Raw genomic sequence first — 57,671 nt, 5'->3', positions numbered from 1 at the left:
CAAAGGAACCAACTTCTCTCAGCTGATTGAAATGCTCCAGGGGATGAAAAAAAGTGAGTAACAAGGACTGGGATTCTCAAAAGGAGATCGAGCGCTGGAAAGGCTTTTTCAGCATTTGGACGGATCCCGAACCTGAAGTCGGCCCTACACCAAGAACGGCCGTCTGGAAAAAAAACAAGGCGACTCTCTGGCATTATCCTTCCGCTCAAAAGAAGTATGAAGTGCCCCTCTTTCTTGTGTATTCTTTAGTCAACAAGGCATATGTCCTGGATATGGCTCCAGGGGCGAGCATGATTGAGTCGTTCGTGGAAAATGGGTACGATGTCTACTTGCTGGAATTCGGTTCTCCGGGTTATGAAGACAGAGATATCAATATAGATAACTATGTCCTCGATTATATTCAGAGAGCTGTCCGGAAGGCATTGGCTCATTCAGGTGCTGAAGACATCACAGTTATCGGATATTGTGTCGGCGGGACACTTGCCGCCATCTATGCTTCTCTTGCAGAAGAACCAATCCGGAACCTGGTCATCTGTGTAGCCCCAATCGACTTTTCCACTTCGCCAAAGTTTGATCAGTGGGTAGAATATATCCGTGAAAATGATATAAACATAGAAAGCTTGATGGATATAAACGGATCGATTCCGCCAAAGCTTATGAAAATCGGGCTTCGCGCGGCCAGTTCCCCTGTCTATTTCAGCCACTACCTTTCTCTATTAAACAAAGCTTATGATAAAGAGTATGTTGCAAGCTGGCGGAGGTTCAATAAATGGACAAACGATCATGTTGGCTTTCCTGAAGGCGCCATGCAGCAACTGGCTAATGACATTGTCAAAGAAAACAAGTTCATGGAAGGCACACTCACAATCAGAGGGAAAACTGCCTCCCCTTCAAACATCCATTCCAACCTGCTTGTCGTAGCAGGAAAGCATGACCGGCTGGTTCCAGAAAGTTTGAGTAAAGACTTCATCAACGTCGTTTCCAGCAGGGATAAAACCTACCGGCCTGTAACAGGCGGCCATACTACCCTTGCCGTAAAAGGGAAAGGGCTTCCCCCGTTTCTCGCGGATTGGCTGCCGCAGAGGTCGAACTGATCACAAATAACTTGAGGCAGCGGGCTGTTCACATGCTGAAGCCTGCAACTTTGTTAACCCCATATCACTATATTTACAATGAAAAAGGCACGAAGGATAATCTTCGTGCCTTTTCCTTGTTAAAATGAACGCATCTATAGCCTAAGAACTCGTAAGCTTTTGCCGCTTTGCAAACCTACAGATACATACTTCCGTTTTATAATGAAAAGTTATTATTCCATTTTGTTGATATTTTGAAAATAGGTGATGAAGTTCTGCTGTAAATTCTTCGTAACTACTATCTAATTTTGATGGAGTGTAGGATAACGATAGTGCACCTCCTACAAAACCTTCCTCAGTTAATGTATGCCAGTTATCATAATATAGCTTGGTATAATCTTGGCCAAAAAAATCAACCTTTTCTTTGTCTGGGTCAAAGTCTGAAATCCCAGCATTTGTTTTAACTTTATATTTATGTAGAATACTTCTGTACTCTTTCGCTATTTGACTGTCCAACTGCATCTCATTAAACAAAATAATTACATGTCCATCTTCCTTTAAAATTCGTTGGAATTCTTTTTTGCATAATTGTTTATCAAACCAGTGAAATGCCTGTGCAATAGTAATAATATCAACACTATCTTCTTTCAATGCAGTTCCTTCAGCTGAAGAATTAATGAAGTTGATGTTTTTATTATTCCCGCAGTAATTTTTACACTCTTCAAGCATATGCTCGTTTGGTTCAATTGCAAACACTTCGCAGTCTAATTCACTTAACAAATTGGTAAGAAGTCCAGTCCCTGCCCCAATGTCTGCGAGTGAGGAGTGTTCATTAATTCCCAGCTCTCTAATTGCACTCAATACTTCTATTGGATAAGAAGGTCTTCCTATTGCATATTCCTTTGATTTATTACTAAATTCATTTTTCATAGCAGGTCTCCAAATCTGTGAATACTTTGAATTTTAAGATCAATATATAGAAAAAAGTAAGAAATTAAAACAGTGTAATAAGGTACATTTTGTTTTATTACCTGCTCCAAATTGGGTTTGTTTTAAAGCTATTTTAAAAAATGTCTATTATATATATATCACTGCAGTATTAAACACCTTGTGGAATAACTATAAATTGAGGCGTACACTCTAATCGTTGTAAAAAAGCAAGTCTATTTGTACTAAAGAAAGATTTATTTATAGAAATCTTTCTAAATACTCGCCAAATATTTTGTTCATAACTTTAGGAGTATTTTCTAAATAAACATTAATCTGTTCCATGTTTGATTGGTATTTATCATCGTTTCTTTCATCTGTTGGAAAATCAGATATTCCTTTAATAATAATGCATTCAACATCATTTTTCTTACAGATATAAGCAATGGCACCCGCTTCTGTATCGGCTATGGTGATTTCGTTTTCTTTCAGTTCTAAATAGTCGTTCCACATCACGACTGCTTTATCAGCGGTACCAATTGTGCCGGTATAAAAACCACTTCCATATTTTGATAGATCTATATCCACTATGAAGGATTGTTTAATAAAAGGCTCGACTTCTTTTACTGTGCAATCATATTGAACAGCTTTATCGGGTACAAAAATATCCAAGTTGCTGAACTTATCATCTATTCCTGCACATGTTCCAGCAACGATGACTTTCGTTAAGTTAAACTTTGAAATCATATACTGATTACCGCCAACACCGTTTACTTTTCTTACACCGGTACTATAAAAAACAAGTTCGGTATCATTAATTGTTCTAAGAAAATACTCGCCATAAGGATAACTTACACATTCCTGATCACTTATGCCGAAATAGTCCAATGCTGCGTCATATTCCCACTTCGTTGCTATGCTTATACCTATCAACAAATAATCACCCTGCAAATATAATTTGTCACTATTGAATATCTCCACCGTCTGAATATCATCTTATCACTATTCCTTTTTACTCTGTTCATCAACATGTCTCTTCACTCGGCAAACGCCTCTGATATTGCCGTAAGTCACATTAGTTTTTATAGCAAGTTTCATAGTCGTCCTTCATCAAAATACTCTGACAGGCCAAACCGAATCCGTGATAAATATCTTTGCCGATGCGCAAGTTGATGCTTCGATCTGAATCAGGATAATCAGGGTCAAGATTTTGAATTTGCAAAGTATCTTTATCCAGCCAATCCATCTGGAATGTGCTTTTAGCATCTCCATAATAAACAGTTTGAACCTTATTATCCTCGTTGTTAAAAGTAACTTCAACCCACACATTAACACCGCCGGCTGCTCCTCCATAAGGTTCATAGTAGGCATGGGCTGTATAGGCGTCTGTTGGTGAGGTGACAGGCCCAGGACCTTTTTGCATATATCCTTTATTAATTTGATCAAATGTGAAAAAGTAAGCTTCATAAATATAAATTGAAGAAACTAGAATAACTCCCGTCAAAGTTGCAATCAACAATCTTTTTGGAAAAGGTTTCTTTTTAATAAAAGAACTTATTCCCTTGGCACATAGAACTAAAAATAAAAATAGAGTCGTGCAAACGATTAAAAAATATAACAAAATTAAAATACCATTTCCCCCCTTAACTGTATTAGACTGTGATCCAATTTGTTAAGTTGCGATTTCTTCATAAATCGAAGAAAAGCAATAACCGAATCATTATGCAGACCTTCAGTTATTACCTCCTATAAATTAATATCAGTTTCTTTATTTTTCTTTATAAAAACCCCTACAAACAAATTCACCAGTACCCCCAGCCCCAGAAAACCGGAGTAATAAATACCTTGTATGGCTGGTCCGAACCCTTTTTCAATCACATCAATCCCTCCAAGGAAAAAGGGCAGGAAAAAGGCTGAAATGGCTAAGAGAATTAGCGTAAGTGTTGGTATATATCTTTTTGAGTAGCGAATTCTTATTGTCCAATAAGCTGAAGCTATTATAATAACCAACGGCAAAATAAACGAGAAAATCAAATTTAAAACGGATGTACTCAACTAATCCCTCCTCAACAATTAAACCTTTAACAGAACGCTGATAAATAGATTACTATAATTATTCAAACGATTCTGCTGTTTGAATTAACTCCTCTTTCGTAACGTCTTCTTCGGAGATTTCACCACTGTAGAAAGTAAGGTTGTAAGCAATACCGTCCTTATTCCATTTTAAAATCATGGCTCCTGCATTGTTCACCACATATTGTCCAGTTATATCACCGATCGTTACTTCTCCAAACTTCAATATTGCGTCATCGGCACTTTTGGCATTTACAGCCATTAAACTCATTGAGTTCTTGATTTTATGATCATCCCGGTAACTCATAAAATCAATCATCAGCACAGTATCCTGGTTCGGTGGATGAGTCACTTGTGTATCTGTCACTTCAAAAGGCGTCTCCGTCGGTAATTGAGGTTGAAATGCCTCCTCTTTAAGTTCTTCTTTCAAACTTGAGTGATCAAAATCTTCGAGACCGCTCGAAGCCCCGCTAGTCCTGCAAGCTGCCAGGAAAAGCACAGTGATGAACACCAATATTCTTTTCATAAATTACCTCCTCACTATTTATCTATACCTATGAGCATGGGAAAGAGGTTGCTTTTTTCAGCACCCTGTCCTCAGATTGACCGCTAAGCTGTATTCCATATAAACGTTCGGACAATTAGCAGAACAATGACTACAAATAAAAGAAGAAAAGCATTTCCAACTAGGCCGATGTTTCTTGCACCCCTTTAGGACCAAACCACGAAAGCACAACTCCCATAACCGAACCACTGATCATCACAGGAAAGAAAGCTTCATCGGGAACTAAATCTGTTCCATTGAAAAATAAAATATAAATCATTAAAACGATACCAAACATTATTATAGATATAATATTTAAGTATTTTTTCATCCCTCAACATCCCCTTATTACCCACTGTTTTCGTCTCTTTCAAAATCCTTGTTAACCTGCCAAAACTAACAGATGGAAGCTGCTTTCTCCGCCGATTTTAATGGAGGGGTTTTTCATTAGTCTTCTTGATGAATGGACTTATAGCTGTACCAATGGACACACCGATAATACTGGCAGCAGAGTAAAAGGCAATTCCCGCTCCCTGATCAGTTCCACTGAGCTGAATGTAGCTGTAAAGAAACCCGATAATACTGGCAGCACCCAAAACCACACAGACTGTATATACTTTATTTCCTAAATACTTCGCCAACAGCGGAAGTGCAACTGACAGGAATAAGACAATCAAGATAAACGGCAGCCATCCTTCTAAAAAAAGCAAAGCCCCTAACTCCTTCATAAAAGATTCCCCCTTTAGATGTTTTGACGACAGCCAAGCTCTTTAAGTTTCCTATTCTTCATAAAAGTACACTGATTATAATAATGTATCTTCATCCCGCTCATCTCAACTAAATTTCCATGTGCTTCTTTATAGGGTACTTATTTGGGTAGAGCCTCCCTTTTATTAGTTTCATAATGATTAAGACGTATCTTGTAGAAATATAAAGGAAACCAATTGACAAATTTTAGAATTATATTACACTAAAAAATAGTTAGAACCTCAATCTCTTCTTGAAAGTTTTACTTTTTTCCTCTTTAAACCCTCCGTCGCTCGTTAGAAGTACCTCACTATAATTTTTTCCATCTGTTGCGTCGTCTTTCTATGTAGTTTAAATAGTTTTTGAAAAGAGAAAGCGTTTTATATAAATTAAATAAGTAAACTGGTTGTATAGTTTTTTGTTTAAACAAACTTTACGATTGGGATAGGAGAGGAAATGCTATGGGGTTTGAAAAAGAATACCAAGCGTTTATGGATGCTCACTTGCAGGCACGATCCGGTGAAAGGCAACGGCGTCTACAAGAAGGCCACCAACATGCTGAAATGTTGTTTTTAAATCAAGTATGGTGGCCCTTATTTCAACATTTTCGCTATCTGCATCCAGAATATGAAGTCAATGATTTCAAAGATGGCAAACGATATTTGGATTTTGCTTATATTCGTCCTGCCATCCGGCTTTGCCTGGAGATTGACGGATACGGACCCCACTTAAGGAATACAAGCAGATGGCAATTTACCGACAACCTGGAACGGCAGAACCAGTTGGTTATTGACGGATGGACCGTAATCCGCTTTTCTTACGACCAAGTGAAAGAGAATCCTCGTCGATGCCAGCAAATTATTCAGCAAGTAATTGGCCGATGGGTGGGGGATGAAATGGACCTTTCCACCCTGTCCTTAGTCGAAAAGGAAGTGCTGCGGCTGGCAATCCGGAAAGGTGAAGCCATATCCCCTATAGAAGTCGAGAAGCATTTGAAACTAAGTGACAAGACGGTCAGTAAAGTACTTTCTCAACTTGTCAATAAAAAGGTGTTGATTCCCGCATCTGGAGTTGTGAGGATCCGCTCTTATCGATTAGGGGATCACGTTAAACACCCAGTTCGATAAATAAGCGGAAAAACTTCCCTTAATGAGAATTTAGCCTTGAAAATAACGGAATTAGACGGAAAAATTCCGCCTAWTGGCTGGAAAATGAAAAATATGGGCTGTTTTTATTGATATAACCGGAATTTCTCCGCTTATTTAACCCGATAAAGAGGTTGAGTCTGCATTTAACCGGAGAAACTCCGCTTATTTCTCTCTCACATTAGTTACTCCATTCATCCCCTCTGATCGGCTCTTATCGATTAGGGATCACGTTAAGCACCCAGTTCGATAAATAAGCGGAAAAACTTCCCTTAATGAGAAGGCAGCCTTGAAAATAACGGAATTAGACGGAAAAATTCCGCCTAWTGGCTGGAAAATGAAAAATATGGGCTGTTTTTATTGATATAACCGGAATTTCTCCGCTTATTTAACCCGATAAAGAGGTTGAGTCTGCATTTAACCGGAGAAACTCCGCTTATTTTTCTCTCACATTAGTTACTCCATTCATCCCCACCTGCCTAGTACAAAGAATGAAAAAAGGAAGAGAAGACCACTCATCCGCTCTCTTCACCCAACAGCACAAAAAATAGAGAGGACAAAATTAATCGTCCTCCCTCAAAATCACTCCCACCTTCAATCAGCAAGCTTCAGCCATTCTTCCATAACTGAATCCCGCTCATCTCCAAGCTCCAGCTTCCGGCGGTAAACCTCATATAGTTCTTCATGATCTAACTGGCTGGCAGCTAAAACAATGTCCAGCTTTCTTATCTCATTTTCAAGGTCTTCAATCATTGCCTGTGCTTTTGTTAATTCCTTTTCTTTGTTGAGCTTGAGTTCGCTCGGCTGGCTCTTCATTGCTCCAACAGGTTCCTTTGCGGAGCGGCTCTCCTGCGCACGTTCTTTGATCCTTCGATACTCATCATAGTTACCCGAATAGCTTTTAAAAGTGTAATCTTCAACAGCCACCACCCGTTCACCGATTTTATTGATGAAATAACGGTCATGGGAGATGAAGAATATTGTCCCTTTAAAGTCTTCCAAAGCCGCCTCGAGGGTCTCGATTGAATCGATGTCGAGGTGGTTGGTCGGTTCATCCAGGATTAACAAGTTGATATCCTGAAATAGTAACATTGCCAGCTTCAACCTGATTCTCTCCCCGCCTGATAAGTGCTTTACCTTTTTAAACACCGATTTTTTATAAAACATGAACTTTGCCAGGTATTCACGGGCTTTTCCTTCCAGGATTGAAATGTCTTCTCTGAAGCATTCCAGAACCGTGGCCTCTTCATTTTTAAAATCTATTTTCTGCGGTAGATAAGCTGCTTTGACATTGGCGCCCAATTCAACAGTTCCGTGATCGGGGAGTTCTTCTCCTAGGAGCATCTTTAAGAATGAGGTTTTCCCGCTGCCATTGGGACCGAGCAGGCCGACCCTTTCACCGTAATGAATCATCAGGTCAGCTTCCTTAAAAATCAGTTTATCTCCATAACTTTTCGTGAGCCCCAAAGCCTTGATGGTTTCTTTTCCAGACCGCTCCGTCTCTTTGAAATTCAGTCTCATATTCTTTTTTTGGAAAACCGGCTTATCGATGCTTTCTAATTTATCAAGCTTCTTCTGGATGCTCGCCGCCCTTCGGAAAAACTTGTTATTGTCCGCTCTCATAGCCCAGTCACGCAAATTGGTGACCTGTTTTTCCATATTATTGACCTTCTTCTGCTGCTCTCTGAAGTGTTCATATTGAATGCGCATGTTTTCTTCTTTTTGGGCTGTAAACGAAGAATAGTTTCCCTTGTAAGTCCTGGACTCCATATCCTCGATCTCGACAATTTTACTGACAACATTATCAAGAAAGTATCTGTCATGAGAAACGATCAGCACTATACCCTTATAATTCTTCAGATAGCTTTCGAGCCATTCAATGGATTCCATATCGAGATGGTTGGTCGGTTCATCCAGCAGCAGGATGTCAGGGGAATTCATAAGAAGCTTTCCGAGCATAACAGTCGTTTTTTCCCCGCCGCTCAACAGCTCAAAGTCCTTATTCAGGAAGCGTTCGTGAAACTTCAGGCCCGTGCAGACCCTACCCATCTTTTCTTTAATCTCATAGCCGCCCTTGGTTTCGTACAACTGAAGGAGATCGCTGTATTTTACAAGGGCTTTTTCTAAATCTTCTCCTTCAAGGATTGCCAGCTTTTCTTCTGCACTCCGCATTTCTTTTTCAATGGCTTTTACCTCCTCAAAAGCCAGGTTCAGCACATCGGAAACCTTCATCCCTTCAGGAAACTCCGGCATTTGTTCCAGGAAGGCAACTGCCGCATCTTTCGGCAGGTTCACAAATCCTTCATCGTAACCGTAGCTTGTTGTCTGCGGATAACCTGGATAGTACTCCATCGGGATGATCCCCGCAATTAATTTCAGGACCGTACTCTTGCCGCTTCCGTTCGCCCCGACAATACCAACCTTTTCGCCTGTCATCACCTCAAATGTGATGTTTTCCAGTACCTGAGTGGCATCCATATATTTTTTTACACCGTTCAATGATAATTCCAGCATGTTCATTCCTTCTTTCATCCATAATGTCCGTTACGCATTTTATGGACAGCAAAAAGAAGAACTTCCTTACATTCTTTATGTTTTAGGATATAGCACAATAGTGAACTCGATTTCTCCTGGTTTTCTCATCAAAAGCCTTTACCGGCGGAAAAGCTCATAAAAAAAGACCGCAAGAAGACAAACCTTCTTACAGCCTTGAACACTCTATTGTGAATAATTTACCGGGAACAGGGAGCATGCCTAAAGAAGCATGTGTGCAAGTGCATCCCAAATTTCAAGAGACCGATAAATTATATTGAGTCAAGTAAGTAAGTTACCTTCTAAATTACCGGATTCCATAAGAGCATAACAAATAAACCTATACTGACTAGGTAAAATTAACGCTCTGTACAAAATCTTTATTAATTTTCAAAAATTAATAATCAGCAATTTGTTGGTTCCATAAACTTACTTTCCCCCTCCGTCATTTTCTATATTATCTCAGGATTTCATTATTTTGTAAATAGGCGTTTGACTTTGATATAAGGAGAGACTGCCTATATCCTAAAAGATTGAATCTGTTGAAATGCAATGGATTTCCGCTTCAATCCCCTTATGTAAAAGAGAGAAATTTAAATAACATTCAAGAGCATCAATCTTTAAAAATACTGCTATGACAGTGCTTCCCATCACCAGCTCTTCCCCAAAAAGGTTTTGTCTCATCTTAAAAGTAAAATGAAGAAGCTAATAATTTTGCCAGAATTAAATATGCCTTTTTTTCATTTACCATAGAAAAAATCTATCAAAAAAGACAGTATCCACCTTCTTTACTTAAACAGATAACCAAACACCTGCGGCAGCCGCTCTCTCCAGGAGATTTCGTTATGAACGCCGCCTTCTATGGTGTCGAAGCGGATATTTTCCACTTTTTCTTTCAAAATGTCATACACGCGTTCACTCGTCCGTTCATAGGTTTCGCCGTCAATGGTTTCAGTTACTTCTGCTGTTCCGACGTCCATGTAGAAACGCTCGACCGCCGACATATCACTTTTCCGGATGAGTTCTTCAATTGCTTCCTGATTAAACCAGTAAGCGGAAGAAAGCGAGGCGACCCGTTTAAAGATATGGGGATACTTGCAGGCGGCATAAGTTGAGATCAACCCGCCCATGGAGCTTCCCGCCATACTTGTTTCGCTAGTTTTCGTACGGTATTTTTGATCAATGAACGGCTTTAATTCATGAACGATATATTCTATGTAGGCCTGTCCCTCTCCTCCGATGGTTGCACGGGTTTCATCAAATACCTCAGGCATTTTGCTGCTTTCCCAAGGAGCGTATTCATCCAGGCGCTTCAAGCCATCGTTGCAGTCAATGCCGACAACGATCATCTCGAATTCACTTTCATCCAGGTAGTCTCCCACTCTCCAGGCCATTCCGTAGCCAGCGTCCTCATCGCGATATAGATTCTGACCGTCATGCATATAGAGCACAGGATAGCGCTGATCTGCATTTCTCTCGTAGCCTTTTGGAAGATAGACACGGATGGTCCTATCACGATTCAGCGGGGTAATCTTCACATTGAATTGTTCATACATTGCCTGCAGGCCTCCTTAAAATGCTGAATATTCCGCCCCTTAACTTTAACATATTAAAGCGCGAAGAGGGACTGTCCCCTTCATTCCAAAAGTGGTGTTAAGATGCTCACTAAAGGTGCTTGTCTCTCGGCACTATTTTCTCTAAACGACTCTTCTGAAGCTCAGATTAACACGGCTATTGGCTAGCGTAATCACCATTAGTCTCGTTCAGCGGCTCTGCTCTGGTGTTTATTATGATAGAAAAACTACCTCCTTTAGCTGCTTCATCTTCTGCAGGCACCCTGCTTCTAGACAAATGGCTATTTTCATAGGGTGGCCTTCGGAAAAATCCCAATTGCCGGATTTCCCCCTGGAACCAGAGTTTTTTCTCTAGCGATGATTTTCGAAAATTATCTCAAATGGCAGCAAAGTTTACGAAAAGAGCTTTTCATATAATTGTTGTTTCCTGAAATACCATAAGGACCTGCCCATCCTGAATACTAGATTTTCTCCACCATGAAAGAATGTTCTTTCTACTTATAAAAAAACCATAACAAAAAGGAGGATCATAAAGACCCTCCTTTCGTCTCATCCGTTTAAGCGTTAACTGGTTCTAAGCATTTCTTGTTCTTGATCCTCGACCATAACTGATTTGGGAACTGCGAAGAGGTAAGTAATAATGAATGCAGCTGCCAGTGTTATGACTGATACAATCAAATAGGCCAACAACTGGTTCCACTCGTAGATGTACATCAAAGGTGAAAGAATAACCGCCAGTCCATAGGAATTGGCTTTGATATTCAGCAATGACAGTACGGCTCCCCCTGCTGCCGAACAAGCAATCATGACATAAAGCGGTTTCATACTATACCTCATGACTACCCCAAACAGGGCAGGTTCACTAACACCTAACAATTGTGTAATGGATGCACTGATACCTGTTACTTTTACTGTCTTCTTCTTAGCTTTCAAGGTAATGCCAAAGCAAACTCCAGCATTTGCGAATCCATACATTGCACAAAGAGTAATGAGAGGATTAAATCCGGTATTGGCTAACAAGGTAGTTTCAATGGCGATAAATAGATGGTGCATGCCAGTCATGACTGCCAGCGGATAAAGGAAACCGATAAAGAGACCTCCAAGTCCTAAAGGCATACCAATGAGCTCTGTAACAACAGTGATCAACCCCGCTTCTACTAGGTGCAGCAGCGGCCCTAATAGGAGAAGGCCGGTTACCATCATCGTCAATAACACAAGGAATGGGGTGAAAATTAAATCAAGAGCATTCGGCATAACAGCACGAAGTTTTCTTTCTAATTTGGCCCCAAGATAGCCAACAACAAGAGCTGTCAATACACTCCCCTGGTAACCCACCACAGGAATGAATCCGAACGCCATGATAGGATCAACACCGCTGTTAACATCTGCTACAGCGTAGGCATTCGGCAATGCTGGAGAAACCAGCATCAATCCGACTACAAATCCAAGTACAGGCATTCCTCCAAAGTTTCTAAAGGCTGACCAACAAATTAATGCCGGCAAAAAGGCAAAGGCCGTATCTGTCAATACAGAGATTAGCGCTGGAAGGTAACTCGGGATATCTTCCATTGTGAGCCCCATTAATCCAAGTATGGCATCACTAAACACCACTCCCTTTAGACCAAGGAATAAACCGGTTGCAGCGATGATAGGAATGATCGGGATGAAGATATCGGCAAGCGTGCGGACAGCTCTCCTGATTCCCTTTTCTTTACGAGGGGCATCCGTCTCTTCTCTCTTGTCGATCCCTTCATCATCAGGCCGGCTTCCTTTCAATGCAGCATACACTTTATTAACGACTCCAGTACCAAGAATAACCTGATACTGTCCAGCGTTATAGAATACACCTTTGACTTCCTCGATTTTTTCAATTGCCTCATCATCTATACTGGAGCGGTCTTTTACTGAGAAACGAAGCCTCGTTGCACAGTGAACATAGGTTTCTATATTATCTTCTCCAATAACATCGACAATCTCTTTTCCAATACGGGCATACTTATTTTCATTCATGATTATATCGCTTCTTTCTTTGAAAGTAATAGAGCTTGATAGGGTTTTAGAATAAATTCACTTTCAGGAACCTCTTCTTGGTAGTTATTCAACAGTACTTCGTCATAGGATGGGGCTGGCTTGATGCTTTGCTCTTCGGAAGAAAAGTTGAAATAACAATATACTGCCTCTTCATTCATTTTGCGTTTGTAAGCAATAATCGTTGGATGATCTTCGAGCAGCGGCTCTATATCCCCATAAATCAACGACTCGTTAGATTGTCGAACAGCAATGACTTTTTTATAAAAATTCAAGATAGAATCCTGATCGTGCTCTTGCTGTTCTACATTTATTGTTGTGAAATTTTCGTTCATTCTAAGCCAAGGTTCGACCTGTGAAAATCCTCCATATTCCCTTGAATTCCAATGAAATGGGGTTCTGGAATTATCCCTGCTGCGCAGATTCATGAAGTGCAGCGCTTCTTCAGCAGTAAAGCCCTCGTCCATAGCACGGTGATACTGGTCAATACTTGATATATCATCAAATTCGTCAATACTTTCACGCTCGAAATTAGTCATTCCTAATTCCTGTCCTTGGTATATAAAGGGTGTTCCGCGAAGATTTAGAAACAGTGCAGCAAGCATTGCAGCGGAATAAAAGTTCCGATCGCCTTCCTCTTTTATATACTTACTCAACGAACGATTTTGATCATGGTTTTCTAAAAAGTTGGCACCCCAGCCTACTTTTTGTATTTCCAGTTGGCTTTTGAATATCAGTTTTTTCAAATCCTGAACATCCCAATCTGTTCTTTTAAACCATTCGCTGCCAGATTCTACATCCAAGTCTGCATATTTAAAATCAAAAATCATAGAAAAGTATCCGTCTTCTCCGATATAGTCACCGTATTGTTCATAAGGCACACCCGGTGCTTCTCCTATTGTTACACAGTTATACTTCGAAAAAGTTTCCCGATTTAACTCGTGCAGGAATTCCTCAATGCCTGGCTGATTTCTGGTTTTCTTGGTACATTTACCTAATCCATCCACACCGTCGGCAGGAATATCTTCAAACCTTTGATCTTTTTTAATGAACGTAATGGCATCAACTCTAAATCCAGCGATTCCTTTTTCCAGCCAGAAATTGACCATTTTGTAGAGCTCTTTTCTAACTTCCTCGTTTTCCCAATTCAAATCAGGTTGTTTCACATGAAATGAATGGAAGTAGTACTCATCTGTTCCTTTTAAAGGTTCCCATACACTGCCGCCAAATACCGAACGCCAATTGGTAGGGGCATGGCCATTCTTGCCTTTCCTCAGTACATAATAGTCCCGGTATTTACTGGTTTCTGGATTTGCCAATAGATCTTGAAACCATGGATGCTCGTCAGAAGTGTGATTAATGACTAAATCAAGAACAATCTTAATGTCTCTTTTTTTAGCTTCTAAAATAAGATCATCCAAATCCTCCATCTCTCCAAAATCCGGATTTAATTCATAGTAATCTGAAATATCATATCCATTGTCAGCCATAGGAGATTTATAGATAGGACAAATCCATACCATTGTAATTCCCAGAGATTTGAGATAGTCCAATTTCTGGGTTATCCCTTTAATATCACCAATTCCATCCTTATTGGAATCATAAAAGCTTTTAGGGTAAATTTGATAAATGACTTCTTTCTTCCACCAATTTTTCTTCATGCCGTTATAATGCCTCCTTTAGTACAGTTTCAAATAAGTATCGAATTTTATGGTATCGATTTCATATAAATACAAAAAAAAACATAGATTTAAATAGTTATCAATTATGTTATCGGTTCCACATGCGAGAAAATAAAAAACCGCTCCGTGTGAAATCGATTTCATTATTATTATATTTTGATAGATTGAACTTGTCAACGCTTTCTTCTTTTCAATTATTTTCTGGTATTTATTGTTTTAACCTGCAAAAAAAAGCGAAACCGATACCACGATTTCACTAACTCATTTTCTTTTATGTGGATTGACGGACTATTAACTCGATGGGAAGCTCGTACGGTTTCAATGAGACTTCTTTTTTCTCCAGTATATCAAGCATGACTTCCATTGATTTCTCTCCCATTAATTCTACTGGCTGCCGGATTGTTGTCAGTTTGGGATCTACTATCTCTGCAATCGGCTGATCATCAAATCCGATCACTGCCAGATCACGGGGAATGACCAATCCTCTTTCTTTAGCTTCAATTATTATTCCTGCAGCGATTTCATCACTTCCTGTGAATATCGCAGTGGGGCGGTCTTCCATCTCTAGAATGCGGCCTAATACTTGTTTGCCATCTTCGATCGTATGCTTATCAATAAATATCCATTGGGGATTAATGCTGATACCTTCTTCTCTCAGCGCTTTTTGAAACCCTTGATTGCGGTCTTTCCCTTTTCCTTGTTCATCAAATAACCCGCCTGTGCAGTAGGCTATTTTCTGATGTCCTCTTTCTACCAAGTGTCTTGCCCCCAAGTAGGCACCTTTTGTCTGGTCTAATCGGATTGTCGGTGCGGCTTCCTGATTAACATAGTCATTACACAGTACAATTGCACCGAAATGAGTGTAGGTCTCTATAACTTCCCAATCATTTTCAATAGAAGTCATAATAACCCCATCAACTTGTTTGGTTTTTAGTAAATTTAAGAATGCTAGTTCCCTATCTTTGTCTTCATTACTTTGCACCATCAACACTTGATATCCCTTGTTAAAGGCCGCCTGTTCGATTGCATTTAAAAGATGAGAAAAGAAAGGATTTGTGATTCTTGGTACAATCACGCCAATTGTGGTTGTTAATCCGCCTCTCAGCCTCCTTGCTGAAGGGTTAGGAGTGTAACCAAGTTCTTTCATTGCCTCTTGTACTAATTTTCTCTTTTCATCAGAAACATATGGATGGTTATTTATGACACGGGACACTGTCGTTTTGGACTGCCCCGATAACTTTGCAACGTCTAATATAGTTGCCATTGGCTGATTCCACCACTTTCAAGAATTACTTAACTAAACCATAAATAATTTTACTTTAATAAACACCGACATGCAACCGATTTCATACTCACTTACTTTTCATTACTTCTTAACATAATAAAGCGCGGAGAGGGACAGTCCCTCTCCGCGCTTTATTGATTAGACTCTTTTCGTAAACCCTATTGCTGATTGATATGACTATCTTAAATTAAGCACATATCTCACCGGAAATACCCTGTTAAGCAAGAGTGTAAAAATTAGTATCCGGGGAAAAATCCGGCTCTTGGGATTCTCGGAAAGCAGCAATATATCCGAAACGCCTATTAATCAGAAATCGTACTGTGCATCTTTCTTTTCACGTATTGACGCAAAGGCCTCACCCAGCATGACGGTATCTTCCGCCAGGCGTTCTATACGGAAGAGGACATCATCATTTGTGATTTCTTTACGGTGGAAGTCGCTTTCTTCGATAAATACGTAGGTTTGGACAATTTGGGCTTTCATGTAAGCCAATATTGGCTTGATCTGCTGTTCGGCAATTAAGTAGTGCTTGGCAGATCCAGCGGTCACAATGATGCTGACCACTTTATCACGGAAAGCATTTTGAGGAAGCAGATCAAAGATGTTTTTCAATGTAGCTGGAATTGATGCTTGAAAAACCGGTGTCCCGATGATGATGGCGTCTGCCTCCATCAAGGTTTTTGTTACATGCCCTGTATCTCCTTCGTATTCGAGGTAGTTCCGGCCGTCACTGAATTGGATATCATAGTCAGCCAGATCCAGAAGGGTCACTTCGGCTTCGGGGTCATGTTTGCTAATTGATTTTACTGCGTAATTCATCGCGGTTCTCGTCTTTGAACCAACCTTCGAACCTGATAATCCGACAATCTTCATTTTCGCTGCCTCCTATTACTTGCTTGTGTACTTACGTATAGCTGGTAAAATTTCATTTCCGATGATTTCAACATTTTTCATGATCTTGTCAAACGGCATGCCGCCGAAGTCAATTTGGGCAATATACCGCTGGTGGTTGAATTCCTCATGTTGGTAAAGGATTTTTTCAATAATTTCCTGAGGGCTGCCGATATTCATGATGTTATGCGGATCCACACCCTGCGCAAAATGCTGCTTCGGAAAGCCGCCGCCATTGGTTTTCTTCATGCCTTCATTAATGTGTGGATATAAATCTTTTAACGCCTGCTGAGAAGTTTCAGCTGCATAAAAGAACCCGGCTGTCGCAACTGGTAATTGAGCAGGATCGAACCCTTTGCTCCGCGCCGCTTCACGGTACGCTTCAATGGTCCGTTTGAAAACGGAGGCAGGTCCGCCGAGGTGCGCCATGAACATTGGTGCTCCCGCATAGCCTGCTTTAATCGCACTGGCAGGTGTTCCGCCGACGGCACGCCAGATCGGCATGGAACCGTTTTGAGGCCGCGGAAGAACGCTTGCATTTCTTAGCGGCTTGCGGAATTCTCCGCTCCAATTCACGACTTCCTCTTCATTGATTTTCATCAGCAGATCAAATTTTTCTTCATATAGTTCTTCATAATTTCTGAGATCGTATCCTAATAGTTCAAACAATCCCACTCTTGAAGCCCGGCCGGCCACGATTTCTGCCCGTCCGTTCGAAATCAAGTCGATGGTGGCAAAATCTTCATACACTCTGACTGGATCAGATGTACTGATGATGGTGGACGAGCTGCCGATCTTGATATTTTTCGTCGCCTGCGCGATCGCCGACAGCACAACGGAATGAGCCTGCGTCGCGAAGTATTCCTGATGGCTCTCTCCGACACTGAAGAAATCAAGCCCTGCCTCGTCGGCAAGCTTGGCATATTCAATAATTTCCCGGACACGCTCGCCGGCAGTTCCTCTTTCGCCTGTATGAGGGTTTGGCAGGTGATCGCCTAATGTATAGATTCCGAATTCCAACCCTTTGCTTTGATCGATACGATATTTTTCCAACGATGTTCCTCCTTCAATTGTTTCAACTTGGACTCTCTGTTTTAAAAATAGTTAATTTTTATACTAAAAGGTATAATTAATACCTAAAGAGTAATCCAAGTTGCTGTTTAAAATCAATTTATGTGCTCATAATCGCCCGCCACTGCTCTGTTTCAAAACCTTCCTATTTTTTATACTTAATAGTATAATTACTATTTTACTTACTAGTATCAACATTTCCATTGAGGTGTTCAAATATGACAACCACAATCAAAACTACGAAAGATAAAATCCTGGATTTGCTCAAAAAGGAAGCGGCCTTGACTGTCAATGGCCTCATCGATCAACTGGGCATCACTCACATGGCCATCAGAAAACATCTGACTGTACTTGAAAAAGACGGGCTCATTCAATCGAGCGAGATCAGGCAGCCGAAGGGCCGGCCGCAATACAGTTATTCTTTGACTGAAAAAGGGGAGCGGCTTTTTCCTAAGAATTACGAAGGAATCAGCGTGGAGTTTCTTCAGGATATAGAAGATTCATTTGGGAAAGACTCAGTCGACGCTCTATTCAAAAAGAGAGAACAGCGCCTGACAAACCAATATAGAGACCAAGTCCAGCAGCAAGACAGCACCCTGGGTAAGGTGCGGGAAATCGAGAAGATACAAAACGAAAAAGGATATATGGCAAAAGCAAATCAAATCGATGAATATACCTTTGAACTGATTGAATACAACTGCCCCATACTGGCCATCGCGAACAACTTCAAAACCGCATGCAAATGTGAAACAGAAATGTTTAAAAAGGTCCTGGGCACAGAGGAAATCCAGCGGGTATCCTGCAAAACAGAAGGAAATCAACACTGTAAATTTCTGATTAAATATGAATCCTAAACCGAAAAGAGGCCTGCTGAGTGCGAGGTCACTGTAAAAGTGTTGATTTCCGTTCCAGGTGCTCGACTCCAATCAACGTGAGAAAACAAGAAAACTATCCGCTAATAAGTCTTAATTAAAAATAAACCATCAATATAAGGGGTTTCCCAATGATATAACAATAGACAATACTGTATATTAATAATAAAAAAGCTGTCTCTCCTTCCTTTTATAGGGAGAACAGACAGATTTTAATTTGTTAATCAAATTATATTTAAATATCAGGAGATTTTCAGTGGTCCTGCTGAGTGCAGGCCGCTTTTTCTTTTTACCGCATTACCTCACGAAAAGGAAATACCCCTTTTCTTACTTTAAAGAGCTGTAGGGATGTGACCAATTAGGCCTTCCTGCTCTCTCAGGTAAGACAATTTCATTTTTGGACCACTCAGCGCATTGTTCATTTTCATTTCATAGTGGACAACCTCCCTCTCTCTTTCATTCCAAATACATAGAATAGTATCGACCGGCAGGAAAAAGTCTGCCAGTCTATCATTCCAAATCTAGTAAAAGAAAGGTGATCACATGACCTATCCCGATCATTTACTGCCTGATGTATTCAGAAGGCCTTCCGCTTTCCGGGCTGTTTCCTTGCAGGATCAGGAGATAGAAGCTGACACGGCGGTTAAAGTGTTTTTTAATGAGGAAGCCTTCGATTTAGGGCTTGAATATAAAAGAAGAAATTCCCTTTTCGTTCCGCGTAGAGACGGCGTTTACCTCATTCAAGGAACTCTTTCATTTGAGCCTGACAACTTTGAAGAAAACTATCGTACGAGAGTAGAAGTCCGCGTAAACGGCAACCCTTATGAAGCCGCAGACAATGATTTCTGGGGAAGCGGCGTGGAGGTTGAAAATGTTGTCCAAGTATCTGCCATCCTGCAGCTTGAAGCAGGAGACGAAGTGGAGATTTATGTAGAGAGTTCCATTCCCGGAACCATCGCTTCTTATCAGCCTGGTTCAAACACGACATCCTTTTCAGCCGCCAAGCTAGCGGAGTTATAGTTTTAGAAAACTGAGATACACTCCTTTTTATTTCACTCTGAGTATTTCCTCAAGAAAAGCTTCTTGGGGGAGTTGTTCTTTTTGCTTCAACACTCTACAGCCCTAAAAGGGGCAGTCCCTTTTAATGATTTATCGTAAAAAAGCCTATCTTTTCAAAAAGGACAAGCGGCGTTTTAGCCCTTGTCCTCTTTGTCATTTTTCATATGGATGTATGACCGGCTTGAAGCCTCCCAGTTCAATCAGCTCTTTCTTCCCGTCGACCGTGACTACAAAGAAATCCTCTTTCTCCGCCAGCTCTATTTTCTCCACGGTCCGTCCTTGCTCTTCGTAAAACTTCTCGATTTGTTCTTTCTCGCTATCCGAGACCTCTTTTGCCTTATTGGCTGCAGCCAAAGCGGGCTCCTCGGCTACAGTCGGGGCTGCTTTGGGAACATGGGGTTCTCCCTGGTTAAAAATGCCCTGAAGAAGCTTGATAATTTCCGCAAATCCGAAGAATACAATCCCCACTACTGCACCATTGATAACCATTCCCCAGCCGACCCTTGCCCGCGAAATACCTAATTCTGCAAAGTCATCCTGTGACCAATAATACAATCCCGAGATAATCCCTACTGCTATAGAAAGAACACCTACAGTAAAAAGTACTGTTGCCACTTTATTTTCTCTGCTGGTCACTATCGCTCCCCCTTTGAAAACCTATAAACGTACTATTCTAGCTTATAGTCTGCTTCCCCTTTTTTCCAAAAAATAAAAGGGGCAAGATCCTGCCCCTTGTTCCTCTTGTCATTTTATTAACGTCTGTTGCTTTTCGGATCAAAAGCATCCCGAAGTCCGTCCCCGATGAAGTTGATGCAAAGTACCGTAGTGAGGATGGCGACTCCAGGCGGGATCCAGGCTGCCGGGCTGTTCCTCAGAATTCGCAGGCTCTGTGCTTCAGAAATCATATTCCCCCATGTCGGTGTCGGCTGCGGAATCCCAAACCCGATAAAGCTGAGGGCAGATTCAACAATAATATACGAGGCCATCATTAACGACGCGTTAACCACGATGGGCCCTATCGCATTCGGAATGAAATGCTTGAAGATAATCCTCATATCACTCGCCCCGATGGCTTTAGCTCCCTGTACAAATTCCTGCTCTCTCAGCGAAAGGTAGGTTCCCCTTATGATCCTGGTTAAATTCGGCCAGGAAGTTAAGGCAATGATGGCGACAAAGATTCCTATTGAAACCCTGTCAAGAATCGCCATGACTGTCAGAATGATTACAAGGAACGGAAGGACGAGCATCATATCTGTGACGCGCATGATAAAATTATCAATTTTCCCGCCGTAGTAGCCGGCAATGGAGCCCAGAGTCACACCAATTAACAGGGTGAACACCATCGCACTGAAACCGACAATCAGAGAAATCCTCCCTCCGTATAAAAAGCGGGATAAAACATCACGCCCTGAGCTGTCAGTCCCGAGAGGATTTTCTGCCGTCGGCGGACGTTCCACCAGGAGCAGATTGGATTTCGTCGGGCTGTGGTCGGTCAAAAGAGGGGCAAAGACGACCATCAAAACAATTAAAGCCAGGATGACCACGCCGGCCACTGCCAGCCTGTTTTTCATAAAACGGCCCAAAGCAATCTGAAAGGGTGTTCTCCCTTTTTTGGGTTTACCGTGCGGCTGCACTTCCGGGGTTGGATCTAAGGTCGTTTCTTGTGGATGGATTTGCATTTAATCACCTCATTCATAGCGGATTCTTGGGTCAACAATACTGTAAAAAATATCTGCAAGAAGGTTCCCTACTAATATAAAGACACCGAGCATCAGATTGATGGCCATTATGACAGGGTAGTCACGGTTGCTGATGGAATTGATGAACAGAGTTCCCAATCCCGGATACTGAAAAACTCCCTCGGTGATGATTGCACCGCTCAACAATGCGCCGATTTCAAAACCAAGCAGCGTGATGATCGGAATCATCGCATTACGTAATGTATGCTTATACAATACAGAGTTTTCCGTCATCCCTTTTGCTTTAGCTGTCCGTATATAATCACTTCCAAGTACGTCCAAAACTTCCGACCTCATGTATCTCATATACGTCGCTGTTCCTGCCAAACCAAGGGTGATGCCTGGAAGAACGAGATGATGCAGCTTATCGATCATGAGTGCGAGCCCTGATATACCAGGAGTTGATACCGATCCTTGCGAAGGGAACCAGCCGAGCGTAATCGAAAACACATAAATGGCGACCAGTCCAAAGAAGAAATTGGGAATCGCTAATCCTAAGAACCCGAAAGTGGTTGCTCCATAATCCAGCAGAGAATAAGGGTTTCTTGCAGAGTAGATTCCAATAGGAATTCCTACAAGAATGGTGATGATCAAGGAAAACAGCCCGAGCTGCAGGGTATTTTCAATACGGCCGGCAATTAAATCGCTGACATCACGTCCTTTGTATATGAACGATTCTCCAAAGTCACCCTGAGCGACCCTCGTCACCCAATTAAAATATTGAATATGAACCGGATCATTCAATCCCATTGCTTCACGCTGCTGCTCCAGAACCTGTGGATCTATATTCGGGTCCATCAAGCGGCCGGCAATCGGATCGCCGGGAGCCATTTTCAGCATAAAAAACACAATCATCGTAAGAGCAATCAGCATCGGGATAAAAACTAGAATCCGCCGTAAGATATACTGGTACAAGGTTCTCCCCCCATTCTTTCTATTTATATTGAACAGCTTGTCGTTTCTGTAACCTTTTAAGATAAGCTTAGCTAAGGTCTTTCTTCCTAAAAGAAGATTAGCAGGATTAATTCGGTGCCCTAGCTGCTTGCACGACTTTTACCAATGCCATTCAGAAGCGAACAGTTATAGAGCCCAGCTCTACGAGGCCAAATAGTCCAACCGCCTTTTGGTCTCTAAAAGCTTTCTTGACACCACTTCGCTCCTATTCAAACAGGCTTTGGGGCTCTAAAAGCTCTCTTGACACCACTTCGCTCCTATTCCAACAGGCTTTTGGTCTCTAAAAGTTCTCTTGACACCACTTCGCTCCTATTCCWACAGGCTTTTGGTCTCTAAAAGCTCTCTTGGCACCACTTCGCTCCTATTCCAACAGGCTTTGGGGCTCTAAAAGCTTTCTTGACACCACTTCGCTCCTATTCCAACAGGCTTTKGGGCTCTAAAAGCTTTCTTGACACCACTTCACTTCCATTCCAACAGGCTTTTGGTCTCTAAAAGCTTTCTTGACACCACTTCGCTCCTATTCCAACAGGCTTTGGGGCTCTAAAAGCTCTCTTGACACCACTTCGCTCCTATTCCAACCGGCTTTGGGGCTCTAAAAGCTTTCTTGGCACCACTTCACTCCTATTCCCACTGGCTTTTGGTCTCTAAAAGCTCTCTTGACACCACTTCACTCCTATTCCCACAGGCTTTTGGTCTCTAAAAGCTTTCTTGGCACCACTTCACTCCCATTCCAACAGGCTTTTGGTCTCTAAAARCTTTCTTGACACCACTTCGCTCCTATTCCAACAGACTTTTGGTCTCTAAAAGCTTTCTTGGCACCACTTCACTCCCATTCCAACAGACTTTTGGTCTCTAAAAGCTTTCTTGGCACCACTTCACTCCTATTCCAACAGGCTTTTGGTCTCTAAAAGCTTTCTTGGCACCACTTCACTCCTATTCCAACAGGCTTTTGGTCTCTAAAAGYTCTCTTGACACCACTTCACTCCTATTCCAACCGGCTTTTGGTCTCTAAAAGCTTTCTTGACACCACTTTACTCCTATTACCACAGGCTTTTGGTCTCTAAAAGCTTTCTTGACACCACTTCACTCCTATTCCTACAGGCTTTTGGTCTCTAAAAGCTCTCTTGGCACCACTTCACTGCTATCCACTTTTTATTCAATCCAGTTGCAGCGCCCTGCTCCTCGGGGTCAAATAACCCGAAGAGAATAAAAGGGAAAACCGCCTTTTTTTCTCTTCGGAATATTTGCCTGTCGGAGCAGTTCGGGGCGCTTCCACTTTTTATTAAAAAAAGAGCGCGGCGCCAAACCGAACGCTCTTTCCTTATTTGCTTCAACTTATTTTTACTCTGTTACATACCAGTTGTGCGCATTGCTTAAGAAGGAATACGGAAGAACTTCTACGCCTTGGAATCGCTTGTTGTGCGCCCATAGGCTGTTTTGTGCATAAAGAATGACTGCAGGGAGGTCTTCAGAGAATTTAACCTGCCAGTCGCTGTACACTTTCTTGCGGTATTCCTGGTCAAATGCATCCGGAGGAGTAAACGCATCCTTCAGCAATTGGTCAGCTTCAGGGTTGTTCCAGCGGGAATAGTTATAACCTGCCGTTGAATTCCATAAGCCGCTTGGATCTGGATCGGAACTGCCCAAGCTCCAGCCGATCAGGTAAAGATCCCAGTCCTGGCTGTTCAATTCCAGATCTTCAAAGTAGGCAGCTGCTTCCTTCGGCTGGCGAAGGTCGATGTTGATGCCGACTGCTTCAAGGAACTCTTCAATGATTGGAGCAGAACGCTCACGGATTTGGTTTCCTGTCGGGTAGTTCAGATTCAGCACCCATTCGTTTCCTTGTGGATCTTCACGGAATCCGTCTCCGTCTTTATCAACATAGCCCGCTTCATCGAGAAGGGAGTTTGCTTTATCCGCATCAAATGCATATTGATTTGGGTTGGTTTCATCGTAAGCCCAGAATTGTGTCGCGATAGGGGAATTTTGAATCGCTCCCCGTCCGAACAACAATCCGTCAATGATGGCCTGGCGGTCGATCGCATAAGCAATCGCCTGGCGTACTTTCGGGTCAGCTAACTTTTCATTTTTCGTCCATTTATCAGGGGAGATGGTCGTATCACCTTTTGCACGGTGGTTATGCATCATACCCATGATTTGATATCCGAAATCCGGCTGTTCAACAATTTCTACATGTTCCATGGCAGCAACTGTGTCATAGTCGGCAGCCTGGAATCCGTTTGGATCTGCGACAAAATCGATTTCGCCATTTTCAAGCAATCCGAGGATGACAGACTGGTCGACAACTCTCCAGACAACGCTGTCCAGCTTGGGCTCTCCTTGCCAGTAATCTTCGTGCTTCGTCAGAACATACTGTTCACCTTCCACCATTTCCGTGAAACTGAAAGGCCCGGTTCCGACCACTTCGTTAGGATCACGGGAAGCGGCATGTTCAGGGATTTCGGCAACAGGCACATCCGCGAATTTATGTTCAGGAATGATGGTGAAGCTTGCATCGGCCAAAGCAAGCACGTTCGGCTCTGCAAAAACAAATTTGACTGTATGATCATCTACCTTGACTACTCCTTGAAAGTCGTCTGTTTTTCCAGTTGAGAAATCCTCATAGCCTGCGAGTCTTTCCACATAGTTCGTACGGACTCCGCCAGCCTCTATATAGCCCGGACTTGAAAGCGTTTTGTAAGTAAATACAACATCATCAGCAGTAAAGTCTTCGCCATCATGCCACTTGACTCCATCTTTGAGTTTGAAGGTATATTCTGTATTATCATCATTAGGCTCCCATTCTGTTGCCAGGTTAGGAATAAATTCAAGTTCTGTATTTTGGCTTAACAAGCCTTCATGAGTTAAAGAAAGAATGTTAGATTCATAAGCTTCTGTGTAGAAGATTGGGTTAAACAGCCCCGTAGGCGCAGTGTCCATAGCACCTGTCAATGTGCCGCCGGTTTTAGCCTCCCCGTCTCCTTCATTTTGGTTTCCTTCTTCATTAGTAGATGATGTTCCGCTGCAAGCAGCCAGCATTCCAAGCACCATAACAGTCACAAGCATAAGCAGCCAACTCTTCTTTTTTACCAAACTCATTCACCCCTTTTAGTTTTAAAAAAGCATGGCCGAACCGAAAGAATAGAGTGGCACCACCTCCTTTAACTAGTCATCTTAAACCTGCTTATCGTACAGGTGGCAGGCTACATGATGACCGCCTCCTGCATCAATCAGCTCCGGCCGGTCGACTGCACATCTCTCATGTGCCTTGGGGCATCTAGTCCTGAATGCACATCCGGATGGCGGGTTTGAGGGGCTGGGCAGGTCACCGGTCAATATGATTTTTTCACGGTTCTTTCTTTTTTCAATAGAAGGAACGGAAGATAATAATGCCTGGGTATATGGATGGAGCGGCTGGTCATACAAGTTTTTCTTAGGAGCAATTTCAGCAATCCGTCCAAGATACATAACGGCAATCCTGTCGCTTATGTGCTTGACTACGCTAAGATCATGGGCAATGAACAAGTACGTAAGGCCGAATTCTTCCTGGAGGTCTGCCATCAGATTCAGCACCTGAGCCTGAATGGATACATCGAGTGCTGATACCGGCTCGTCGCAGATGATAAATTTTGGATTCAGAGCAAGTGCCCTGGCGATGCTGATCCGCTGTCTTTGTCCTCCTGAAAATTCATGGGGATATTTCAGTCTGTCTTCCGAACGCAGCCCCACCTTTTGCAGCAGGGAAATAATCTTGTCTTTTCTCTCCTTCTTTTTCAATGAGGTTTGTACAATTAAGGGCTCCTCTATTAATTCTTCTACACTCATTTTGGGATTGAGTGAAGCAAATGGATCTTGAAAGACAATCTGCATATCCCTTCTGTAAGGACGGAGCTTGCGGGTGCCCAAAGCCGAGATATCATTGTCTTCAAAAATGATCTTCCCTTCCGTTTGCTGCAGCAGCCGGAGGATCACACGGCCAAGAGTGGATTTCCCTGACCCTGACTCGCCGACCACCCCAAGCGTTTCTCCTCTTTTAATAGAAAGAGAAACATCATCCACTGCTTTGACGTGGCCAATGGTCTTCTTGAGAACTCCGCCTTTAATAGGGAAGTATTTTTTAATATTAATAGCTTCTAGTATATATTCCTGATCCGTTCCTGCTTTGTGCTCTTTTTCTATAACTGACACGGAGCTCCCCCCTTATTCATATAGATAGCAGCGAACCCTGCGGTCCGGTTCAATCGGCATTAGCTCAGGATTCTCAGCCCTGCACTTATCCATTACGTGCGGACAGCGGTCGGCAAAACGGCAGCCTGCAGGAAATAGGTGTGAAGGAGGAACGGTGCCTTTAATGGCCCCCAGCCGGTCGACTTCCTTCTCCAAGCTTGGCAGGCTCTCGAGCAAGCCCTGTGTATAAGGGTGCTTTGGCTGATCAAAAATCGTTTCAGCGTCCGTTTCCTCAACAATCTGCCCTCCGTACATCACCATCACTCTATCGGCATACTCTGCTACCACTCCTAAATCATGGGTGATCAAGAGAACGGCCATATTGAACTTTCTTTTCATTTCATCTAGTAAATCCAAGACCTGCGCCTGGATTGTAACATCCAAGGCTGTCGTCGGTTCATCCGCAATCAGCAGCTTCGGATCACAGGAGATGGCGATGGCAATCATCGCCCTCTGGCGCATACCGCCCGAAAGCTGATGGGGATACTCACGCATAGTCTCTTCTGCCCTGGGAAAACCGCACATCTTCAGCAATTGCACTGCCTGGCGACTAGCCTGCAGTTTTGAAAGTTTCTGATGTCTGATCAACGTTTCTACAATTTGGTTGCCTATTGTAAAAACAGGGTTCAAAGCTGTCATGGGTTCCTGAAAAATCATTGCAATATCCTTGCCCCTTACTTTAGACATATGCTTGTCATCCATATGGACAAGGTTTCTGCCGTCGAAGACAATTTCGCCCTCCTGAATCTTTCCAGGCTTGCCGATCAGCTTCATGATCGATAATGAAGTGATGCTTTTTCCGCTGCCCGATTCCCCTACCAAAGCCAGCGTTTCTCCCGGCTTTATAGAAAAGTCAACGCCATCGACAGCTTTAGCTACTTTCTTATCCTCCAAGTAGAAATAAGTTTTCAACCCTTTTACATTCAGCAGTTCTTTTTGAGTCATCTGCGTCACCTCAGCCTCCGGTCTCGTATTTTTTGGGGAGCTAATCTGTAGTAATTTATGAGTGAAAGTATACAATTTAGACTTAATTTTTTCAATATACTGAAGATTAGAAATATTGTCATATTTTGTGGTTTTGTGCTTGGTTCATTTCGACCTTCGAAGCATCTCTCTGTTTTTCACTTTGTTTACTTGGTATTGTATATGGGTAGAAACACTTCCTGATTTTAAGTAATCGCTTGATAAATATAGGTTTCTACGCTTTCCTTTCTCTTGGCTGAGGGTAGATTCACACACCTCTATACCTTTTCTTTGACAAGAATAATTCATTGTGATTTTGTCGAAAAGTTTTACTGAATTGTTTCAAATATTACAATAGAGTACCTGGCGGTGAGGTAAAAGGTTGGAGGAAGCTAGAATCGAGGAAGGGATATGGGGGATGAATCTTCTGGGCGACACAACCTGGTTAGTCCTTTCCTTCGACTTCTGAAGGCAGGTTCACTGCTCGCCGATTTATACCCTGGGTTCAAGTTGTAAAGTTGCTTTCTGTTCTGTATTAAAGAAGCCAGAGAGGAATTTTCAGCGGGTGATCTTGAGGTGCAAGACGGTGCGCCGCAGACAGGTTTTTGATAGATATGAAAGTGTATGGCTAGACCAGCCTCAGCCCCCGAGGGTCCGCGTTCACTCTGGAACGGAGAGCCATTGTGGATATTGAAAAATAAAGGAAGAAACTTCTCTTATTTAAGAAACAGCACCCAAAACAGCTTAAATAAGTGAAAATAATTCCGCTATTGTCTTAGAAAACAGGAAAATGGGCCATCTTTCATTGATTAAGGGAAAAAACTTCCCTTATTTGTCCTTAATCGCGGGCAGTTCTGGATTTAAGGGAATAATCTTCCCTTATTTCAGGGCAGAAATGACAGAAATGGCCGGTTACTCCATTTAGGGGAGTCCTTCTATAAACTCTGCTTCCTAGTGAATGAATCCGTCAAACCAAACTGGTGAGAAATCTATAAAAAAACGCACTCGAATTCAATAGTGAATTCAAGTGCGCTTACATATGTGTTTTGCACTTTCAACGTAAAGCAGCTACCCCACAAGCTTCAAGTCCGGACTCGAAGTTTCCTCGTCCGGCTTGTCCAGGTTTGCATCACTTAAGAGATCATTCAAGCTCTCTGTCATCTTCCTCAGCGTGCTTACTTGCGATACCATACGCTCGATTGCTTCATACTGGCCATTGGAAGCCTGGAGGATGTGCTGGTTCTGCCCTTTTGAAGATTGAGTGAAGGCAAGGAGCTCCTTGTAGGTCTCGGAAACGGACTGAACACTCGCGAGCAATTGCTGGCTTGATGCACTTATATCGGTCGTTTGCAGTTCCACCTCTTGAGATTTTTTAAGAATATCATCAAAAGCCGTAATCGTTTGGGTCAGGAATGCCTGGCTGTCCTCCATCTTTTCAACACCTTGCATCGATGTTAATCCCGCGCTCTCGATTTCTTTTTGAATACTTTCCACAATGGTAAAAATCCTCTGGGTCGCCAGCTCTGACTGAGAAGCCAGCCTGCGGACCTCTTCGGCTACGACACTGAACCCTTTTCCGTGCTCTCCTGCTCTTGCAGCCTCGATGGAAGCATTCAAAGCCAGAAGATTCGTGCTTGCAGTGATGGCCGCTATCTCTTCTGTGATGCTGCCAATTTCATGTGACCTCGAACTCAGCATGTGGACGATTTCATTTGTTTCACCCAGCGCTGTTTTCGTATCGTTCATCATGGAAGATACATGCTGCAGGGAGTCCTTCCCTGTGCTTGTCGAGGAAGTCGTTTCCATTGCCTGTGAGGCGACGACTTCTATGCTTTTGCTAATCTGTTCTACAGCAGCCTGGATCTCAGAAATGTAGATGCCGTTCTTCTCAGCTTCTGCTGCTTGTCTTTCTGAATCGTTGTTTTGATGTGATAACAGTCTTGTGATTTCATTAAAAGAAACTGATGCCTGCTGCGATTCGCTATTTAATGTATCGGCTGTTTCATACACTGATCCGGCGATACTGTCCATCTTAACGAACATTTGCTTCAGTTTCTGCTGCTTATTTTGATTTTCTTTTTCTAATTCCCTGACATATTTATTTCTAATGCTGATTTGATAAGAGGTACCCGCACTTGTAAGCACGAGGTAGAATGCGTGAAGAGCAAACATAAACCAAGTGTATTCACTGGATCCGTACAGCATTTCGGTTCCGGCAAACATGGCACCCAAATGAAAGAGAGCAAAGATACCCGTCATAAGTGCGATGACATCGACCCGGTCATAAAACGCAATCAACGCCACGACAAGGAAAATCGAGAAATGATAGACAACCATCCCTCCGCCATTGACGATCATCGCCAAACTGATGAAGGTAAAAAGAACAGAAATCAGCCATGGCAGGGCTTTATGCTGTGTATTGACTTTGTACAAAGAAAGAGAAATAAGGAAAAGTAAAAGTGGAACGGCTAGGTAGGCATATAACAGCGGTGAATGTCCCATGTGGGTGGATGTTTCTCCATGCATGGCGGCGACGGTAAAAGTTTGATGAATCATATGTATGGCAAATGTGAGCACTACCCCAATTCCCGAAAAAATGATCATCGTCTTATTCTTACTGGTTAACATAGTAACTTCCTTTCTTATTTCGCATTCAAGATAATTAGCCTTTATTACTATAGTAGCCGTAATCATCAAATACAGGAAGTTTCTAATGTGCCACATTTCGACAGAATGCGCTGTTTATTAAAATACTAAACTGCTTTAAATTTGGTAAATTGTACTTAGTTTATTGATTAGACAAACTAAGTTAGTTCTGCTACAATTCAGATAACTTTTAAATTCAACTATTAATTTAGAGAACAAGGGGGGAAAGAAAGCAGTCATACTTTCATTAGGCTTTATTTTGTAAACGCTTTATTTACTCTTGTAAGTTAGCGTATTTTCTAGCCTGTTGTATAGAAAATTTGCCTGCATTCATTATGACAAAACAGAAGAGTTCACTTTACATTTTTTCCATCACACTCGTCGCCACTCTGGGCGGTTTGCTCTTCGGCTACGACACTGCTGTTATATCCGGGGCAGAAAAATCAGTACAATCCTATCTAATTGACGGACTCGGCTTAAGTTCCTTCATTCATGGAGCCACCATCTCAAGTGCGTTAATTGGATGTATTATTGGAGGACTTCTATCAGGATACTTCTCTTCTGCATACGGCCGTAAGAAATCTTTGATTATCGCTGCCGTTCTTTTCTTATTATCCGCTTTGGGATCGGCCTACCCGGAGATTTTATTTTTTACTCCCGGTGAACCGACAATCGGTTTATTGATCGCCTTTAATATTTACAGAATAATCGGCGGTATTGGTGTAGGTTTAGCATCTGCCATCGTTCCAATCTATATTGGGGAAATAGCACCTGCCCATATCCGGGGACGGTTAGTTTCGTTCAATCAATTTGCCATCATCTTTGGGATGCTTGTCGTTTATTTTGTTAACTGGGGCATTGCAAGCGGACAATCTTTGGAATGGATAAACGAGATTGGCTGGAGGTATATGTTCGCATCGGAAGCCATTCCCGCATTATTGTTCTGCATCTTCTTATTTTTCGTCCCGGAGACACCTCGGTATCTTGCATTAAAAAAAGATGATGAAGGCGCATTGAGTATCCTCAGCAAAATAAATGGAACCGCTGCTGCCAAGTCTATCTTAAGAGACATCAAGGAATCGGTGAATGTTTCTACTGAAAAATTATCGGTTTTCGCTTATGGTAAAATGGTGATCGCTATTGGAATCCTCCTCTCTGTTTTTCAGCAGTTTGTGGGAATCAATGTCGCTCTCTATTACGCTCCGCGGATTTTTGAGAGCATGGGTGCAGCAAAAGATGCCTCTATGCTGCAGACGATTGTCATGGGGCTGGTAAATGTCATTTTCACAGTGATTGCTATCATGACAGTCGATAAACTGGGACGCAAGCCTTTATTGATTGTTGGCTCAATCGGCATGGCCATTGGCATGTTCGGTGTGGCAGGCTTGGCCTTTGCCAATATTATTGGCATCAGCACCCTGCTGTTCATCGTTGTATATACTGCTTCCTTCATGATTTCCTGGGGCCCGGTCTGCTGGGTATTAATCTCTGAAATCTTTCCTAACAGAATCAGAGGCCAAGCTGTAGCCATTGCTGTCGCGGCACAGTGGGCAGCCAACTATCTGGTGTCTTCAACCTATCCGATGATGATGGAATTCAGCGGTGGTATGACATATGGAATCTACGGGATCATGAGTGTACTATCTGCGATTTTCGTTTGGAAGTTTGTCCCTGAAACCAAAGGGAAATCACTCGAACAAATGGAAAAACTGTGGCAGGTCCCTTCAGCTAAGAACAGCAAGGCCATATAACTCCAGGCAATGCCTGATTACTATTGAAATTTCTATAACATTAACACGTTAAAGCGCTGAAAGGGACAGTCCCTCTCAGCGCTTTAACGTGTTAACGTACTTCTATTTCATTCCGGACTGAACCCGTTTTTTGATACCCCGATCTCTATGCCGGTATCCTGGAATTCTTCCCGCAGCATTTTCAGTACGACTTTATAGGCTGTCGGATTGTACCATTTCTCCAAGCCAAGCTGTCTATAAATCTCCTCAACCCCAAGCTTGGCAGTCCTTCTTCCGCCGCTGCCGTCCCCCATCCAAAAGTCATCGATGGTCACTCTTTTCGCAATCCTCTTTAATTTTTCCGGAAACTCTCTCGTACATGGAAGCAGCGGCGCGATCGTGGCTTGCGTCATGATTCCCGCTTCTGTAAGTTCTTTCAGCACAGACATCCTGGCAGGAATCGGCGGTGCCGTTGGAGAGAACGCTTTTCGGACCTCTTCTTTATCGGTTTCTATCGTCATGGAGATTCTGATTTTGTTTCTGAACTGTTTAAAAAGATCCATGTCCCTTTTCACTAAAGGAGATCTTGTCTGCAGATGGATGAACTCCGGCTTCTCTTCCAGCATGACTTCCAGCAGGCTCCTCGTCAGCCCGGTTTTTGCTTCAATCGGCTGATAAGGATCGGTAGAGGAAGACATGAACAGGGTGACCGGCCCTTTTTTCTTTGCTTTAGCGAGATCCTTTCTGAGGATTTCCGCGGCGTTGGTTTTGATATCCACCCATGTTCCCCATTCTTGTTCACGAAAAAGGGAAATCGGCATCTGCCTGACATAGCAGTATTTACACCCAAAAACACAGCCGGCGTAGGGATTCAGCGAATGAGTAAAGTTATCGATCGCCCCTTTTCCCGGCGTCAGTATGCTTTTGGAGACAATATCTTTCAGTTCCGGCTTCATGTCCTCACCCCCTCACCGGTTAAGATTCTAAAATAATGTTAATAGTGTCTATTATATAGAAAAGACCGGATCGTGAAGAAGCAGCGGGGGCCATCCAATTTTATCCACACACCTCCAAGCACCCTGCCATTCATTTTTCATGTGGCTGCCGTTGTGATAATCCGCGTAAAATGTTAGTAGAAGGATGAAAAAATGGATAACTTTCAGTACTATGATCCCCTTATTAATTTCTTGTTGATTGTAATTAGCTGCTTGACCATTGTTTTCTTAACAGAACTAAAAGATTTTTACAGAAAAAATTATAAACTGTTGATCTTCTTTACCTTTTCAATTGTCATTATCTTATGCATCAGGTTTTCCACTTCCTTGAGCGAGGGGCTCATTTGGGATTTAAGGGATATCCCCTTGGTATTCGGCACCATTTATGGCGGACCGCTGGTGGGGGCAGGCCTGTATGCGGTTACGGTGCTATACAGGCTGAGCCTTGGGGGAATGGGGATTTATACGACCATCTTTGGGAATGGGGCAGAGGTGCTAGCCGCCATCCTGCTTTTTAAATCGTATCACTCTTTGTCATTCAGAAAAAAATTCTTGACGGGAACAGGACTCACACTCATTTCCCCTTTGATCACAGGGGTGACCGGCCTGTTCCTTGTCCAGCTCACAACAGAGCTTGTAATTGTGTGGTTATTTGATTTCTCATTGACTCTCATTAGCTCGATGGTTGTCATGCTCGTTATCCTGCTGCTCACCAGAAGCCTTCAATACAAAGAGAAGACGCTTGTTGCAGAAAAAAATGAAATGGTCGCCCATCTGTCAGCCAGCATCAACCATGAATTAAAAAATCCGTTAACAACGGTTTTCGGCTTTCTCCAGCTTCTTCAGCAAACCGAACAGGACGCACAAAAAAAGCAGTATATCGAAATCTCCATAAGTGAGCTGGAACGAGCAAAAAGCCTGATATCGAATTATTTGGCCTTCGCCAAACCTCACTCTGAAAAAGTAGAAAATCTCAACTTGAAAGATCAGCTTCACTACGTTCTGCAAGTAGTGAAACCCCTGGCCAACCAGCACAGCATTGCATTAGAGTCTGATTTGGAAGACTGTGAAATATGGGCTGATAAGCAAGGACTTCAGCAGGCCTTCATGAATTTCTTATTGAACAGCATAGAAGCGGCAGCCCTGGTACCGGCAGGAGGGAAAATATCCGTCACTTCATTTATTTTCAACCGAAAAGTGAAATTGTGCATTGAAGACAACGGAGTCGGTATGGATAAGGAGCAGATCAGCCGGCTTGGACAGCCTTATTTCACGACAAAAGGGCAAAGCGGAACTGGCTTGGGTCTGATGGTTTCCTACAGCATCATCAAGAATCTCGGCGGTGAAGTTACAGTCGAAAGCGCGATCAATAAGGGCACGACTTTTACAATCGAACTTCCCCTTGCTGAATCGGATCAATAGCCCAAGCGCCTTAACCTCACTTTTAAAAGCGAAGCGGCACGTTGTCCTTCGCTTTTTTGGCGCGGCTTTAATGGATGACCAGGCCAGCCTCCCAGAATACCTTTCTACGATTTTTTAAAAATTTTATTGCCAAAATATGAGAATAAAGAGATAATTTCACTATATTCATTAACGGAGGATTTCCCATGATAAAAAAATACATAGGAATCACACTCTTTCTCATAGGAGCTTTTCTACTGGTCAGCTCCGTCGTTTTCTTTCCAGAATTCAGCCATGTCCGCGCTTTGCGGATATCAGGAGGAATTCTGTTGTTTGCGGGAATGGCATTTGTTCCGGAATATAAGTAAGAGAGGATGCCGGGTTCAAGGGATTTCCACATGAAATCCGGCTTTCAACATATATAAGAGTATATACATAATAGAAAAGGAGAAAAGATCATGAATTCGTCACCTGTTTTAGGGAGTGATCGTATTGTTACGATCGATATCATCAGGGGGTTTGCTCTATTCGGAATTTTCCTGGTGAACATGCCCGCTTTTCACTCTGCTGAATTTTTGAGATCAATCAATGCTGTAGAAGCAGATTTGTCAGGCGTGGATTATTGGATTGACTTTTTTTTCGCGTTATTCATCGACATGAAGTTCTTCACGATATTTTCCTTTCTCTTCGGACTCGGCTTCTATATCTTTATGAGCCGCGCTGAGCAAAAAGGGCTTAAAGTAACACCGCTTTACCTTCGGAGGATTCTGGGGTTGTTACTATTCGGCGCCGCCCACCTCATCTTCTTGTGGTTCGGGGATATCCTGCATACCTACGCACTAACCGGGCTTCTGCTGTTGGCTTTCTATAAAAGAAAGATTAAGACGATGATCATCTGGGCCTTCAGCCTGCTGCTGGTGATCAATGCTCTGTTCAGCATGACGCTGTTACTTCCCAGCGGACTGCTGGAGGAGTTTCAAGATATGAACGTTACTGCCTACAATGAGCAATATGATGAGTATGTCGACGCTTATACGACAGCAGGATACGGAGAACTGATTTCCTACCGTCTCGGAGCTGAACTCGTTCCGCTCATTTTCAATGCCATTCCAGCTATGATTCCTGTGCTGGCCATGTTCTTGTTTGGTTTAGCTGCAGGAAAAGCAGGCATTTTCCGGCCGGATACACAGCATTTGGGACTGATCCGCAAAATCCGGACCATCTCATTCCTGATCAGCATTCCGCTTGTCGCACTGCTGGCGCTTTATAAACTGGAAATCATCGGCGAAGGAGTTAAAAATTCAACCTACGTTCAAGTGTTTACAAGCCTGAGCGGAGTAACGTTATGTTTCTTCTATATCTCAGCTTTGACACTGCTCTTAAGGAAGGATCAATGGCAAAAACGATTACGTCCGCTTGGCTTTGCAGGACAGATGGCGCTGACAAATTACCTGTCACAATCCATCATCTGTGTCTTGATCTTCGTCGGGTTGGACTTATACGAAGAAGTTAGCTTGTGGGCCGGCACCCTTATCGCCCTGGCAATCTTCAGTGCCCAAATTATCTTCAGTTACTTCTGGCTGAAGAAATTCCAATTCGGTCCATTCGAATGGCTGTGGAGATCCTTCACCTATGGAAAATTTCAATCTATGAAAAAGAAAGACCCTGCTCCTGGGACAGTTGATAACCGGGGGATACTATAGAAGAGAAAGCGGCTTCACTCTAAATAAAGGGCTCCGATTTTTGGGAGCCTTTTGTATAAATGACATTAGTACTGACCTATGAACTAACATAGGTCAGTTTCTTATTATCTCAAGATTTTTAAAGCATTAACCGTGCAACTGGCAGCCATTCTGGTGAGGTTCTTCTGCCAAAAGCCTATCTTAATGGAATAATACGAAACTACTATTCTTAGGGTTTCCGCCTTTTTTCATTCTGCTTTTGAGATTTTTCCAAAAGCTGCAGCCTCTGTCAAAACAGCCTGTTTATTTGAAACCTTTCTTGAGTAAGCTGCCTGTTTTTGAAATAATTGGAATAAATTTATATCCTCCATAAATAAACTACTCTCTGAATAGTTATTTATGGACAAAACATAATTATGGGGGAACTGGAAATGAAAACAAACCTTTTAAAAATACTTGAAATAATCAAATTGGGAGAGAAATTAAAATCTGAAATGAGGCACAGTTGGCTGTCTAATGGCAGACAAGAAAGTGTAGCTGAGCATACTTGGAGGGTTACCTTAATGGCTATATTAATAGAACCCTATTTAGAACAGAAGGTAGATACCTCCAAATTACTAAAAATGATTACCATCCACGATTTGGTGGAGGCTGAGGCCGGAGACATCCCTGCCTTTGATACGATGGATAACCCTGCAGCTAAGGAACTCAAAGCATTGAATGAGATTAAATCAATAGAAAAGATAAGGGATACATTAGGAAATTCATTAGGAAACGATTTATATGATCTATGGTTCGAGTTTGAAAATAAAGAGACATACGAAGCGAAAGTCGCAAATGCCTTGGATAAATTAGAAGCACAACTTCAACATAATGAAGCTGATTTATCAACTTGGTTAGAAATTGAGCATGGTATGAGCTTTATGATGGGCAAACATGTAGAGTTTGACCAAACTCTTCAACTATTAAAGGATTTAATTGAGAGTGAAGCGGAAATAAAATTAAAGGAAGCTGGAAAGGATACGGAACTCATTAAGGATAGTGTCCTGATTAAATAATCAAAATGGCAGGTATAGCTCAAAGGATTAAAAAACCTCCTTCAACAACCCGGCCATTAATAAAGATTAATCTGATGACAAAAGACTCGCCAAACGACGAGTCTTTTGTCTAGGTGCAATAAGTAAACCTGTGTGAAAAGATTTCTTCCCCCTTTTCACCCGATAGGCAATTAAAGGTTTAAATTCCCGCCCAGTGTGAACTATATGTACATAGGGTGAGAGTTCCACAATCCAAATCATTGACTATAAATTTTAATTGTGTAAAATTAAATTGTGCACAACTTATTTTACACGAAAAAACTTAAAGGAGAGATGCAAAATGTCAGACGCATTATTTACTACATCCGTATCAGCTGTCGGCGGACGTGAAGGCCGTGTAGAATCCTCAGAGGGGAACATCAATCTGCAGTTAGCGATGCCGGGAACACCAAGGAAGAAAGAACTGCCGGAAGCAACAAACCCTGAACAGCTTTTCGCAGCAGGTTATGCAGCATGCTTTGACGGCGCTCTTCAACTGATTGCCAAGAAAGCAAAAGTATCCTTTGATTCAGAGGTTACAGCCAACGTTAGCTTATTGAAGGATGAAGCGGATCAAGGCTATAAACTTGCGGTGAAACTGCAAGTGAAAGGTACAGGCGTAGATCGTGATACGTTAGAAAACCTTGTACACAAAGCACATGAATTCTGCCCTTACTCCAAGGCAACAAAAGGAAATATCGATGTTGAATTGGAAGTTGTAGAGTAAGCCTAAGATAGTAAAAAGTTCACGATTCCATCAAGGAATCGTGAACTTTTTTTATTAATCAAACGTTTGATTAAAGGTTATTCAACAGCCGCAGAAGCGAGGATTTCAACACTTTATTCTCTTCTTCCGTGCTGCCCGCAAGTGATAATATGCGCCCGGGGATGTCCGCCGCTTTTCCCTTAAGATTTTGTCCCTCAGAGGTCAGCTTCACCGAAACGGAGCGTTGATCTTCGTCCGATCTCTCCCTGACAAGAAGTCCCTGCTCTTCCATCCGCTTGAGCATCGGGGTAAGTGTCCCCGAATCCAAAAACAACTTCTCGCCCATTCCTTTAACAGTCAGACTCTCATGCTCCCACAGCAGCAAAAGCACTAGATATTGAGGATACGTAACATCCAGGTCCTCCAAAATAGGTTTATATTGCTTCGTCATTTCCCTTGAAGCCGCATACAGCAAAAAGCAGATCTGGTTCTCAAGCTTCAACTGTTCAAATTCGTTTTCCATCGTACACCAACTCTTCGATAAAGATTCTATTACTACTATACCTCTTCGCCCCTTTAAAATAAAACGTTTTAGTGCTTAAAAGCCCTAAGAGTGACGTACCTAAAACGGAAGCGCTCTGGCAGTAGCATTAGGAAATTGTTCACGAGAGAAACTAGCTGGGCTTATCTTTTATTCTCTTTGGCTTATTAACCTTATGGGCAGAAGCTGGATTTTCTCCAGATTTAATATTCTTCTGGAAGCCACCTTCACCTGCCTCGTCTTAAAAGACCCCAATGATTTTCTCATTGAAGAAACCTTGAGAAATAAGAGAAGAAATTCCGCTTATTCAAGTCATTATCACGTAAAATAGCTAAATAAAAGCGGAGAATTTTCCGCTTATTTGTTTAAAAGATGTGAAAATGGCTCGTATCACTGTGCTTAAGCGGAAATAATCCGCTTATTCACCCCAAATCGTATTCAACACCGTAGCTTAAACGGAAAAACTCCGCTTATTTTAAGGATTATTCATTTCGTAAACATGGAATGTCTTCTGCTGGAATGGAATAGGGAACCGGCTTATCCTATTTTCTATACCGTGCTGTAAGCTCCCTGGAACTCCCAGCATAACAAGGGGTTTTCATTCCTATAAAAGAGGCGGCCTTCCTCTTATTTTCTTTAAGTTATTTGACCACCAGGGGCTAGGCGCAGATGCTTGACTCCAAAAACATAATTAGAAGTTATTCAGAGGCATGCCGAACCCAACACAATAGAAAAACGACTCTTCATCTAAAAAGAGTCGTTTTTTCTAACAGAACTATCAAATATTCAGCTAATATTAGGATCTATTTCATCATCCAAACTGAACAAATCACCGCTCAAACCACTTATTCGTAACAGTCTGCTTGTACCAGTAGTAGCTGTCTTTTCTTGTGCGTTCAAACGTTCTGAAATTGACATGGATAATACCAAATCTCTTCTCATACCCTTCAGCCCACTCAAAGTTATCAAGCAAGGACCATACAATATATCCCTTAATCGGCACTCCCGCTCCAATCGCTCGATGCAAGGCGGTCAAATGCTGTTTCAGGTAATCGATTCTCTCTTGATCAGCTACTCTTCCATTCTCTACTTCGTGGTTATAGCAAGCCCCGTTTTCCGTAATGTAAATCGGCACATCTCCATAAGTTGCATGAAGATCCGTTAAGGTTTTGTAAAAGCCTTCTCCATAAATCGGCCAGCCAATGTCCGTCCGGCGTTCGTCCAACGGAATCTCTTCTACTTGGAATAGACCTCCATCTTCTTTATAACGCCCCAGACTGCCTGTATAATAATTGATTCCCATGAAATCGATAGGCTGTGAAATGAGATCAAGGTCGCCCTCTTCTGCTTTCAATACAGCGTTATGCTCTCCAAATAGTTCAATCAATTGTTCAGGATAAGACCCTTTGAAGACTGGATCCATGAACCAATCCTTAAGCCACATCATGCCGCGCTTACATGCCTGTTTGTCTTCCTCGGTTTGAGTATAGGGTTCTAACCAGCCGACATTTGGCGCATACCCGATTTCCCCATCAGGCACAAGATCCCTGAATGATCCAACAGCTTTTCCATGCGCAAGAAGCAAGTGATGAGACACGTCCACTGCAGCCTGTAAATCAGTTTTTCCTGGAGCGTGAATACCTAAGTAGTTTGATAGAAAAGAAGCACACCATGGTTCATTGATGGTAATCCACTTCTTGACCTTGCCGCCGAATTCTTTAAACATCGCAACAGCATATTCATGGAAGGCATCTGTTGTCGAACGGTTTTCCCATCCTCCCTCTTCTTGAAGAATTTGTGGAAGATCCCAGTGGTAAAGGGTGATCATCGGTTCGATTCCATTCTTCAAGAGCTCGTCAATGAGGTCGCGGTAGTAGGCGACACCTTTCGGATTCAACTCACCCGTTCCTTCAGGAATCACTCTTGACCAGGAAATCGAGAATCTGTACAAGTCTACACCTAAGTCTTTCAAGTGCTGAACATCTTCTTTATAGCGATGGTAGCTGTCACATGCCTCATCTCCATGGTCACCATTCTTGACGTTGCCGGGTGCATGAGAGAATACATCCCAAATGGAAGGAGTACGTCCATCTTCAGAAGCAGCACCTTCTATTTGATAAGAAGCTGTCGCAGCTCCCCATTTCAAAGTCTCTGGAAATTGTATCGTTGTTGTCATATTCATTACCTCCCGTGTTGTAATGGGATCGGCTATGCTCTTTCTATGCTGGATGACCGAATGACAAGCTCTGGGTCTACTTTAACCGGTTGGATGTCCTGGTTATCCTGTATAAGATCATTAAGCATATAGGCAGCCAGTTTCCCTAATTTTTGTTTGTCCTGCTTTACTGTTGTTAGCGGCGGATCGGTGTAACGGCATGATTCAATATCATCACAGCCAATGAGCTGAATATCATTTGGAACAGACAGCCCTTCCTCTTTTATCGCTTTCAAAGCACCTAAAGCCATCATGTCAGAAGCGGCAAATACAGCTTCCGGCAGCTCTTCAGCCTGTAAAATTTCTTTCATGGATCGATATCCGCTTTCTTCAAAAAAGTCTCCATACCGGATCCACTCTTCGCGAATGGGCAAGCCAAACTGGGCCATCCCTTCCATGAATCCTCCGTTTCGGATACTGGCAATGAGTGAATCGGTTTTTCCGCCGATATAGCCGACTTTCCTGGTTTGATTCAAATAAAGATGCTCTACGACTTTTAATCCGATTTTCGTATTATCCGTCATGATATAGCTGGAGCGGGGTCCGTCCAACTTTAAATCTATACCGATACAAGGAATATCACTTTTCGTAATTTCTTCAACCTCTTCTTCAATTTCATCTCCTGCAATAATCAGGCACCCATCCACATGAAAGTGTCTGCATCTCTCCAGGTATTTGCTCTCGCCTTGATAGATTTTTTCATTTGAAAACAGCAGGATGTCGTAACCTAATGTGCCTACAGCCTTTTTGAAGGAGTTGATAACCTCATTGAAAAAGGGATGTGTAAAATCAACATTAATCTTACCTGCGTAGACCAAACCGATCAGATTGGATTTTTTTGTAGCCAGTGATTTTGCCGAAAAGGTTGGTTGATACTTTGTTTCTTCTATAATTTTATATACTTTTTGTCGGGTTGCCTCGCTGATTCCTCCATAATTGTTCATAATTTTAGATACAGTGGCAGGTGATACACCCGCCATCTTAGCAATATCTCTTATTGTCAGATTCATTCTGCTTTACAGCTCCTTAAGCTTTGTCCGATATCCTATTATTATGATTGTACCAACAATTAGGAGGAGTGGCACCGTTTACTTGATTGAACCTTCCGTAATACTGGAAATGAACCATTTATTAAAGAAGAGGAAGATGACAATCAATGGAACAGTTGCCCAGAAAACACCTGATAAAAGCATACCGAAGTCTACGCGGAACGCATTGTTCAAGGAAGCGAGCGCTACCTGCAGAGTATAAGATGACGGTTCACGGAGGACGGTGAATTGCCATAAGAATTCGCCCCATACGAGTGTGAACACAATGATGCCCAGAGTGGCGAAAGCAGGTTTGACGATAGGAAGTACAATGCTCCAATAAATTCTGAAGTTCGAACACCCGTCAAGCTTGGCTGCCTCCATCAATTCATCTGGTACAGACTGAGTGATGTACTGCCGCATAAGGAAGATTCCCAGAGGGTTAAGCAAGAAAAGCACCCCTGCTCCGAGCAGCGTATCCAGCCATCCTAATTGGGAAATCAAATAGTACTGTGGAATCAGTCCCAATTGAGGGGGAATAACCATCGTCAGCAAGATACTGATGAAAAGAAAGTTTTTTCCAGGAAATTCGAATTTCGCGAAGGCAAAGCCTGCAAGTGAGCTGATGATCAGCACTAACGCAGTAACCACCGTACATAATAGAATCGTATTCCACATTGCATTGAAGAAAGGAATCGTATCCAGCACTTTTTGAAAGTTTTCAACAAGCATTCCACCCGGAAGGATGGTTGGAGGAATCGAGTTATAAGCCGCACTTGGACGCGTCGCCATGACAAACATCCAATAAAACGGAAATAGAGATAACAGAGAAGCAATACTTAGCACTGCATAAATGAGAAATGTCCCCGGATTAAATCGTTTTTTGCTCTGTTGGCTCATGATCTTACACACCTCTCTTCTTCTTGTTGCCTGCACCTGAAGTCAACCACGTATTCAGAGCTGCTGCTGCAACAATGATGATCAATAATAGTACAGCTGTTGCCGATGCGGTTCCAAATGAACCCAAGTTAAAGGCATCTCTGTACAAGTACATCACGACAGTCATTGCTTCATCTCGGCTGAATGCTGAAGCACCCAAGAAAACGGTTGGTTCCGCAAAGAGTTGAAGAGCCCCTACGGTTGACATAAAAACAGTCAAAACAATGAATGGCTTCAATAAAGGAATGGTGATGTGCAGGAATTGCTGAACTTTGTTAGCTCCATCAATCGTCGCAGCCTCATATAAATCTTTCGGGATACTTTGAAGACCCGCAAGATAGATGATCGTGTTATAGCCGACCCAGCGCCAAAATACCATTAAAGAAATGGCAATTTTCGCACCCCATTCAGACGTTTTCCAGCTGACTGGATCAAATCCGAATAATCCGATAACATAGTTTGCCAGCGCACTCTCGTCTCCGCTGAAGAACACTCCAAAAACAAGCGCTACGGCTACCATGGAGGTTATATACGGCATAAAAATCGTAACCCTGAAGAAATTTGTAAATCGAATCACAGCCAAATTCAGGAAGTATGCCAGAATAATTCCGACTATTAATTGTGGTGCAGTCCCCATCAAGCCGATGATGACTGTGTTATAAAGTGATTTCCAGAACAGAGGATCTTGTAGAACAATCACAAAGTTGTTGAATCCTACGAACTCCATTTCTCCTAAGCCGTTCCATTTTTGAAAAGCAAGCACGATACTGAAAATCGCAGGATAAAGTCCAATGATGCCAAAAATGATGAAGAACGGCGCAACATATAAATAGCCAGAGATCATATCTTTTTTCTTTTCAGATAATTTACTGACTTTAGCAGAGGTCCTTGCTTGCTTATGTGTATTTTCCAACCTGACTACCTCCTTAAGAAATGAGGGCTAGATGGAATTCCCCATCCAGCCCGGTTCATATTACCGTTTCATCAAATCTTCTATACGTTTGACAGCAGCATCCCACTCTTTTTCAGGATCTCCGCCTTCTTGAACATTTCGAAGAGCTGTTAAAACTTCATTATTCACAGACACATATTTAGGCCCTTTGTATACTTCAGGAATCTCTTTAGCTGCTTCCGCAAAGTATTTGGCTGTATTCTCACCGCCGAAATAGTCATCTGTATTATTTTTGAATTCATCCATCTCGTATACAGCTGGTGCAGATGGGAATAGACCATTTTCAACAAACGATGTTAATTGATTCTCTGGAGAAAGAAGCCATTCAGCAAATTCATAAGCTTCTTCGCTATGTTTGGTTTCAGCAGGAATAGTGACATAAGAACCGCCCCAGTTACCCGCAAATTGAGTAGGCAATGTTGTCACGCGCCATTTCCCTTCGCCTTCAGGAGCATTTTCTGTCATGTATCCTTTCAACCAAGCTGGTGCCATTTCTACAGCAAATCCGCCTTGATTCAATGCGTTTGCCCATTCAGGCGTCCACATTTCAAAATTACCAACGTATCCTTCTTGATCTAATTCAACGGCAAAATCGTAGGCTTCTTTCACGCCGCTATCTCCCTGACCGATTAAAAGCTCGCCATCACGGTTGAAATAACTCACTTCAAGAGCATCCATATTGGCACGAAACGCCATTTCCATACTGTCTACCATCGGCTTATCTGTTGCATCAAGCACTTTCTTCGCTGCCTCTTTGAAGGCTTCTGGAGTTGAGATCAACTCGTTTACTTCATCAGGATCTGTCGGCAGGCCTGCTTCTTCAAAAACCTCTGTATGGTAGTACATTGCTTTTGGACCGATGTCAGTAGGAAGGCCGAACAAGAAATCTCCTTCGCCATTCTCAGCACCTCTCCATTTCCAGTCCAAATACTCACCCTTAATGTCTTCAGCACCTAAATCATATAAGTTCACGAACCGATCCTGCGCTTCACGGTAACGGTCTAACTGATCAACTTCGATCATCGCTAGATCAGGAGCTCCTGTACCAGAAGAAATGGCCGTGAACAAACTATTGTGGTGATCTCCTAATTCAGATGTTTTGATATTGATATTCACATCTGGATTTTCTTTTTCATATTCCTCTGCTAACGCTTCATAATTCGTTGCTCCGAACAACCAGAAATCCAGGGTTACCTTTTCTCCATCACCTGAAGATTCTTCTCCTCCATTACAAGCAGCAAGAAATACACTTGAACTTAGCAGCAAAGCACCCAAGAAACTCTTTTTTAGTTTCATATCTTATACCCCTCCATTAATAGTTCTTTCTATAGTTTCAACCAATTTAGCCACAACCATTTACGAAACCGGTTTCGTAAATGGTTAAAAAAAATCAATTGATTCTGTTTCTATTGACGATTATAACACTTTTGTATCCGTTTTCAATAGGTTTTTTAAAAAAATTCTTTGTGTTTTAGTAAACCGGTTTCGCAAATGCCTAAATCAAGAGGATGGGACTGCTTCGGTCGGGGTGTGATGGATTTGCGGTGAGATCTGTATAAAGGTGAGGCTTCCTCGGTCAGGAGAAATGTGTTTCCGATTTGATTTAGAAGGAAAAACTCCCCACCCCGCCGAATAGAATGGAATTGGATAGATTAGTTCAAAGGAGATTTCATTATGGAAAAGCAGCAGGTCACGAGAAGATATGATTTGGATTGGTTGAAGGTCATAGCCACTCTGCTTGTTTTTTTATATCATTGCTCAATGTTTTTTAACCCTTTTGATTGGCATGTGAAAAATAATGAATTGGACAGCTCTGTTATTCTGGCGTTCTCCCTCCTGATCGGTACCTGGATCATGCCCATCTTCTTTGTGATTTCCGGCATCAGCTCCTACTTCTCCCTGCAAAAAAGGCGCATGGGAACCTATATGAATGAAAGGCTGCTGCGTCTCGGGATTCCACTGGTATTCGGGGTATTGATCCTGTCTCCACCGCAAGTTTATATTGAACGTTTAGATAACAACCAGTTCACAGGTTCGTTCCTGGAGTTTCTTCCCCTGGCTTACAAGGGACTATATTTAGAAATCGGCGCTACCGGAAACTTCGCATTCGTCGGCCTGCACCTATGGTACCTGCTTGCCCTGATCCTCTTTTCATTTATAACAATGCACTTATTCAATAAAACAAAGTCTTTTAAAAATGTCACACCTTTTCATTTGATCCTTTTGCACATCGCCCTGATCGCAGTGGCTGCCTTTGTTGAAACCGTCCATCTCGGAGGATGGGATCTGCTCGTTTACCTGCTGCTATTTCTTGCCGGTTACTATATTTTCAGCAGTGACCAATTACTTTCGCTATTAAAAAAGACCTTTCCGGTTCATCTCATACTGGGTTTAACCGCAGCAATTTCTTATGCTCTCTGGTTCATGCTCGATTTTCCTGAAAGAGGATCGATGGCGTTTACCCTGTTCACCAGTCTGGCTGTAATCGGAAGCTTGAACGTAATTCTCTTCTTCTATTACATGGCTGACAGGTACTTGTCTTTTTCTAACAAGCTTCTCCGGTATACCAGTGAGGCCTCCTTGCCTTTTTATATTCTGCATCAGCCGGTTATCGTTATAATAGGTTTCTTAATCAAAGATTGGAGCTGGCCAATTTCATTGAAATTTATCTTTCTGATAGTGGTTTCATTTCTCATCATTGCTTTCATCTATCATTTTGTGATTCGCACCCTCCCATTCCTTAGAATTCTATTTGGACTCCGAGGAAAGAAGCGCCAGGCTTCCTTGCCGCCGCCAGCTAAACCAGAAGTCAGCATTTAATAGTATCCTAAGTCGTTCCGATAACGTGGGGAAAGCGTAAAATCGCGTCAAAATAGCCCGTACATAATATAGGATTACAAACATTTAACACAGAAAAAAAGCCTGGGAGATCCCAAGCTTTTTTCTATGTGTTGTTTTATAGCGAAAGTTCTTTTTTATTCCTCAAGCTCCCTCGTGTTTACGAGAACTAAATGACCGTTATCCCTTTCATAGAAACTTATAAAGGTCGGTTCATTCCCTTCAAGTTGATAACTTACAAGAATACTGTCCTTGCTTAATTCTTCAACGAATTGAATTGAAAAATCCTCAGTGGCATATGTCTCTTCAAGTTTTTCAGAAACTGTTCTTTCCAACATTTTATCTTCTATTAAAAGCGTTAGTAACCATACCGTGGTGCCAAGGGATAATGCTAAAGATAATAATGATATTTTCGTAATAGTATTTTTCTTTGTGAGTTCTCGGATAAATTCAACCCTTAATTTGAAACGTTTACTCTTGTTATGCAAAAAATGTTAAACACTAACGTTAATCCTTCTAGGATCAACGCCTCCGTTTGTAAAGGGCACTTTATTACTCATCCTAAGATGGTTTAATCAAATGAACATTTTTTCTAAAAGAAAAGTTATAAGAAAATATCCACGAGACGAGAAGTGATAAAAGCTTCAACCAGAGCAGCAAGTATAAATAAAGGAATGATAATCACTATATAGCTTGTGATACCTTGCCTTAACATTCCCTTGAATTTTTCGGAGTTTTTCTTTCTATGAAAAACCTTATAAAACATATTTTTATTAATATACATACCTATTGCTACGCTATAAAGAATAGGAATAATTTCAATTACTGCGTGGGGTAGAAATGCTACAACCATTGTTTGTAAAACGTTATGATTCATAATAACACCGTAACCAGCAACTATTCCTACGGATGCAAAAGAAAGTAAGCCGTAAATAAAAGGAAGTCCATATACAGGAATAAACCCGCATAAGATAATCATCAACCCAATAAACAAGTTATTCAATAGAATAGAATAGAATAAAACTTTTGTACATTTGCTGGCTCTTCCTTGTCATCTAACATCTGTTCAGCAATAAGATGCGTTTGCTCCACTATAAAATTTTCAAAATAAAATGAGGAAAAGAGGAAAATTAGAGCTGTTAATATACCTAAAATCAATACAGCAAATATACTTTTCCTGTAAAATTGGTTATATAAGTGATACTCTAATACAAATTTCCCTTTCACTTTATCTATACTCATTTCATATTTGACCCTCCTATTAAACTACTTATTAAACTATCCCTTTACTAGAACAAGGGCCGGCTGCTCCTTCAGCAAACGCCCTCTTATTCAAATCGTTCTTTACTCCTATCGTACTCTCGCTTCTTGAAAAAGAAGATAACAAGTATGCTAATCACTCCAGTTAGGTAGGAATAATCCTGGTTGCTTATGGCTTTATAAGTAAGAAATAATATGCAGCCTATTGAAAAAACAGCAATTATCATCATTTTATTTTTTGTCATACTATCTCCTCCTTTGCTCATCGGAACTGAAATAAAGGTGAGCAGGCCAACTTGAATATACGACTAACCAGTACTCACAAAGCTCCGCAACTTCTTATTATGTCCACCATTTATCGAAATGATGTTAATAAAGATGTTGAGCAGCAAATCAAGTCAAAAAAGTTTAATAATAAAAGCTATACCTAAAGCAAACGGTAAACATCCAAAAGCTGAACAACCGGCGCATCCATCTAAAGCCTCTTTTTGAGTTATTGGTTCCTCTTTATCGTTTTCCATATCCTTTGGGAGTTGCGTTTCTTCAATAATTTTTGACACACATTACCTCCTTAGCAACGCCACCTATAACATAACTACATTTCCATTCCCTATTTTAAATTTCGTTTCAAGTTCCCGCTAAAATTCTGTTTATTTCTCATCAATCCAACACTGTTACCAAAAACAGCTCCCATAAAAAATAGGTAGAAGGTGTTCCAGTTGTATGAACCACTACCATAACCCGCTGCTAAGAAAATCAGCATCGACACCCCTAAAATGATTCCAGCGTATTTCAAATTCTCACGAAATTCCTTCACTGATTATTCCCCCTTTATACCTTTTGACGAAAAACTGGCAATTTAAGTTCCGCCCCCGATAATTACGTTAATAATTAGACGATACTCATTTACTTAAGTTTCGAAAATCCCGTTTAATATCCCGATCGAAGGTAACTTATCGTTTTCTTTTTCAAATTAAAGCAGACAACAAAAAGAATAGCGGTTAAGAGTAGTAAAGATGGAATTAAGGATAGGTCCTAATTTCACCTTAAAGCTTACCTCCGGATTTCTTTATTTGAAATACTCAATAAAAATTTTATTAGACGAACAAAGGGCACTGCTTTTTTAAGCAATCGCCCTAATCGTACAACTCTCTATTGAATTTCAAGTGGAGAGGGCTGCTTTTCCCATTCAGTTGGCCCTTCGTTTGGTTCGATAAACTTCCTCCAATAGTCTCCCGTTTTCTTATCAAATAGGATTACATTTTGTTCATTCGCTGAAATAAACTCATATCGAAATTGCTCTTCTGGCTCTGGGCTGCCTTTCCTTGATGAATCCCTTATCGCACTTGAGATGGTAAAGGCGGAAACTAGTATACAGATACTTAAGATAACAATTGCACCAGTCAATGATAATCTACGTTTTTTCTCATCCAACTGAACTCCCCCTAACTATTTACTCTCTAACTTTTTCTTGGCTTTTCGTTCTAAAAATATTGGAGCTATATTTAGCAAGATAGAAGCTATTGTCAAAAACCATAATTCCCTATCATAATTGGGGACTTCACTTAAAGCTGACATATCTTCCCTTATTACCAACTCCGATACAAAACTGTGTTCTGCACAAAGTGTTAATGCTGTAAATGATAATCCCATCGCCATAGCAAGTTTATAGTCTTTTCCTGCTGCGACCATATAAAGATTTTTAAAGGTTACTACTATTGCAACGACCCCTAATACCAGCCACATACCTATTCCTCCGAATATTTTAATTTACAACGATCAATTGTTTTCTTTTTGAACAATCCTACCCATTAATGAAGAACTGAATTTTCATAATATTACAGTATATTTTACCACAAAATGTTATCAATCCTGAGATTTTCTTGGGGCAGTTTAAAAGCGCATGCCAAATAAAAAATAAAACAGCACCCTAAATCGCTCGATGACAACTTCTATTGTCAAAGTCGATATTAGGGTGCTATTTTTTATGCTATCTTACACTGTCATTCCACGATTCAGGTGTACCATCGTTTATCTATCACACTATTTTTCAGGGGGATATTAGTGGTCACTCCCACTTAAACACATAACTGGCAAGCATAAATCCGCCGACCAGCCACACACCCAGAATCAGAGTTTCCGTCCCCAGCTCCAAAAACGGTGTTCCCAGATTCATTATCTCCCGCAGAGCTGAACTTAGATGGGCAATAGGAAGGATGTTAACAACCGGTTGAACCATTTCCGGCATGTCACTGACTGGAAAAAATACTCCGCCCAGGAACAATAGGGGAAACGTAACAAACGCAGCAATCGGGCCCGCGCTTTCAGGGTTTTTGGCCATACCGGCAATGACAAAGCCAAGTGACATAAAGGTCAGGGTTCCGAGTATAATGAAGAAAATAAGCGCGAGCCATGAGCCTGCGACATTGATTCCGAAGATGAGATTGGCGATGAGGACGACCAGCAGTGCCTGCGTCCCATTAAGCATCAGCCTGGCTGAGATTTGCGCCGCAATGAAAGTCGAAGCTTTTAACCTTGTTCCCTGCATCCTGCGAAGAATCCCTCTCTCACGCCACGCTGAGATTTGGCCAGCAACGCCATTCATATTGTTGTTCAAAATCATCAACGCGACAATCCCCGGCACAAGGAAATCGACGTAACGGAGATTCAAAGCCTCAATGCCAACCTTTTCAACGGTCACGAGTGGTTGATAATCCACAAGGTCTTTGCTGTATTGATCAATAATTCCATTTATAACCGTGATGCCAAGCTCGGCGTTTTCGAGGTTTTTTTCGTTATAATAAACCGGAAGCGAGAAGGCTGAATTCTCCCCCTTCAGATTTTCTCCATATCCTGCGGGTATTTCAATAAGAAGCTGGATATCTCCGTTCTCAACAGCCTTTTTACCAGTTTCTACATTCTCAAAACTTTCTGTTTCAACGGCTTTATTTTCGTAAAATAGGTCCTTTATATCATTGGATGCAGCGGTTTGATCGAGATCGACCACCCCGGCGGACAAAGAAACAGAATTTTCTTTTCCAACAAGCGAACCCAGTGCCAGCATTAAGATGATGGGAAAAAGCAACGTGAAGAGCAGCACCTGCTTATTTCGTGCAAAAATACGCAGCTGCGCCAATGTTAACTGCCAATATGCTCTCATGATTCTCTGATGCTCCTTCCTGTCATATGAATAAAGACATCTTCCAAAGTCGCCAAGCGTGTTTGAAGATCCTCAAATTTAAATTGATGCTGCTCGGACGCATGAATCAGGGAGGTCAAGGCCAGCTGCAGATCGTCCGTAGACAGCTGGACAAAGGTATCTTTGATGGACACTTCGCCGACTCCCTCCATCGCCATGAACCAATCTTTTTCAGGAGGGTTTTTCAGGTGAAATTCCACCGTGCTGGTCGACTGCAATTTTTTTACCAGGTTAGTTGGTGTATCGAGAGCGATCAACTCCCCTTGATCCATGATGCCGATGCGGTCACAGAGCACATGGGCCTCATCCATATAGTGAGTGGAAAGAATGACTGTTTTACCCCGCTCCTTTAAATGCAGGACAATATCCCATAGCGTTCTCCTCGCTTGCGGATCGAGACCGGTCGTCGGTTCATCAAGAAACACGATTTCCGGATCATGAATCAGAGCCAGCGCAATAGCAAGCCGCTGTTTCTGCCCGCCTGAAAGACCTTTAATCCGGTCCTTCCTCTTTTCAGTCAGCAGCATATCCTCTATTAATTCGTTGATGTTGACGTTATTCGGATAAAAGCTTGCATATAAGTGCAGAATTTCTTCTACTTTCAATAATTCGAATAAGGAGGTGGACTGAAGCTGTACGCCAATCACCTCTTTGACCTTGTTCACTTGTTTGCGGACATCGAAGCCTGCCAATGCCGCTGTTCCTTCGTCTGGCTTGCGGAGGCCGACCAGCATTTCAATTGTCGTTGTCTTTCCGGCACCATTGGGTCCAAGCAAGCCGAATATTTCTCCTTTTTTCACTTGAAAAGCCACTCCATTCACAGCCGTAATCGAGCCGTAGCGCTTCACAAGATTTTGAACATCTACCATTATTTCATTATTCATGACAAACCTCCTTAGGATTGCAGTTGATTTATTTAATAAGCTTTTTTTATCACTACTTCCACAAAGATTGCGGCTGGTGGGTGGGAGAGAGCCGACGGGCAAATGTTCCCGAGAGAAATAAGGGAACATATTTCCGCTATTTGCAGATTCACTCTCATTTTAGAGTAATTAAGGGAAGATTTTTCCCTTATTTATAGAAAAATACCTATTTTGCTAGTGTTGGAGGCCTATAAGGGAAAATCGTTCCTCTATTTAAGCCTTTTTCCGTTCTATTTAGTAATTAAGGGAAGTTTATTCCCCTATTTTAAAAAGCGGAAACATACTAGTCAGCTCCGACTGTCTCACCGGGTTTAGAAAGTGCCTCAAAAAAAGAAAACAGCCTCTTATAAGCTGTTTCCCTCCTCATTATACGCGGTGGTGGTCCTCTTTCCAATTTTGTACTGCCTTCTTAATTTCATCAGGTGAAAGGTTCTCCGATAAGACACGATCCACTAAATCAGGATACTCCGCGTCATCCGCAAAACGCAGGGCAATCACCTGCTTCAGTGATAGCCTGGAATCTAATAGATTCCCAGTCAATCGATAATACCGGAAGTTCTCTTCTCCACGAATGATCCGATCCTGAAGCTTCAGGGCATACCCTCTCAGCCTCACTGTCACAAATAAAAAAATCAGTGCAAACAATAATACAATCACGCTCAGCAGCCACTGGTCCCCCACGTTTTGGAAGAAGAATACAATCGATAAAATGAACGCAATAAGCGAAAGCAGGCCAATTCCTCCTATAAAGAGCGAATCTGCCTGTGTATGATTCTTATAATCTTGTTTTATTGTCATTACCCCCTGTCCCTCTATCTTATTCTAGCTTATTTGTGTTATCCCTTCATAATATGAGCGCAGCCGTATTTATAAAACCATGGATTAAGCTCGCTCTCCTTGACCCTGATGAAAAAAACACTTCACTACATTAACGCACGAAAAGGGACAGTCCCTCTTCGCGCTTTTATGTACTAAAGTAAAACAGAACTAGCCCTTCCCGTTCATTTACAAAACATACCAACTGTCCTATACTTACTAAAAAAGCGAGGTGTTCGGGTTTGGCAATTATTACGGTAGACTTTGATGGAACACTTTATCAAGGAAATTCCTTCAAGGCCATGTTCTCAGTCGGAAAAGAAACATTCACCGCCAAGCAGTGGGCGATTGTTGCTGCAGGACTAGCTAAGGCATCTGCCGGCGGCTTACTAAAAGGAAAAAACAAGTTCCGCCACGATTTTTTCAGGGCCTTTGCGAAGACGTTCAAAGGCAAGACCACGGAAGAACTAGATCTCTTTTTCCAGGAACTCGTGGATCACGGAAAAGAGGAAGTGCACCACACCCTTGTCAGCAGAATCCACGATCACCAGAAGAACGGAGACACGGTCATTGTGCTATCAGGCGCGCTCCAGCCGTTCCTGAATGCTTTTATCAAACATCTTCAATTAAAAGATGTTCATGTGCTGAGCACAGAGTTGCAGTTCGACCAGGACGGCCAATGTACAGGCGAAATCGGACAAATTGTAAACGGCGATGTCAAAGTAGCGAAATTGCAGGAGTGGATGAACCAGCAGCACCCCACTGAAAATCCACCAAAAGAAATTTGGGCATACGCCGACAGTGAAAGCGATATTCCCCTGCTTCACTTTGTGAGCAACCCGGTTCTGGTTAACCCTAAACAAGGCATGCTTAAAGTAGCGGAAGAGAATAAGTGGGCTATATTTGCTTAATAAGTTGCGATAAAAAAAGGTTTAAAAGAATGGCTCGAACCTTCTATTAAACCTTTTTTATTTGTCTGCTTTATAGGGTCTAGTTAATTTCTGCCCCAGGTCCACAGTTTCACTAGGCGGCATAATTCCTACTTGATCTTAGGCATATACAGATTCTGAAGCTTTCTTGAGATACTTATATGGTTTCTTTTTTGGGTAATCGAACCCAACAAATGAACTTGATTGACGAGTCTTTTTGACTTGTAATATAAATTGGTGTGGAATTACGATCTTTAATTAAAGCCCCCTATAATGGAAGATGGTGTTTAAATCTTTCTAAGACTGATTCGTTAAAGGGAAATACCTGGTTTTTAACCTTACTTTTCATTTCTTCTAACGACAGAATAGCACCTTCTTTTAATTCTAGAGGATAATTATATTTTAAGCTGTTTGTTTCAAATTCTTCTTCATCAATAACTTCCCATTGCTCATCTTGCTTTTTTACAAGGTCTAAGTCCAAATCAACAAAAGATATTTCATTGCCTCTTAATACCGACGGCAAAGCAACATTACAATAATAAGAGACAATACTGCCATTTTTAATTTCCATCGCTACTGTGAAACCTTCTTTTAGAGAGAAGTATTCCAATGATGTATTATCAAATATAAATGTTGTATCTCTTGAGTAGTGCTTTAACTTTCTACCTGGTTTACAAAGCACTATGACGTACTCTGATGTTTGGCTAATTAGTTCACCTTGCCATTCATAATGTAATGATTTAGGATACTTCAATGCTTTAATATTTATAACTTCACTCAGAATAATACCCCCTATGAATTCTTTTACTACCCTGCAACTGTTTGTATAGCAAACGTTCCCGTTTGTTGAATACTAAGATGTACTATTATTTCATTGTATATTTACTCAATAATACTTAATTACTTTGACTTTCGATAAATGATGGTCCACTTTGATTTTTCATCACAACATCACTATGTTGAAAGAAATCAAAGATTCGCTCTCTTTGCTTTTCAGGGATATTATTCGGTATCTCACTTAAATGAAACCAATCAATCTTGTCAGCCTCGTCAGTCAAAGTTAATTTGCCGCCAATTTTTTTACACAAAAATGAGAAAACCAAATTATTTTTTGCTGGTTTGTTATACAATCCTAAGACTTTTTCTATTTCCACTTCAAGACCAATTTCTTCTTTCACTTCCCTGATAACCGCTTCCCAAGGTGATTCATTCTTTTCTACTCCACCTCCTGGAAGGTTCCATAAATCATAATCTCTCCTATGACAAAGTAATACTCTTTTATCTTCATCAAGAATAATTGCAAAAGCACCCAAATTGAACATTATTCTCCCCCTCGTATCACAATTCACATTCGCTTTTTTTATATAATTTAACCTTGGAATATTCAACTAACCTGCCCCAATACTTGAAGATAGGTCATCTACCTTTTTCACTCCGCCTTGTGACGATAATACTCTACTGCTTCCTTCAATCGTTCGTTTTCCTTTTTTATTTCTTCGATGTTCCTCTCTTTTTTCCATTTATAAATTAATAATCCACCAGCAAATAATAAAGAAATTACCCAGCCAGAAAGATAAAAGGTATCTAAACTTTCTTGAGTAAGCCACGTTAAGAATTGAAATTGAAAAATTGTGAATGTAATCAACATAATAAAAGATGTATAAAACCATTTCCACCAGTTTTTCATTTAAATCCTCCTTAATCCTAGTTCAATCATTCTGCCCCAATAATTGGACAATACAGGGGACGGCCGCTTGTTCGGCAAACGTCCCCGTTGAACGAGATATTGTTTCACCCTTCGACGATCGCCAGGTATTTTTTGATTTTTCCTTCAGATTCAACAATTAAAATATCTCCTCTTTCTTTTGTGGAAAAAATCTTTGTACCAACAGGGAGTTTATTTGACATCTCATTTTTAAAATCTGTATTAGTATCATTTTTTGTTTTTATTTCACCGATTTGAACATCTTTTGTTAAAGATAACTCTTCTACCCAATCAATATTAGTTTTGTAGATTACTCCATCATACTGAAAAATATCAGCATCAGAATTCAATGTTAATACTTCAGCAGCATCAATACGATCACTTGACACTGTTGTAGTTCCCCCTTGAATATTGCATCCTGTAAACATTAATAAAGCTAATGCAGTCAAACCGCAGAATAACTTTTTAAATTTCAATTCACTCACCTCTTTTATATACATAAAGGTAATTTTCAATTAATCTCTCTTTACTGAAACAAACGGCGGCTGCTTGTTCGATCCCCTTTCTTTATAGCATTGAGTAAGGAAAACTCAAATTCTAAGTTCGCCAATTTCATTTAGAAACCCCTTGACTTTAACCAATATTTGTTTGAATTTATGACTCCTGATACCTTCATCTATAAGCCAAAATATAATGGCTGTTAAAACCACAAAAGGGGAAAGGAAATTTTCTATTCCTCCTTTACTTCCAGTCAGTAATATAGGGGCTGCTACGAAAAGTAAACCCATAGAAGTATGAACGAGAAAAGATGCACCAGCTCGTTTTAAACCTGTTAATCTACTGGTAGCAAAGTCTGACAATACTGAAGAAGGGATACCGTATATAAAAAGAATTGGCAGCAAATACATGCCAATTGCCAGCCCAACCGCCAATCTCTCAGCTAACATTGAAAAAATAATGATCATAAATGTCCCTGTCAGCAAAGATACAGCAATTTTCCTGATAACCATCGCCCACCCCCAAATAAACAAAATGATTGTGGCTTTTTAACCTAACCCGTTAATGCAATATCCATTTTTTACAATTTTATCACATAATTACTTAAAACGCTTATATCCGCAAGAACGGGATGCGAATTGACAAGCCATTTAACACCATCATTAGCACCTTTGGCTTTTTTAGAGCAATTTTTTACAGAAAACTATATTTGAAGAGCCTTTTGCAAGACAGAATAGAAGAATCTTTGGGCACCTTCAACCCGAATTAAGCCCAAGCAGAATCCTTCACTTCCAATACAAGTAAATGCCTCCGCTGCTATCTTCTGCTATACTTCAAGAATACCTTTCATAACAAAAAATAGATTCACGAGGTGTTCTCCATGATTAACGCAACTGGCTGGGTGACTTTTTCCTTCACTCCCAAAGCCGTGAAAAATTACAAACCAAAAGCGATCAAAACCATAAATGCCTTCAGTAAAAACGGCAATCAATTTGATGTTCAGACTGTTTCCCCTCCGTTCGACCGCGAAGGCGATATCGCCCTTCAGGTCAAATGCAACTTCGATATTTATATAAAAGAACGGTATGGTTTCCGGGAAGGCACTGATTACATCCCGGTTGTCGGGGAGGAATTACAGCAGATGCTCCCAATGGCCGGAGTACCGATTACACAGATTACGAACATTCAGAGAGCCTAGTTGCCGTTCTCTGCTTTTACACAGGGGAGAACAAGTTATAAGTTCTTCATAAAGGGTAAGAAAAGAATAGCAGCACTAAAAGCCGTAAGCCATGGATACCTTCCACGGCTTTTTTATTTTCACTAGAAACGGAGGGATTCTTTTGAAACCAGAACAACAAGAAGTCAAAAAAGCCGGATTTCCAGTCCTGTTAATTGTAATCGGGTTCGTCATATCAGGTCTGTTCATCTATGGGTTTTCAGAGATAGCAGAGGGCCTGCTTGAAAATGAGGTTAAAACCTTTGATGACGCCATCATCGATTTCTTTATTTCAATTGAGAGCTCTGGCCTTGATCAGTTTATGGTCTTCATAACCGAGCTTGGCTCTGTATGGTTCATTACCACTGCTTCAATCATAACGATAGGGGTCCTGTGGTTTAAATTTAAGGATAAATGGGGGATTCTCTTCTTCATCCTGGCCATAGGTGCAGGCGGACTGCTTACCAAACTTTTAAAAACCTTTTACGAAAGAGGACGACCGTCGATTAATCCGGAGATTGATGCAGTCGGCTTCAGCTTCCCAAGCGGCCACTCAATGGGATCTTTGATATTCTATGGATTCCTAATTTATCTCGTTGTCAGAAGCAGCCTTTCCCTTGCTGCTAAATGGACACTCTCGACTATCGCTGCGTTACTCTTTGTTTTCATTGGCATAAGCAGAATTTACTTGGGCGCCCACTTTCCTACAGATGTTCTTGCCGGGCAGCTGGCCGGAGGGTTCTGGCTGATCCTTTGTATCCTGGCACTTGAATATGTCAATTGGCGGAGCAGGAGTGAGGTGCGGCCCATTAAGGCAACACGCGAATTTTTCTCTGAATTGTTCTAGAGAGAATTATTATACTGAGAAGAAGAGAGGCATTATGTATGAAAAAATTTTTTAAAAGAGCCGGAATTACAATAGGCACAGCTCTCTTCCTTCTATTAACCTGGGGTATTATTGAGCCTTATACGATTGCTGTTGAACAAGAA

The 57,671-nt window shown here is 41.7% G+C and carries 59 protein-coding genes (2 of these 59 cut by a window edge); 16 read left to right on the top strand and 43 right to left on the bottom strand.

The genetic code is table 11. The features are described 5' to 3' along the window. Both FZC79_RS14010 and FZC79_RS14005 read left to right on the top strand, forming a co-directional pair. On the top strand, positions 1-61 hold the 3' end of the coding sequence (locus FZC79_RS14010; protein ID WP_148947395.1) for a hypothetical protein. 494 nt of this gene lie to the left of the window's left edge; 61 of the gene's 555 nt are visible here — the last part of the coding sequence; the start codon falls outside the window, past its left edge; its stop codon occupies positions 59-61. Then, complete coding sequence (locus FZC79_RS14005; protein WP_148947394.1) at positions 54-1,094, top strand: alpha/beta fold hydrolase; 1,041 nt, start codon at positions 54-56, stop codon at positions 1,092-1,094. Before FZC79_RS14010 ends, FZC79_RS14005 begins: the two co-directional genes overlap by 8 nt. Positions 1,095-1,235: 141 nt before the next feature. Here the strand turns inward: FZC79_RS14005 and FZC79_RS14000 are convergent, their stop codons facing one another. The 7 genes from FZC79_RS14000 to FZC79_RS13970 form a co-directional block, all read right to left on the bottom strand. Next, entirely contained in the window at positions 1,236-2,003 is a 768-nt protein-coding gene (locus tag FZC79_RS14000; RefSeq protein ID WP_148947393.1) for a class I SAM-dependent methyltransferase, read from the bottom strand. A 258-nt stretch (positions 2,004-2,261) separates the two neighbouring features. Beyond that, entirely contained in the window at positions 2,262-2,933 is a 672-nt protein-coding gene (locus FZC79_RS13995; protein ID WP_148947528.1) for a phosphorylase family protein, read from the bottom strand. A 142-nt stretch (positions 2,934-3,075) separates the two neighbouring features. Next, entirely contained in the window at positions 3,076-3,621 is a 546-nt protein-coding gene (locus FZC79_RS13990; protein ID WP_252183333.1) for a DUF5412 family protein, read from the bottom strand. A 125-nt stretch (positions 3,622-3,746) separates the two neighbouring features. Further along, the gene (locus FZC79_RS13985) at positions 3,747-4,055 is read right to left on the bottom strand and encodes a hypothetical protein (protein WP_148947391.1); all 309 of its coding nucleotides are present in this window, start codon (positions 4,053-4,055) and stop codon (positions 3,747-3,749) included. Between the two features lie 58 nt (positions 4,056-4,113). After that, complete coding sequence (locus FZC79_RS13980) at positions 4,114-4,599, bottom strand: DUF4367 domain-containing protein (protein WP_148947390.1); 486 nt, start codon at positions 4,597-4,599, stop codon at positions 4,114-4,116. Positions 4,600-4,759: 160 nt separating this feature from the next. After that, positions 4,760-4,948, bottom strand: coding sequence for a hypothetical protein (locus FZC79_RS13975; RefSeq protein ID WP_148947389.1), 189 nt, complete (start codon positions 4,946-4,948; stop codon positions 4,760-4,762). A gap of 97 nt (positions 4,949-5,045) precedes the next feature. After that, positions 5,046-5,345: a hypothetical protein gene (locus FZC79_RS13970; protein ID WP_148947388.1), complete on the bottom strand. Its 300-nt coding sequence runs from the start codon at positions 5,343-5,345 to the stop codon at positions 5,046-5,048. A 480-nt stretch (positions 5,346-5,825) separates the two neighbouring features. Here FZC79_RS13970 and FZC79_RS13965 point away from each other — a divergent pair, with 480 nt between their 5' ends. Then, positions 5,826-6,491, top strand: a complete 666-nt coding sequence (locus tag FZC79_RS13965; protein ID WP_148947387.1) for a DUF559 domain-containing protein — start codon at positions 5,826-5,828, stop codon at positions 6,489-6,491. Between the two features lie 612 nt (positions 6,492-7,103). Here FZC79_RS13965 and abc-f read toward each other — a convergent pair. From abc-f to FZC79_RS13930, 7 genes are all read right to left on the bottom strand, one after another. Further along, on the bottom strand, positions 7,104-9,023 hold the full coding sequence (gene abc-f / locus FZC79_RS13960) for a ribosomal protection-like ABC-F family protein (RefSeq protein WP_148947386.1): 1,920 nt from the start codon (positions 9,021-9,023) through the stop codon (positions 7,104-7,106). Positions 9,024-9,829: 806 nt separating this feature from the next. Next, positions 9,830-10,597 carry an alpha/beta hydrolase gene (locus FZC79_RS13955; protein WP_148947385.1) on the bottom strand — a complete coding sequence of 256 codons (768 nt, stop codon included), beginning with the start codon at positions 10,595-10,597 and terminating at the stop codon, positions 9,830-9,832. A gap of 582 nt (positions 10,598-11,179) precedes the next feature. Further along, the gene (locus FZC79_RS13950; protein WP_148947384.1) at positions 11,180-12,625 is read right to left on the bottom strand and encodes a PTS transporter subunit EIIC; all 1,446 of its coding nucleotides are present in this window, start codon (positions 12,623-12,625) and stop codon (positions 11,180-11,182) included. Positions 12,626-12,627: 2 nt separating this feature from the next. Next, positions 12,628-14,304 (bottom strand): glycoside hydrolase family 13 protein, encoded by a 1,677-nt coding sequence (locus tag FZC79_RS13945; RefSeq protein ID WP_148947383.1) that lies wholly within the window; start codon positions 14,302-14,304, stop codon positions 12,628-12,630. A 292-nt stretch (positions 14,305-14,596) separates the two neighbouring features. Then, entirely contained in the window at positions 14,597-15,589 is a 993-nt protein-coding gene (locus FZC79_RS13940; protein ID WP_148947382.1) for a LacI family DNA-binding transcriptional regulator, read from the bottom strand. Between the two features lie 327 nt (positions 15,590-15,916). Further along, positions 15,917-16,483, bottom strand: a complete 567-nt coding sequence (locus FZC79_RS13935; RefSeq protein WP_148947381.1) for an NADPH-dependent FMN reductase — start codon at positions 16,481-16,483, stop codon at positions 15,917-15,919. Positions 16,484-16,498: 15 nt separating this feature from the next. Beyond that, positions 16,499-17,554, bottom strand: coding sequence for an LLM class flavin-dependent oxidoreductase (locus FZC79_RS13930; protein ID WP_148947380.1), 1,056 nt, complete (start codon positions 17,552-17,554; stop codon positions 16,499-16,501). A 236-nt stretch (positions 17,555-17,790) separates the two neighbouring features. Here FZC79_RS13930 and FZC79_RS13925 point away from each other — a divergent pair, with 236 nt between their 5' ends. Then, positions 17,791-18,426, top strand: coding sequence for a helix-turn-helix transcriptional regulator (locus FZC79_RS13925; protein WP_148947379.1), 636 nt, complete (start codon positions 17,791-17,793; stop codon positions 18,424-18,426). A 561-nt stretch (positions 18,427-18,987) separates the two neighbouring features. Further along, a complete protein-coding gene (locus tag FZC79_RS13920) occupies positions 18,988-19,464 on the top strand; it encodes an ABC transporter permease (protein WP_148947378.1) in 477 nt (158 codons plus the stop codon). Positions 19,465-19,656: 192 nt separating this feature from the next. Here FZC79_RS13920 and FZC79_RS13915 read toward each other — a convergent pair whose 3' ends face one another. From FZC79_RS13915 to FZC79_RS13880, 7 genes are all read right to left on the bottom strand, one after another. Beyond that, positions 19,657-20,139 carry a hypothetical protein gene (locus FZC79_RS13915; RefSeq protein ID WP_148947377.1) on the bottom strand — a complete coding sequence of 161 codons (483 nt, stop codon included), beginning with the start codon at positions 20,137-20,139 and terminating at the stop codon, positions 19,657-19,659. Between the two features lie 116 nt (positions 20,140-20,255). Further along, the gene (gene opp4C / locus FZC79_RS13910; protein ID WP_148947376.1) at positions 20,256-21,182 is read right to left on the bottom strand and encodes an oligopeptide ABC transporter permease; all 927 of its coding nucleotides are present in this window, start codon (positions 21,180-21,182) and stop codon (positions 20,256-20,258) included. Between the two features lie 9 nt (positions 21,183-21,191). Then, complete coding sequence (locus FZC79_RS13905) at positions 21,192-22,157, bottom strand: ABC transporter permease (RefSeq protein ID WP_148947375.1); 966 nt, start codon at positions 22,155-22,157, stop codon at positions 21,192-21,194. A 1,380-nt stretch (positions 22,158-23,537) separates the two neighbouring features. Further along, positions 23,538-25,295, bottom strand: coding sequence for a peptide-binding protein (locus FZC79_RS13895; protein WP_148947374.1), 1,758 nt, complete (start codon positions 25,293-25,295; stop codon positions 23,538-23,540). A 75-nt stretch (positions 25,296-25,370) separates the two neighbouring features. Continuing rightward, complete coding sequence (locus FZC79_RS13890) at positions 25,371-26,375, bottom strand: ABC transporter ATP-binding protein (RefSeq protein WP_435873951.1); 1,005 nt, start codon at positions 26,373-26,375, stop codon at positions 25,371-25,373. Between the two features lie 21 nt (positions 26,376-26,396). Further along, positions 26,397-27,368, bottom strand: coding sequence for an ABC transporter ATP-binding protein (locus FZC79_RS13885; protein ID WP_148947526.1), 972 nt, complete (start codon positions 27,366-27,368; stop codon positions 26,397-26,399). A gap of 1,086 nt (positions 27,369-28,454) precedes the next feature. Continuing rightward, positions 28,455-30,014 (bottom strand): methyl-accepting chemotaxis protein, encoded by a 1,560-nt coding sequence (locus FZC79_RS13880; protein WP_187442786.1) that lies wholly within the window; start codon positions 30,012-30,014, stop codon positions 28,455-28,457. Between the two features lie 353 nt (positions 30,015-30,367). On the opposite strand from FZC79_RS13880, the gene xylE reads away from it, so the two are divergent. Beyond that, positions 30,368-31,783: a D-xylose transporter XylE gene (xylE, locus tag FZC79_RS13875; RefSeq protein WP_148947371.1), complete on the top strand. Its 1,416-nt coding sequence runs from the start codon at positions 30,368-30,370 to the stop codon at positions 31,781-31,783. A 107-nt stretch (positions 31,784-31,890) separates the two neighbouring features. Here xylE and FZC79_RS13870 read toward each other — a convergent pair whose 3' ends face one another. After that, complete coding sequence (locus FZC79_RS13870; RefSeq protein ID WP_148947370.1) at positions 31,891-32,718, bottom strand: SPL family radical SAM protein; 828 nt, start codon at positions 32,716-32,718, stop codon at positions 31,891-31,893. 192 nt (positions 32,719-32,910) lie between these two features. On the opposite strand from FZC79_RS13870, the gene FZC79_RS13865 reads away from it, so the two are divergent. From FZC79_RS13865 to FZC79_RS13850, 5 genes are all read left to right on the top strand, one after another. Next, on the top strand, positions 32,911-34,179 hold the full coding sequence (locus FZC79_RS13865; RefSeq protein ID WP_148947369.1) for a sensor histidine kinase: 1,269 nt from the start codon (positions 32,911-32,913) through the stop codon (positions 34,177-34,179). A gap of 185 nt (positions 34,180-34,364) precedes the next feature. Next, the gene (locus tag FZC79_RS23205) at positions 34,365-34,526 is read left to right on the top strand and encodes a hypothetical protein (RefSeq protein WP_187442785.1); all 162 of its coding nucleotides are present in this window, start codon (positions 34,365-34,367) and stop codon (positions 34,524-34,526) included. A 90-nt stretch (positions 34,527-34,616) separates the two neighbouring features. Next, positions 34,617-35,861 carry a DUF418 domain-containing protein gene (locus FZC79_RS13860; RefSeq protein WP_148947368.1) on the top strand — a complete coding sequence of 415 codons (1,245 nt, stop codon included), beginning with the start codon at positions 34,617-34,619 and terminating at the stop codon, positions 35,859-35,861. A gap of 410 nt (positions 35,862-36,271) precedes the next feature. Further along, on the top strand, positions 36,272-36,898 hold the full coding sequence (locus FZC79_RS13855) for an HD domain-containing protein (protein ID WP_148947367.1): 627 nt from the start codon (positions 36,272-36,274) through the stop codon (positions 36,896-36,898). A 319-nt stretch (positions 36,899-37,217) separates the two neighbouring features. Further along, positions 37,218-37,643, top strand: coding sequence for an organic hydroperoxide resistance protein (locus tag FZC79_RS13850; RefSeq protein ID WP_148947366.1), 426 nt, complete (start codon positions 37,218-37,220; stop codon positions 37,641-37,643). 70 nt (positions 37,644-37,713) lie between these two features. Here the strand turns inward: FZC79_RS13850 and FZC79_RS13845 are convergent, their stop codons facing one another. The 6 genes from FZC79_RS13845 to FZC79_RS13820 all read right to left on the bottom strand — a co-directional run bounded on the left by FZC79_RS13845 (position 37,714) and on the right by FZC79_RS13820 (position 44,593). Then, the gene (locus tag FZC79_RS13845; RefSeq protein WP_148947365.1) at positions 37,714-38,145 is read right to left on the bottom strand and encodes a MarR family winged helix-turn-helix transcriptional regulator; all 432 of its coding nucleotides are present in this window, start codon (positions 38,143-38,145) and stop codon (positions 37,714-37,716) included. Positions 38,146-38,992: 847 nt separating this feature from the next. Next, complete coding sequence (locus FZC79_RS13840) at positions 38,993-40,339, bottom strand: GH1 family beta-glucosidase (protein ID WP_148947364.1); 1,347 nt, start codon at positions 40,337-40,339, stop codon at positions 38,993-38,995. Positions 40,340-40,371: 32 nt separating this feature from the next. Then, the gene (locus FZC79_RS13835) at positions 40,372-41,388 is read right to left on the bottom strand and encodes a LacI family DNA-binding transcriptional regulator (protein WP_148947363.1); all 1,017 of its coding nucleotides are present in this window, start codon (positions 41,386-41,388) and stop codon (positions 40,372-40,374) included. A 78-nt stretch (positions 41,389-41,466) separates the two neighbouring features. Continuing rightward, entirely contained in the window at positions 41,467-42,306 is an 840-nt protein-coding gene (locus tag FZC79_RS13830; protein WP_148947362.1) for a carbohydrate ABC transporter permease, read from the bottom strand. A 4-nt stretch (positions 42,307-42,310) separates the two neighbouring features. Then, on the bottom strand, positions 42,311-43,258 hold the full coding sequence (locus tag FZC79_RS13825) for a carbohydrate ABC transporter permease (protein ID WP_148947361.1): 948 nt from the start codon (positions 43,256-43,258) through the stop codon (positions 42,311-42,313). A 60-nt stretch (positions 43,259-43,318) separates the two neighbouring features. Continuing rightward, the gene (locus FZC79_RS13820; RefSeq protein WP_148947360.1) at positions 43,319-44,593 is read right to left on the bottom strand and encodes an ABC transporter substrate-binding protein; all 1,275 of its coding nucleotides are present in this window, start codon (positions 44,591-44,593) and stop codon (positions 43,319-43,321) included. 378 nt (positions 44,594-44,971) lie between these two features. Between FZC79_RS13820 and FZC79_RS13815 the strand changes: the two genes are divergently transcribed. Continuing rightward, entirely contained in the window at positions 44,972-46,117 is a 1,146-nt protein-coding gene (locus FZC79_RS13815; RefSeq protein WP_148947359.1) for an acyltransferase family protein, read from the top strand. Between the two features lie 155 nt (positions 46,118-46,272). Here the strand turns inward: FZC79_RS13815 and FZC79_RS13810 are convergent, their stop codons facing one another. From FZC79_RS13810 to FZC79_RS13770, 10 genes are all read right to left on the bottom strand, one after another. After that, positions 46,273-46,473 carry a hypothetical protein gene (locus FZC79_RS13810; RefSeq protein ID WP_148947358.1) on the bottom strand — a complete coding sequence of 67 codons (201 nt, stop codon included), beginning with the start codon at positions 46,471-46,473 and terminating at the stop codon, positions 46,273-46,275. 266 nt (positions 46,474-46,739) lie between these two features. Then, complete coding sequence (locus FZC79_RS13805) at positions 46,740-47,114, bottom strand: stage II sporulation protein M (RefSeq protein WP_148992743.1); 375 nt, start codon at positions 47,112-47,114, stop codon at positions 46,740-46,742. Between the two features lie 20 nt (positions 47,115-47,134). Beyond that, positions 47,135-47,377: a hypothetical protein gene (locus tag FZC79_RS13800; protein ID WP_148947356.1), complete on the bottom strand. Its 243-nt coding sequence runs from the start codon at positions 47,375-47,377 to the stop codon at positions 47,135-47,137. A 416-nt stretch (positions 47,378-47,793) separates the two neighbouring features. Then, positions 47,794-47,955 (bottom strand): hypothetical protein, encoded by a 162-nt coding sequence (locus FZC79_RS23200; protein ID WP_187442783.1) that lies wholly within the window; start codon positions 47,953-47,955, stop codon positions 47,794-47,796. A gap of 50 nt (positions 47,956-48,005) precedes the next feature. Next, the gene (locus tag FZC79_RS13795; protein WP_148947355.1) at positions 48,006-48,212 is read right to left on the bottom strand and encodes a hypothetical protein; all 207 of its coding nucleotides are present in this window, start codon (positions 48,210-48,212) and stop codon (positions 48,006-48,008) included. Between the two features lie 335 nt (positions 48,213-48,547). Further along, entirely contained in the window at positions 48,548-48,829 is a 282-nt protein-coding gene (locus FZC79_RS13790) for a hypothetical protein (RefSeq protein WP_148947354.1), read from the bottom strand. Positions 48,830-48,844: 15 nt separating this feature from the next. Continuing rightward, positions 48,845-49,141, bottom strand: coding sequence for a hypothetical protein (locus tag FZC79_RS13785; protein WP_148947353.1), 297 nt, complete (start codon positions 49,139-49,141; stop codon positions 48,845-48,847). A gap of 322 nt (positions 49,142-49,463) precedes the next feature. Continuing rightward, on the bottom strand, positions 49,464-50,555 hold the full coding sequence (locus tag FZC79_RS13780; RefSeq protein ID WP_148947352.1) for an ABC transporter permease: 1,092 nt from the start codon (positions 50,553-50,555) through the stop codon (positions 49,464-49,466). Further along, positions 50,552-51,478 (bottom strand): ABC transporter ATP-binding protein, encoded by a 927-nt coding sequence (locus FZC79_RS13775; protein WP_148947351.1) that lies wholly within the window; start codon positions 51,476-51,478, stop codon positions 50,552-50,554. Before FZC79_RS13775 ends, FZC79_RS13780 begins: the two co-directional genes overlap by 4 nt. 405 nt (positions 51,479-51,883) lie before the next feature. After that, positions 51,884-52,315 carry a DUF6526 family protein gene (locus tag FZC79_RS13770; RefSeq protein ID WP_148947350.1) on the bottom strand — a complete coding sequence of 144 codons (432 nt, stop codon included), beginning with the start codon at positions 52,313-52,315 and terminating at the stop codon, positions 51,884-51,886. Between the two features lie 260 nt (positions 52,316-52,575). Between FZC79_RS13770 and FZC79_RS13765 the strand changes: the two genes are divergently transcribed. After that, positions 52,576-53,244, top strand: coding sequence for an HAD family hydrolase (locus FZC79_RS13765; RefSeq protein ID WP_148947349.1), 669 nt, complete (start codon positions 52,576-52,578; stop codon positions 53,242-53,244). A 286-nt stretch (positions 53,245-53,530) separates the two neighbouring features. Here the strand turns inward: FZC79_RS13765 and FZC79_RS13760 are convergent, their stop codons facing one another. The 5 genes from FZC79_RS13760 to FZC79_RS13740 all read right to left on the bottom strand — a co-directional run bounded on the left by FZC79_RS13760 (position 53,531) and on the right by FZC79_RS13740 (position 55,977). After that, entirely contained in the window at positions 53,531-53,944 is a 414-nt protein-coding gene (locus FZC79_RS13760) for a DUF402 domain-containing protein (protein ID WP_252183332.1), read from the bottom strand. 214 nt (positions 53,945-54,158) lie between these two features. Then, positions 54,159-54,584, bottom strand: a complete 426-nt coding sequence (locus FZC79_RS13755) for an NUDIX hydrolase (RefSeq protein ID WP_148947347.1) — start codon at positions 54,582-54,584, stop codon at positions 54,159-54,161. 107 nt (positions 54,585-54,691) lie between these two features. Then, positions 54,692-54,949, bottom strand: a complete 258-nt coding sequence (locus FZC79_RS13750) for a hypothetical protein (protein WP_148947346.1) — start codon at positions 54,947-54,949, stop codon at positions 54,692-54,694. Between the two features lie 104 nt (positions 54,950-55,053). Beyond that, positions 55,054-55,452: a hypothetical protein gene (locus FZC79_RS13745; RefSeq protein WP_435873950.1), complete on the bottom strand. Its 399-nt coding sequence runs from the start codon at positions 55,450-55,452 to the stop codon at positions 55,054-55,056. Positions 55,453-55,557: 105 nt separating this feature from the next. Next, positions 55,558-55,977, bottom strand: a complete 420-nt coding sequence (locus tag FZC79_RS13740) for a hypothetical protein (RefSeq protein WP_148947344.1) — start codon at positions 55,975-55,977, stop codon at positions 55,558-55,560. Between the two features lie 368 nt (positions 55,978-56,345). Between FZC79_RS13740 and FZC79_RS13735 the strand changes: the two genes are divergently transcribed. The 3 genes from FZC79_RS13735 to FZC79_RS13725 form a co-directional block, all read left to right on the top strand. Then, positions 56,346-56,663, top strand: a complete 318-nt coding sequence (locus FZC79_RS13735) for an antA/AntB antirepressor family protein (RefSeq protein ID WP_252183331.1) — start codon at positions 56,346-56,348, stop codon at positions 56,661-56,663. A gap of 142 nt (positions 56,664-56,805) precedes the next feature. After that, positions 56,806-57,528: a phosphatase PAP2 family protein gene (locus FZC79_RS13730; protein ID WP_252183330.1), complete on the top strand. Its 723-nt coding sequence runs from the start codon at positions 56,806-56,808 to the stop codon at positions 57,526-57,528. Positions 57,529-57,566: 38 nt separating this feature from the next. Beyond that, on the top strand, positions 57,567-57,671 hold the 5' end (the start) of the coding sequence (locus tag FZC79_RS13725) for a metallophosphoesterase (RefSeq protein WP_148947341.1). 813 nt of this gene lie beyond the right edge of the window; only the first 105 of its 918 coding nucleotides appear in the window; the start codon lies at positions 57,567-57,569; its stop codon lies beyond the right edge, outside the window.

The sequence above is a fragment of the Rossellomorea vietnamensis genome (assembly GCF_008180615.1).
Taxonomy (GTDB): Bacteria; Bacillota; Bacilli; order Bacillales; family Bacillaceae_B; genus Rossellomorea; species Rossellomorea vietnamensis_D.
This window is presented reverse-complemented; position numbering and strand designations above follow the sequence as displayed.

Coding starts and splice junctions, on each gene's coding strand:
- FZC79_RS13750 (WP_148947346.1), bottom strand. CDS start 54,949: ATGAAAAACTGGTGGAAATGGTTTTATACATCTTTTATTATGTTGATT.
- FZC79_RS13815 (WP_148947359.1), top strand. CDS start 44,972: ATGGAAAAGCAGCAGGTCACGAGAAGATATGATTTGGATTGGTTGAAG.
- FZC79_RS13850 (WP_148947366.1), top strand. CDS start 37,218: ATGTCAGACGCATTATTTACTACATCCGTATCAGCTGTCGGCGGACGT.
- FZC79_RS13945 (WP_148947383.1), bottom strand. CDS start 14,304: ATGAAGAAAAATTGGTGGAAGAAAGAAGTCATTTATCAAATTTACCCT.
- FZC79_RS13785 (WP_148947353.1), bottom strand. CDS start 49,141: ATGTGGCTGGTATTAGGGGTCGTTGCAATAGTAGTAACCTTTAAAAAT.
- FZC79_RS13755 (WP_148947347.1), bottom strand. CDS start 54,584: ATGTTCAATTTGGGTGCTTTTGCAATTATTCTTGATGAAGATAAAAGA.
- FZC79_RS13835 (WP_148947363.1), bottom strand. CDS start 41,388: ATGAATCTGACAATAAGAGATATTGCTAAGATGGCGGGTGTATCACCT.
- FZC79_RS13780 (WP_148947352.1), bottom strand. CDS start 50,555: ATGAGAGCATATTGGCAGTTAACATTGGCGCAGCTGCGTATTTTTGCA.
- FZC79_RS13870 (WP_148947370.1), bottom strand. CDS start 32,718: ATGAAGCCGGAACTGAAAGATATTGTCTCCAAAAGCATACTGACGCCG.
- FZC79_RS13770 (WP_148947350.1), bottom strand. CDS start 52,315: ATGACAATAAAACAAGATTATAAGAATCATACACAGGCAGATTCGCTC.
- FZC79_RS13880 (WP_187442786.1), bottom strand. CDS start 30,014: ATGTTAACCAGTAAGAATAAGACGATGATCATTTTTTCGGGAATTGGG.
- FZC79_RS13865 (WP_148947369.1), top strand. CDS start 32,911: ATGGATAACTTTCAGTACTATGATCCCCTTATTAATTTCTTGTTGATT.
- FZC79_RS13980 (WP_148947390.1), bottom strand. CDS start 4,599: ATGAAAAGAATATTGGTGTTCATCACTGTGCTTTTCCTGGCAGCTTGC.
- FZC79_RS13810 (WP_148947358.1), bottom strand. CDS start 46,473: ATGTTGGAAAGAACAGTTTCTGAAAAACTTGAAGAGACATATGCCACT.
- FZC79_RS13805 (WP_148992743.1), bottom strand. CDS start 47,114: ATGATTATCTTATGCGGGTTTATTCCTGTATATGGACTTCCTTTTATT.
- xylE (WP_148947371.1), top strand. CDS start 30,368: ATGACAAAACAGAAGAGTTCACTTTACATTTTTTCCATCACACTCGTC.
- abc-f (WP_148947386.1), bottom strand. CDS start 9,023: ATGCTGGAATTATCATTGAACGGTGTAAAAAAATATATGGATGCCACT.
- FZC79_RS13840 (WP_148947364.1), bottom strand. CDS start 40,339: ATGACAACAACGATACAATTTCCAGAGACTTTGAAATGGGGAGCTGCG.
- FZC79_RS13885 (WP_148947526.1), bottom strand. CDS start 27,368: ATGACTCAAAAAGAACTGCTGAATGTAAAAGGGTTGAAAACTTATTTC.
- FZC79_RS13830 (WP_148947362.1), bottom strand. CDS start 42,306: ATGAGCCAACAGAGCAAAAAACGATTTAATCCGGGGACATTTCTCATT.
- FZC79_RS13925 (WP_148947379.1), top strand. CDS start 17,791: ATGACAACCACAATCAAAACTACGAAAGATAAAATCCTGGATTTGCTC.
- FZC79_RS13855 (WP_148947367.1), top strand. CDS start 36,272: ATGAAAACAAACCTTTTAAAAATACTTGAAATAATCAAATTGGGAGAG.
- FZC79_RS14000 (WP_148947393.1), bottom strand. CDS start 2,003: ATGAAAAATGAATTTAGTAATAAATCAAAGGAATATGCAATAGGAAGA.
- FZC79_RS13800 (WP_148947356.1), bottom strand. CDS start 47,377: ATGAGTATAGATAAAGTGAAAGGGAAATTTGTATTAGAGTATCACTTA.
- FZC79_RS13970 (WP_148947388.1), bottom strand. CDS start 5,345: ATGAAGGAGTTAGGGGCTTTGCTTTTTTTAGAAGGATGGCTGCCGTTT.
- FZC79_RS13775 (WP_148947351.1), bottom strand. CDS start 51,478: ATGAATAATGAAATAATGGTAGATGTTCAAAATCTTGTGAAGCGCTAC.
- FZC79_RS13965 (WP_148947387.1), top strand. CDS start 5,826: ATGGGGTTTGAAAAAGAATACCAAGCGTTTATGGATGCTCACTTGCAG.
- FZC79_RS13820 (WP_148947360.1), bottom strand. CDS start 44,593: ATGAAACTAAAAAAGAGTTTCTTGGGTGCTTTGCTGCTAAGTTCAAGT.
- FZC79_RS23205 (WP_187442785.1), top strand. CDS start 34,365: ATGATAAAAAAATACATAGGAATCACACTCTTTCTCATAGGAGCTTTT.
- FZC79_RS13845 (WP_148947365.1), bottom strand. CDS start 38,145: ATGGAAAACGAATTTGAACAGTTGAAGCTTGAGAACCAGATCTGCTTT.
- FZC79_RS13940 (WP_148947382.1), bottom strand. CDS start 15,589: ATGGCAACTATATTAGACGTTGCAAAGTTATCGGGGCAGTCCAAAACG.
- FZC79_RS13975 (WP_148947389.1), bottom strand. CDS start 4,948: ATGAAAAAATACTTAAATATTATATCTATAATAATGTTTGGTATCGTT.
- opp4C (WP_148947376.1), bottom strand. CDS start 21,182: ATGCAAATCCATCCACAAGAAACGACCTTAGATCCAACCCCGGAAGTG.
- FZC79_RS13895 (WP_148947374.1), bottom strand. CDS start 25,295: ATGAGTTTGGTAAAAAAGAAGAGTTGGCTGCTTATGCTTGTGACTGTT.
- FZC79_RS13735 (WP_252183331.1), top strand. CDS start 56,346: ATGATTAACGCAACTGGCTGGGTGACTTTTTCCTTCACTCCCAAAGCC.
- FZC79_RS13955 (WP_148947385.1), bottom strand. CDS start 10,597: ATGTATGAACAATTCAATGTGAAGATTACCCCGCTGAATCGTGATAGG.
- FZC79_RS13950 (WP_148947384.1), bottom strand. CDS start 12,625: ATGAATGAAAATAAGTATGCCCGTATTGGAAAAGAGATTGTCGATGTT.
- FZC79_RS13740 (WP_148947344.1), bottom strand. CDS start 55,977: ATGGTTATCAGGAAAATTGCTGTATCTTTGCTGACAGGGACATTTATG.
- FZC79_RS13920 (WP_148947378.1), top strand. CDS start 18,988: ATGACCTATCCCGATCATTTACTGCCTGATGTATTCAGAAGGCCTTCC.
- FZC79_RS13860 (WP_148947368.1), top strand. CDS start 34,617: ATGAATTCGTCACCTGTTTTAGGGAGTGATCGTATTGTTACGATCGAT.
- FZC79_RS13935 (WP_148947381.1), bottom strand. CDS start 16,483: ATGAAGATTGTCGGATTATCAGGTTCGAAGGTTGGTTCAAAGACGAGA.